The organism is Paenibacillus nanensis (assembly GCF_003583765.1).
In the GTDB taxonomy this organism is placed as follows: Bacteria; Bacillota; Bacilli; order Paenibacillales; family Paenibacillaceae; genus Pristimantibacillus; species Pristimantibacillus nanensis.
The window spans coordinates 173015-230685 of sequence record NZ_QXQA01000009.1 but is presented as its reverse complement, the minus strand read 5'-3'; the positions used below and the strand labels follow the sequence as shown (position 1 = coordinate 230685).

Annotated in this window: 59 protein-coding genes (2 of these 59 running past the window's edge); 58 read left to right on the top strand and 1 reads right to left on the bottom strand. The window is 52.4% G+C overall.

Translation table 11 applies throughout. From position 1 onward, the window contains the following. The 24 genes from fapR to D3P08_RS15605 all read left to right on the top strand — a co-directional run. Positions 1–510: the 3' portion of a transcription factor FapR gene (fapR, locus tag D3P08_RS15720; protein ID WP_119600673.1), read on the top strand. 87 nt of this gene lie to the left of the window's left edge; the window shows 510 of its 597 coding nt (coding positions 88–597); its start codon lies beyond the left edge, outside the window; it ends in the stop codon at positions 508–510. Further along, positions 494–1483, top strand: coding sequence for a phosphate acyltransferase PlsX (gene plsX / locus D3P08_RS15715; RefSeq protein WP_119600644.1), 990 nt, complete (start codon positions 494–496; stop codon positions 1481–1483). The genes fapR and plsX overlap by 17 nt, the downstream gene beginning before the upstream one ends. A gap of 9 nt (positions 1484–1492) precedes the next feature. Next, entirely contained in the window at positions 1493–2479 is a 987-nt protein-coding gene (locus D3P08_RS15710) for a beta-ketoacyl-ACP synthase III (RefSeq protein ID WP_119600643.1), read from the top strand. Positions 2480–2540: 61 nt separating this feature from the next. Further along, the gene (gene fabD / locus D3P08_RS15705) at positions 2541–3470 is read left to right on the top strand and encodes an ACP S-malonyltransferase (protein WP_119600642.1); all 930 of its coding nucleotides are present in this window, start codon (positions 2541–2543) and stop codon (positions 3468–3470) included. 20 nt (positions 3471–3490) lie between these two features. Next, positions 3491–4240 carry a 3-oxoacyl-[acyl-carrier-protein] reductase gene (gene fabG / locus D3P08_RS15700; RefSeq protein ID WP_119600641.1) on the top strand — a complete coding sequence of 250 codons (750 nt, stop codon included), beginning with the start codon at positions 3491–3493 and terminating at the stop codon, positions 4238–4240. Between the two features lie 96 nt (positions 4241–4336). Then, on the top strand, positions 4337–4570 hold the full coding sequence (gene acpP, locus D3P08_RS15695; RefSeq protein WP_119600640.1) for an acyl carrier protein: 234 nt from the start codon (positions 4337–4339) through the stop codon (positions 4568–4570). 155 nt (positions 4571–4725) lie between these two features. Continuing rightward, positions 4726–5967, top strand: a complete 1242-nt coding sequence (gene fabF, locus D3P08_RS15690) for a beta-ketoacyl-ACP synthase II (RefSeq protein ID WP_119600639.1) — start codon at positions 4726–4728, stop codon at positions 5965–5967. Beyond that, positions 5957–6661 carry a ribonuclease III gene (rnc, locus tag D3P08_RS15685; RefSeq protein ID WP_119600638.1) on the top strand — a complete coding sequence of 235 codons (705 nt, stop codon included), beginning with the start codon at positions 5957–5959 and terminating at the stop codon, positions 6659–6661. Before fabF ends, rnc begins: the two co-directional genes overlap by 11 nt. Positions 6662–6833: 172 nt before the next feature. Then, positions 6834–10409: a chromosome segregation protein SMC gene (smc, locus tag D3P08_RS15680; protein WP_119600637.1), complete on the top strand. Its 3576-nt coding sequence runs from the start codon at positions 6834–6836 to the stop codon at positions 10407–10409. Positions 10410–10460: 51 nt separating this feature from the next. After that, positions 10461–11471, top strand: a complete 1011-nt coding sequence (gene ftsY, locus D3P08_RS15675) for a signal recognition particle-docking protein FtsY (protein WP_119600636.1) — start codon at positions 10461–10463, stop codon at positions 11469–11471. Positions 11472–11733: 262 nt separating this feature from the next. Next, complete coding sequence (locus tag D3P08_RS15670) at positions 11734–12705, top strand: hypothetical protein (protein WP_119600635.1); 972 nt, start codon at positions 11734–11736, stop codon at positions 12703–12705. A 185-nt stretch (positions 12706–12890) separates the two neighbouring features. Continuing rightward, a complete protein-coding gene (locus tag D3P08_RS15665; RefSeq protein WP_119600634.1) occupies positions 12891–13301 on the top strand; it encodes a putative DNA-binding protein in 411 nt (136 codons plus the stop codon). Beyond that, the gene (gene ffh, locus D3P08_RS15660) at positions 13280–14665 is read left to right on the top strand and encodes a signal recognition particle protein (protein WP_119600633.1); all 1386 of its coding nucleotides are present in this window, start codon (positions 13280–13282) and stop codon (positions 14663–14665) included. Before D3P08_RS15665 ends, ffh begins: the two co-directional genes overlap by 22 nt. Before the next feature lie 40 nt (positions 14666–14705). Further along, positions 14706–14978 (top strand): 30S ribosomal protein S16, encoded by a 273-nt coding sequence (rpsP, locus tag D3P08_RS15655; protein ID WP_006036559.1) that lies wholly within the window; start codon positions 14706–14708, stop codon positions 14976–14978. Positions 14979–15003: 25 nt separating this feature from the next. Next, positions 15004–15234: a KH domain-containing protein gene (locus tag D3P08_RS15650; RefSeq protein WP_119600632.1), complete on the top strand. Its 231-nt coding sequence runs from the start codon at positions 15004–15006 to the stop codon at positions 15232–15234. Between the two features lie 93 nt (positions 15235–15327). Continuing rightward, positions 15328–15852: a ribosome maturation factor RimM gene (gene rimM / locus D3P08_RS15645; RefSeq protein WP_119600672.1), complete on the top strand. Its 525-nt coding sequence runs from the start codon at positions 15328–15330 to the stop codon at positions 15850–15852. Positions 15853–15856: 4 nt separating this feature from the next. Beyond that, entirely contained in the window at positions 15857–16606 is a 750-nt protein-coding gene (trmD, locus tag D3P08_RS15640; RefSeq protein WP_119600631.1) for a tRNA (guanosine(37)-N1)-methyltransferase TrmD, read from the top strand. Positions 16607–16910: 304 nt separating this feature from the next. Then, a complete protein-coding gene (gene rplS, locus D3P08_RS15635; RefSeq protein WP_119600630.1) occupies positions 16911–17252 on the top strand; it encodes a 50S ribosomal protein L19 in 342 nt (113 codons plus the stop codon). 97 nt (positions 17253–17349) lie between these two features. Continuing rightward, on the top strand, positions 17350–18042 hold the full coding sequence (gene lepB, locus D3P08_RS15630) for a signal peptidase I (protein WP_119600629.1): 693 nt from the start codon (positions 17350–17352) through the stop codon (positions 18040–18042). A 15-nt stretch (positions 18043–18057) separates the two neighbouring features. Beyond that, positions 18058–18945, top strand: a complete 888-nt coding sequence (gene ylqF / locus D3P08_RS15625; RefSeq protein WP_119600628.1) for a ribosome biogenesis GTPase YlqF — start codon at positions 18058–18060, stop codon at positions 18943–18945. A gap of 29 nt (positions 18946–18974) precedes the next feature. Next, positions 18975–19625: a ribonuclease HII gene (locus D3P08_RS15620; protein ID WP_119600627.1), complete on the top strand. Its 651-nt coding sequence runs from the start codon at positions 18975–18977 to the stop codon at positions 19623–19625. 159 nt (positions 19626–19784) lie between these two features. After that, entirely contained in the window at positions 19785–21656 is a 1872-nt protein-coding gene (locus D3P08_RS15615; protein WP_119600626.1) for a hypothetical protein, read from the top strand. Further along, complete coding sequence (locus tag D3P08_RS15610) at positions 21653–21958, top strand: EscU/YscU/HrcU family type III secretion system export apparatus switch protein (protein ID WP_119600625.1); 306 nt, start codon at positions 21653–21655, stop codon at positions 21956–21958. The genes D3P08_RS15615 and D3P08_RS15610 overlap by 4 nt, the downstream gene beginning before the upstream one ends. Next, complete coding sequence (locus D3P08_RS15605; protein ID WP_119600624.1) at positions 21948–22319, top strand: YraN family protein; 372 nt, start codon at positions 21948–21950, stop codon at positions 22317–22319. Before D3P08_RS15610 ends, D3P08_RS15605 begins: the two co-directional genes overlap by 11 nt. 194 nt (positions 22320–22513) lie before the next feature. Here the strand turns inward: D3P08_RS15605 and D3P08_RS15600 are convergent, their stop codons facing one another. Then, positions 22514–24076 (bottom strand): YifB family Mg chelatase-like AAA ATPase, encoded by a 1563-nt coding sequence (locus D3P08_RS15600; protein ID WP_119600623.1) that lies wholly within the window; start codon positions 24074–24076, stop codon positions 22514–22516. Between the two features lie 318 nt (positions 24077–24394). Between D3P08_RS15600 and sucC the strand changes: the two genes are divergently transcribed. The 34 genes from sucC to D3P08_RS15430 form a co-directional block, all read left to right on the top strand. Further along, complete coding sequence (gene sucC, locus D3P08_RS15595; protein WP_119600622.1) at positions 24395–25555, top strand: ADP-forming succinate--CoA ligase subunit beta; 1161 nt, start codon at positions 24395–24397, stop codon at positions 25553–25555. Between the two features lie 61 nt (positions 25556–25616). Then, entirely contained in the window at positions 25617–26549 is a 933-nt protein-coding gene (gene sucD / locus D3P08_RS15590) for a succinate--CoA ligase subunit alpha (protein WP_119600621.1), read from the top strand. A gap of 171 nt (positions 26550–26720) precedes the next feature. Then, positions 26721–27854, top strand: a complete 1134-nt coding sequence (gene dprA / locus D3P08_RS15585) for a DNA-processing protein DprA (protein ID WP_119600620.1) — start codon at positions 26721–26723, stop codon at positions 27852–27854. A 28-nt stretch (positions 27855–27882) separates the two neighbouring features. Next, the gene (gene topA, locus D3P08_RS15580; RefSeq protein WP_119600619.1) at positions 27883–29982 is read left to right on the top strand and encodes a type I DNA topoisomerase; all 2100 of its coding nucleotides are present in this window, start codon (positions 27883–27885) and stop codon (positions 29980–29982) included. Between the two features lie 1505 nt (positions 29983–31487). Continuing rightward, positions 31488–32816 carry an FADH(2)-oxidizing methylenetetrahydrofolate--tRNA-(uracil(54)-C(5))-methyltransferase TrmFO gene (gene trmFO, locus D3P08_RS15575; protein WP_119600618.1) on the top strand — a complete coding sequence of 443 codons (1329 nt, stop codon included), beginning with the start codon at positions 31488–31490 and terminating at the stop codon, positions 32814–32816. Between the two features lie 73 nt (positions 32817–32889). Further along, complete coding sequence (hslV, locus tag D3P08_RS15570; RefSeq protein WP_119600617.1) at positions 32890–33432, top strand: ATP-dependent protease subunit HslV; 543 nt, start codon at positions 32890–32892, stop codon at positions 33430–33432. Between the two features lie 144 nt (positions 33433–33576). After that, positions 33577–34980, top strand: a complete 1404-nt coding sequence (gene hslU, locus D3P08_RS15565) for an ATP-dependent protease ATPase subunit HslU (protein ID WP_119600616.1) — start codon at positions 33577–33579, stop codon at positions 34978–34980. 26 nt (positions 34981–35006) lie between these two features. Beyond that, entirely contained in the window at positions 35007–35777 is a 771-nt protein-coding gene (gene codY, locus D3P08_RS15560; protein WP_119600615.1) for a GTP-sensing pleiotropic transcriptional regulator CodY, read from the top strand. A 218-nt stretch (positions 35778–35995) separates the two neighbouring features. Then, complete coding sequence (gene flgB / locus D3P08_RS15555) at positions 35996–36412, top strand: flagellar basal body rod protein FlgB (RefSeq protein WP_119600614.1); 417 nt, start codon at positions 35996–35998, stop codon at positions 36410–36412. A gap of 3 nt (positions 36413–36415) precedes the next feature. Continuing rightward, on the top strand, positions 36416–36868 hold the full coding sequence (gene flgC / locus D3P08_RS15550; RefSeq protein WP_119600613.1) for a flagellar basal body rod protein FlgC: 453 nt from the start codon (positions 36416–36418) through the stop codon (positions 36866–36868). A gap of 67 nt (positions 36869–36935) precedes the next feature. Further along, positions 36936–37199: a flagellar hook-basal body complex protein FliE gene (gene fliE / locus D3P08_RS15545; protein WP_119600671.1), complete on the top strand. Its 264-nt coding sequence runs from the start codon at positions 36936–36938 to the stop codon at positions 37197–37199. 42 nt (positions 37200–37241) lie between these two features. Continuing rightward, positions 37242–38816 carry a flagellar basal-body MS-ring/collar protein FliF gene (gene fliF, locus D3P08_RS15540; protein WP_119600612.1) on the top strand — a complete coding sequence of 525 codons (1575 nt, stop codon included), beginning with the start codon at positions 37242–37244 and terminating at the stop codon, positions 38814–38816. Between the two features lie 11 nt (positions 38817–38827). After that, positions 38828–39841, top strand: coding sequence for a flagellar motor switch protein FliG (fliG, locus tag D3P08_RS15535; RefSeq protein ID WP_119600611.1), 1014 nt, complete (start codon positions 38828–38830; stop codon positions 39839–39841). After that, positions 39834–40673 (top strand): flagellar assembly protein FliH, encoded by an 840-nt coding sequence (gene fliH, locus D3P08_RS15530; RefSeq protein ID WP_119600610.1) that lies wholly within the window; start codon positions 39834–39836, stop codon positions 40671–40673. Before fliG ends, fliH begins: the two co-directional genes overlap by 8 nt. After that, entirely contained in the window at positions 40660–41985 is a 1326-nt protein-coding gene (fliI, locus tag D3P08_RS15525; RefSeq protein WP_119600609.1) for a flagellar protein export ATPase FliI, read from the top strand. Before fliH ends, fliI begins: the two co-directional genes overlap by 14 nt. Before the next feature lie 5 nt (positions 41986–41990). Next, positions 41991–42437 (top strand): flagellar export protein FliJ, encoded by a 447-nt coding sequence (gene fliJ, locus D3P08_RS15520; RefSeq protein WP_119600608.1) that lies wholly within the window; start codon positions 41991–41993, stop codon positions 42435–42437. Positions 42438–42472: 35 nt separating this feature from the next. After that, positions 42473–43381 carry a magnesium transporter MgtE N-terminal domain-containing protein gene (locus D3P08_RS15515; RefSeq protein WP_119600607.1) on the top strand — a complete coding sequence of 303 codons (909 nt, stop codon included), beginning with the start codon at positions 42473–42475 and terminating at the stop codon, positions 43379–43381. Positions 43382–43423: 42 nt separating this feature from the next. Beyond that, positions 43424–44803 (top strand): flagellar hook-length control protein FliK, encoded by a 1380-nt coding sequence (locus D3P08_RS15510; RefSeq protein WP_119600606.1) that lies wholly within the window; start codon positions 43424–43426, stop codon positions 44801–44803. Positions 44804–44850: 47 nt separating this feature from the next. Then, positions 44851–45354 carry a flagellar hook capping FlgD N-terminal domain-containing protein gene (locus D3P08_RS15505; RefSeq protein ID WP_119600605.1) on the top strand — a complete coding sequence of 168 codons (504 nt, stop codon included), beginning with the start codon at positions 44851–44853 and terminating at the stop codon, positions 45352–45354. Then, complete coding sequence (locus D3P08_RS15500; RefSeq protein ID WP_119600604.1) at positions 45351–45737, top strand: TIGR02530 family flagellar biosynthesis protein; 387 nt, start codon at positions 45351–45353, stop codon at positions 45735–45737. The genes D3P08_RS15505 and D3P08_RS15500 overlap by 4 nt, the downstream gene beginning before the upstream one ends. Positions 45738–45823: 86 nt before the next feature. Then, on the top strand, positions 45824–46636 hold the full coding sequence (gene flgG, locus D3P08_RS15495) for a flagellar basal body rod protein FlgG (protein ID WP_119600603.1): 813 nt from the start codon (positions 45824–45826) through the stop codon (positions 46634–46636). A 61-nt stretch (positions 46637–46697) separates the two neighbouring features. After that, the gene (locus tag D3P08_RS15490) at positions 46698–46925 is read left to right on the top strand and encodes a flagellar FlbD family protein (RefSeq protein WP_119600602.1); all 228 of its coding nucleotides are present in this window, start codon (positions 46698–46700) and stop codon (positions 46923–46925) included. After that, positions 46922–47386 carry a flagellar basal body-associated FliL family protein gene (locus D3P08_RS15485; RefSeq protein ID WP_119600601.1) on the top strand — a complete coding sequence of 155 codons (465 nt, stop codon included), beginning with the start codon at positions 46922–46924 and terminating at the stop codon, positions 47384–47386. Before D3P08_RS15490 ends, D3P08_RS15485 begins: the two co-directional genes overlap by 4 nt. A gap of 36 nt (positions 47387–47422) precedes the next feature. Further along, the gene (fliM, locus tag D3P08_RS15480) at positions 47423–48424 is read left to right on the top strand and encodes a flagellar motor switch protein FliM (protein WP_119600600.1); all 1002 of its coding nucleotides are present in this window, start codon (positions 47423–47425) and stop codon (positions 48422–48424) included. Next, complete coding sequence (fliY, locus tag D3P08_RS15475) at positions 48414–49688, top strand: flagellar motor switch phosphatase FliY (RefSeq protein WP_119600599.1); 1275 nt, start codon at positions 48414–48416, stop codon at positions 49686–49688. Before fliM ends, fliY begins: the two co-directional genes overlap by 11 nt. A gap of 24 nt (positions 49689–49712) precedes the next feature. Next, on the top strand, positions 49713–50075 hold the full coding sequence (locus tag D3P08_RS15470; protein ID WP_119600598.1) for a response regulator: 363 nt from the start codon (positions 49713–49715) through the stop codon (positions 50073–50075). After that, entirely contained in the window at positions 50047–50736 is a 690-nt protein-coding gene (locus D3P08_RS15465; RefSeq protein ID WP_162848495.1) for a flagellar biosynthetic protein FliO, read from the top strand. Before D3P08_RS15470 ends, D3P08_RS15465 begins: the two co-directional genes overlap by 29 nt. 37 nt (positions 50737–50773) lie before the next feature. Then, positions 50774–51481, top strand: a complete 708-nt coding sequence (fliP, locus tag D3P08_RS15460) for a flagellar type III secretion system pore protein FliP (RefSeq protein WP_420819039.1) — start codon at positions 50774–50776, stop codon at positions 51479–51481. A gap of 21 nt (positions 51482–51502) precedes the next feature. Continuing rightward, a complete protein-coding gene (gene fliQ, locus D3P08_RS15455; protein ID WP_119600595.1) occupies positions 51503–51772 on the top strand; it encodes a flagellar biosynthesis protein FliQ in 270 nt (89 codons plus the stop codon). Between the two features lie 11 nt (positions 51773–51783). Next, on the top strand, positions 51784–52578 hold the full coding sequence (fliR, locus tag D3P08_RS15450; RefSeq protein ID WP_119600594.1) for a flagellar biosynthetic protein FliR: 795 nt from the start codon (positions 51784–51786) through the stop codon (positions 52576–52578). Between the two features lie 12 nt (positions 52579–52590). Further along, entirely contained in the window at positions 52591–53682 is a 1092-nt protein-coding gene (flhB, locus tag D3P08_RS15445) for a flagellar biosynthesis protein FlhB (protein ID WP_119600593.1), read from the top strand. A gap of 38 nt (positions 53683–53720) precedes the next feature. Continuing rightward, a complete protein-coding gene (flhA, locus tag D3P08_RS15440; protein WP_119600592.1) occupies positions 53721–55751 on the top strand; it encodes a flagellar biosynthesis protein FlhA in 2031 nt (676 codons plus the stop codon). Continuing rightward, complete coding sequence (gene flhF, locus D3P08_RS15435; protein ID WP_119600591.1) at positions 55748–56986, top strand: flagellar biosynthesis GTPase FlhF; 1239 nt, start codon at positions 55748–55750, stop codon at positions 56984–56986. Before flhA ends, flhF begins: the two co-directional genes overlap by 4 nt. Beyond that, a protein-coding gene (locus tag D3P08_RS15430; RefSeq protein WP_119600590.1) for a MinD/ParA family protein crosses the window boundary here: on the top strand, positions 56979–57671 show its 5' portion. It continues 177 nt past the right edge of the window; 693 of the gene's 870 nt are visible here — the first part of the coding sequence; its start codon is at positions 56979–56981; its stop codon lies off the right edge, out of view. The genes flhF and D3P08_RS15430 overlap by 8 nt, the downstream gene beginning before the upstream one ends.

Sequence of the window (57671 nt, the reverse complement as noted above, 5' to 3'; positions counted from 1 at the left end):
AAGGTCAGTATTCAGACGATTCGTCTCGACCGCATGGAGCTCGGAATTCCCGAGCTGCGGGAAAGACTAAAACTGATGGCGGAGCGCTCATACGATTCGGTACGGTCCCTGCCTCTGCATGAGGTCATCGGTGACATCGTCGATCTCGAATTGGACAAGAGCGGCATTTCGATATTTGAAATCCGTGAGGAGCACGTATTCTCGCGAACGGCCATCGCCCGGGGGCACCATGTGTTCGCCCAAGCGAATTCGCTTGCGGTTGCTGTGATCGATGATGCGATTGCGCTGACGGTAACGGCTGACATCCGGTTTATTCGTCCCGTCCGGCTGGGTGAGAAGTGCATCGCCAAAGCCTATGTCAGGTCGATTTCGGGAGAGCGGAGCAAATCGAAGGTTGAGCTGTTTACGTATGTTGGAGATGAAATGGTATTCCAAGGCAATTTCGTTATCTACAGATCCGCGGGCGATCGAGACAACGGAGGAGGAGAAAACAATGCGGATCGCGATTGACGCGATGGGAGGCGACCACGCCCCTGGATTAATTGTGCAGGGCGCGTTGGAAGCGGCGAAGGAATGGCCGGACGTGCAGCTCGTGCTCGTCGGCGATAAGACGGCTATTGAGCCGCTTTTGAAGGAAGGGCTGCCGTCCAATGTGACGCTTCATCATGCCGATGAGGTCATTGGCGCGGATGACGAACCCGTTCGAGCGGTCAGACGGAAGAAAGGGTCATCCATGGTTATCGCCGGCCAATTGGTGAAGGATAAGCAAGTGGACGCGATGCTCTCCGCAGGCAATACTGGCGCGCTCATGACGACAGGACTGCTGGTTGTCGGCAGAATGGAAGGGATCGAGCGCCCTGCGCTTGCTCCGATTCTTCCGACGATGGGCAGCGGCGGCGTGCTGTCGCTCGATATGGGCGCCAACATGGACGCGAAGCCGGAGCACCTGCTCCAGTACGCCATTATGGGAAGCATCTACCGCGCAAAAGTGCATGGCGTCCAGAATCCGAGAGTCGGCCTGCTGAATGTCGGTTCAGAGGCGAAGAAGGGCAATGAATTGACGAAAGCGGCTTACGAGCTGCTGGAGAATGCCCCAATCCAGTTTGTCGGCAATGTGGAGTCTAGGGACGTATTTGACGGCAAATGCGACGTCCTCGTGTGCGACGGCTTTGCGGGCAATATTTTGCTGAAAGCGATGGAAGGCACAGCCGGCGCCATCTTCTCTACGCTGAAGGAAGCGTTCGGCAGCTCGCTGCTGACCAAGCTTGCCGCGGCGATTATGCTGCCGAAGCTGAAGACGCTGAAGCAAAAGCTGGATTATAAGGAGCATGGCGGAGCTCCTCTGCTCGGCTTGAACGGGCTGGTCATCAAGTGTCACGGCTCATCGGACGCATATGCGGTCAAAAACGCGGTTCGCCAAGCGAGAATCGCGCTGCAGGCTAACCTGACTGAATCGATTTCCGCAGAAATTAACCGGAAGTGAGTGAGTTGCATGAATCTTCATCCAGTCGGCATTATTGGTACGGGCAAATATGTGCCCGAGAACATTCTTACGAATCAACAGCTGGAGCAGATGGTCGAGACGAACGATGAATGGATCGTGACCCGCACCGGGATTAAAGAACGCCGTCTCGCTGCAGAACAGGAGGCAACCTCCGATCTTGCGTATGAAGCGGCCAAAAGAGCAATCGCAGCGGCGGGACTAACGGCGGATGATATCGACCTGATTATCGTCGCGACGATTACGCCGGATATGTTCTTCCCGTCCACGGCCTGCCTCCTTCAGGACAAGCTTGGCGCCGCAAAGGCGGCGGCGTTTGATTTGTCCGCGGCGTGCTCAGGCTTCATCTACGGGCTCGCTACAGGGTCGAATATGATTGCGACGGGCATGTACAAGCATGTGCTTGTCGTAGGGGCGGAGACGCTTTCGCGGATCACGGACTATACCGACCGCAACACTTGTATCCTGTTCGGAGACGGCGCCGGCGCCGTTGTCCTTGGACAAGTGGAAGAAGGACGGGGCTTTAAGTCATTCGAGCTAGGCGCTGACGGCAGCGGAGGAGAGCTCCTGAGGGTGAGGGGCGGCGGCTCAAGACTGCCTGCTTCGGCGCAAACGCTGTCCGAGAAGCAGCATTATATTTACATGGCCGGCAACGATGTGTTCAAATTCGCCGTTCGCATTATGGGAAGCGCGGCGGAGGAGGCTCTGGCGAAGGCAGGGATGTCCAAGGAGGACGTCGATCTCCTTGTTCCGCATCAAGCCAATATCCGCATCATCCAATCCGCGCTCAGCAGATTGAATCTCGCGGAAGAGAAAGCCATGATCAACTTGGACAAATACGGCAACATGTCGGCGGCGTCGATTCCAGTCGCGCTGGCGGAAGCCGTTGAACAGAATCGCGTGAAGGAAGGCGACTGTCTCGTATTCGTCGGCTTCGGCGGCGGATTGACATGGGGAGCGTCCGTCCTGATTTGGTAACCGGCTTGCCGGTTAGCCGTGCATAGCATTCGTTTTCGATTTGTTGTAGGAGGGGAACACGTTGACGAAGACGGCATTTGTATTTCCCGGACAGGGAGCCCAAGCCGTAGGAATGGGGAAAGACGCGTTCGACGCGTATGAGACCGCAAAGCAATTGTTTCAAGAGGCGGATGAAGCCTTAGGATTTGATCTCAGCACGCTCATATTTGAAGGACCGGAAGAGGCTTTGAAGCAAACCGCCAATACGCAGCCGGCTCTACTAACAGTTAGCATCGCTTATTTGAAGCTGCTGGAGAACAGCGGGCTGAAGGCGGATTACGTAGCGGGTCACAGTTTAGGCGAATACAGCGCGCTTGTCGCGGCTGGCGTCATAACTTTCGGCGACGCGGTTCGCACGGTTCGCGCGCGCGGACTTTTTATGGAACAAGCGGTACCAAGCGGTCAAGGCGCGATGGCGGCGGTTCTGGGAGCAGAGCGCGAGGAACTTGCGAAGCTATGCGCTTCCGTTACGGAAGAAGGCGCTGCCGTCGAGCTCGCTAACGTGAACTGCCCGGGCCAGATCGTTGTATCCGGCACGGCGGCCGGCGTGCAGGCGGTAGTGGAGCGCGGCAAGGAAGCAGGGGCGAAGCGGGTCATTCCGCTTGAAGTAAGCGGACCGTTCCACTCCTCGCTTATGAAGCCGGCGGCGGAGAAGCTGGCGGACAAGCTCGCCGGCGTGGAGCTTAAGGACGCCGCGATCCCTGTCGTTGCAAACGTTACGGCTGATGAAGTGACGGCAGCGTCCAAAATCCGCGAGCTGCTCGCTCAGCAGGTATATTCTCCTGTGTTATGGGAGGACAGCATCCGTTATCTGATCGGTCAAGGCGTAGACACGTTCGTCGAGATCGGTTCGGGCACCGTGCTGGCGGGGCTTATCAAGAAGATCGACCGGAATGTGCGCGTCTTGTCAGTCAACAGTATTTCGGCGCTGGAAGCGCTGCAAGTGAACTAAATTAAGACGGAGGGATCGATATGTTTGCGAGCTTGGAAGGTAAAAAAGCGCTTGTAACGGGCGCCTCCCGCGGCATCGGACGCGCGATCGCCATTGCGCTTGCGGAAGCGGGCGCGGACGTCGCCATCAACTATTCCGGCAGCGAAGCGGCCGCAGCCGAGACGGCGGCGGCTGTGGAAGCGCTCGGCCGCCGCGCCGTTCTTGTCAAGGCGAATGTCGGAAAAGCCGATGAATTCGAAGCGATGGTGAAGGATGTCATCGATCAGCTTGGAGCAATTGACATTCTGGTGAATAACGCCGGCATTACAAGAGATAATTTAATCATGCGCATGAAGGAAGAGGAATTCGATCAAGTCATCGAAACGAATCTGAAAGGCGTGTTCAACGGCATTAAGGCGGTAACGCGTCCGATGATGAAGCAGCGCTCCGGACGAATCATTAATATTTCCTCCGTGGTGGGCGTGCTGGGCAACCCGGGACAGGCGAATTACGTGGCGGCGAAAGCCGGCGTTATCGGCCTTACGAAAGCGAGCGCGCGCGAGCTTGCTTCCCGCGGAATCACGGTAAACTGCGTAGCCCCAGGCTTTATCCAGACGGATATGACGGATAAGCTGCCTGAGGACATGAAAGCTTCGTTATCCGCGCAAATTCCGTTAGCGCGGCTGGGCGACGCAGCTGATATTGCGAACGCCGTGCGCTTCTTGGCATCCGACGCCGCGGCTTATATGACCGGCCAGACCGTGCATGTCGACGGCGGCATGTACATGTAGAGCCGGCTTTATGCCTGGAAGTGAACTTTTATTGGCAAGGTAAAGATGGCATTTTATGAACAATTCTCGTATAATACGGTGGAGGAGGTGAACCGGATGTCCGATGTAGTAGATCGCGTTAAACGTATTGTCATCGACCGCCTTGGCGTAGACGAAGCAGAAGTAACACTTGAAGCTTCCTTCAAAGATGACCTCGGAGCAGACTCTCTTGACGTCGTTGAATTGGTCATGGAGCTGGAAGACGAGTTTGATATGGAAATCTCTGATGAAGATGCAGAGAAAATCACTACGGTGGGAGAAGTTGTAGCCTACATACAATCTCATACCTAAGGATGGACAAGTCCCGTTGCGATAAACGGGACTTCTCTCCATGTTAAGCGTCTTCATCCCAAATCATACATAAATGAGGCTTAACGGCCGCTTTTTTATATAAAGAAGACTGCAAGAACGGGGTCTTCATATCGCTGGCAGCAGAGGTGAATGAAATGAAACAAAGAGTAGTCGTTACAGGTATGGGGGTTATGACCTCGTTAGGTTCGGATCTGGAGCAATTTTGGAAGCACCTGCTGGAAGGCAAATCCGGCGTTTCCCTCATCGAAGCGTTCGACGTATCGGAATATCCGACACGCATCGCGGCTGAGATCAAAAACTTTAATCCAGAAGATTTTGGTTTGGATAAGAAAGAAGCGCGCAGAATGGACCGGTTCGTCCAATTCGCTGCCGTTGCGAGCAAGCTCGCAGTGGCGGACGCAGGCATTAAGATCGGCGAGAATACGGACGCCGAGCGAATCGGCGTTATGATCGGGTCCGGAATTGGCGGCCTCGGCACGTGGGAGGATCAGCATAATATTTTGCTGGAGAAAGGCCCGAAACGCGTCAGCCCGTTCTTTATCCCGATGATGATCGCGAACATGGCGTCGGGCCAAGTATCGATGCTCACAGGCGCAAAAGGCCCGAACAGCACGGCTGTCACCGCCTGCGCAACCGGTACGCATTCGATCGGCGACTCGTTCAAAATGATTCAGCGCGGCGACGCGGACGTTATGATCGCGGGCGGCGCTGAAGCGACCATTCGTCCTACAGGCATGGCGGGCTTCTGCTCGATGCGCGCGATGTCGACGCGCAATGATGAGCCGGAGAAAGCGAGCCGGCCATTCGACGTCGACCGCGACGGCTTCGTGATGGGCGAAGGCGCGGGCATTCTCGTGCTGGAATCGCTTGAGCACGCGAAGGCGCGCGGCGCCAAAATTTACGCGGAAGTGATCGGCTACGGCATGAGCGGCGACGCTCACCATATGACGGAGCCGGATCCGGACGGAGCCGCCCGCTGTATGGCGAAGGCTGTACGCGACGCCGGCATCGAGCCTTCGGACATCGATTACATTAACGCGCACGGCACATCGACGCCGGTCGGGGACGCGTCAGAGACGACAGCCATCAAAAAGACGTTCGGCGACCATGCTTACAAGCTTGCGGTCAGCTCGACGAAATCGATGACAGGACATCTGCTCGGCGCGGCAGGCGGCGTAGAGGCCGTCATTCTTGGCTTGACATTGAAGAACGGCGTAATCGCGCCGACCATTAACTTGGACAACCAGGATCCTGAGCTGGATCTGGATTATGTTCCGAATAAAGCGCGGGAAGCGAGCGTCAAATACGCGTTGTCGAATTCCTTCGGCTTCGGGGGACATAACGCTACGATCGTGATGAAGGCTTATGAAGCATGAACATTCCTTTGATGAGCTGCAGCGGAAGCTGCAGCTCAATTTCAAACGTATCAAGCTGTTAAGACAAGCCTTCACGCACACCTCCTATGTGAACGAGCATAAGCGCGGGTCCGTTCAGGATAACGAACGGCTGGAGTTTCTTGGCGACGCGGTGCTGCAGCTTCTCGTGTCGGAATATTTATTCGAGACGTATCCGAAGCGTCCGGAAGGGGAGTTAACCCGGATGCGGGCATCGGTCGTATGCGAGCCGTCGCTTGCTTATTTTGCCGAGCGGCTTGAGCTTGGCAAACACGTCTTGCTCGGGCGCGGCGAAGAGCAGCTGGGGGGCAGACACCGCCAGGCGCTTCTTGCCGATTTGTTCGAATCCTTTATCGGAGCGATCTTCCTGGACGCCGGCATCGAACGGACAAGGCAGTTTTTGCAGGAGCATATGTTTCCGTTCATCGAATCCAATGACTTCGGCCTCTTAATGAAGGATGCCAAGTCAAAGCTTCAGGAGAGAGCGCAGCATCACGGAATGGGACCTGTTGAATACCGTGTTCTGGAGGAACGGGGACCTGCTCATGACCGTGAATTTATTGTAGAAGTGTTTCTTGGCGCGGAAGTTTTCGGGCGAGGCGCCGGACGCACGAAGAAGGAAGCGGAGCAGCGCGCCGCGGCGGAGGCTTGGAATAAGCTGTCCGCGGAGTCGTAAGCGCATGTGCCGAATGATAATCCTTTAGGCCGCCTAAATAGCGGTTTGAGGGATTTTTTTATGTCTCGGGATGCAGAAAATGGGAGCGTCGGCCGGTGTCCGGCGGCGCTCGAAATGATTAACGCAAATAACAATTCTGTGTTACAATGGAGGGTGAGGTGAAAGCCAAACTATGTTTTTGAAGAGGATCGAACTGGCGGGATTTAAATCATTCGCCGATAAAACCGAATTGGAATTTGTAAACGGTATTACGGCTGTCGTCGGGCCGAACGGCTCGGGGAAGAGCAACATATCCGACGGCATTCGCTGGGTTCTGGGGGAGCAAAGCGCCAAGAGCCTTCGCGGCGGCAAAATGGAGGATATTATATTCGCCGGCAGCGACGCGCGCAAAGCGGTTAACTACGGCGAGGTCTCGCTTACGCTCGATAATTCGGACGGCGCACTGCCGCTCGAATATAATGAAGTGACCGTAACGCGCCGGGTGCACCGAAGCGGCGACAGCGAATATATGATCAACAAGCAGCCGTGCCGGTTGAAGGATATAACGGAGCTGTTCATGGATACGGGCATCGGCAAAGAGGCTTATTCCATCATTGGACAGGGCCGGATCGAGGAGATTTTGAGTACGCGTTCCGAGGACCGCAGGGGCATATTCGAGGAAGCGTCCGGCATCGTCAAATATAAATCGCGCAAGCGGGAAGCGCAGAAGAAGCTTGATGAGACGGAGCAGAATCTGCTGCGGATTCATGACCTTGTATCCGAGCTTGAGGATCAGGTTGAGCCTCTGCGCAAGCAGTCCGAAAAGGCGATTCATTTCAAGGCGCTGAAGGAAACGCTGAAGACGAAAGAAATCTCGATGTACGTACATAACATTGAGACGGTGCATCAGTCATGGTCGCAAGCGACGGCCAAGCTGGAGAAGCTGCAGGAAGAGCAGCTTCAGCTCTCAACTATCGTAAGCAAGCATGACGCGCATTTGGAGCAGGATCGCCTGCAGCTTCGCGAAATCGAGGCGGCGCTTGACCGGCTGCATGAAGCGATGCTGCAAATCAGCGAAGACGTGGAGAAGTGCGAAGGCTACGGCGAGGTGCTGAAGGAACGGAAACGCAACCTCGAACAAAATAAGCGGCAGCTGGAAGAATCGATTGCGGCGCAGGATGAGCGAATCTCGGCGCTGACGAAGGACGAAGCGGACTTCCGCAGCAAGGCTGCGGCGCTGGAGCTTCAGCTTGCCGAGCTGCGTACGAAGCTGTCCGCCGAAGAAGCGAACTTGCTTGGTGTCGCGGGAGGCGCTGTCGTCGATGCGGAGGAGCGGCTGAAGAGCGAGCTTCTTGACGTTCTCAGCGCGATGGCGCAGCACCGGAACGAAATCCGTTACGCGGCCCAACAGAAGGAAACGCTGCAGCGCAGAATGGAGCGGTTAAGCGAGGACGAGTCCAAGTGGGCGGAGCAGAAGGCGCGCTTGGATGAACGCAAGGCAGCGCTTGAACAATCGCTTGCGGACACGCTCCGCAGCTTGGAGTCGACCCGGAACCGGATGCTGGAGGAATCCGAGTCGGTCAAAACGATTGCCGCTCAAATTGACGAGGTGCTCTCTGCCATCCGCAAGTGGGAGCAGCGTCTTGACAGCCATATTTCGCGTCGCGATACGATGAAAGAAATGCAGGATGCGCTTGACGGCTTTATGCAAGGGGTTAAGGAAGTGCTGAAGGCCGCGCGCCGCAGCTCCGGCGGAATCGAAGGCGTGCATGGCGCGGTCGCGGAGCTTGTGCGAGTGCCGCAGCGGATTGAGATCGCCGTGGAAACCGCGCTTGGCGGAGCGCTTCAGCACATTGTGATGGAGGATGAACGCACGGCCCGGGCGGCGATTGCTTTCCTGAAGCAGCGCCAGCTTGGCCGAGCGACGTTCCTGCCGCTTGACGTAATTAAGGGGCGCATGGTGCCGGAAAACGACAAACGGACGGCGGCCGGCGTTGAAGGCTTTGTCGGGGTTGCGTCCGAGCTTGTGCAGTGTGACGCACGCTACCAAGCGATCGTGAACAACCTGCTCGGCAACGTGCTGCTGGCGGAAACGCTGGAGCAGGCGAACCGAATCGCCTCCAGATGCTCTTACCGTTACCGCGTCGTGACGCTGGAAGGCGACGTCGTTAACGCCGGCGGTTCCATGACGGGCGGAAGCCTTCAGAAGAAAGGCGCAAGTCTGCTTGGAAGAGGACGCCAGATCGAGGCGCTGGATCAGGAGATCAAGGAAGCGAAGGCGACCGTGGACCAACTGAGAAGCAAGCTGAGCGATCTTCGCAAGGAGCATTCGATCCGCTCGCAGAATATGGAGGAGCTTCGCGGCCAAGCGGAGCAATGCCGCATTCAGGAGCAAGGGCTCCGCGCCGAGCTGCAGCAAGCCGCTTCGGAGGCGAAGCTGCTAGCGGAGCAAAGCGACGTATCGATCTCGGAGCGCAGCTCGCAGACGGAAGAGCAAGAGCAAATCGAGAAGCTTGCGGCTGCTGCGGAGAAACGGCTGGAGCAGTTGACGCTCGATGAAGCGCGGCTCCAAGAAGCGATCCGGCTCGCGGAGGAGCGGCGAAAGGCCAGCGAATCCGCCAAGGAAGAGCTGCAAGGCCAGCTGACGGATTTGAAAATCGCGGTCGCGAAGACCGATCAGGAGAAGCTGAGCTTCGAGGATCAGGCTGCCCGCGTCCGCAGCGAGATTCAACGGGCGAAAAGCGAAATGGCGAACTTGCGGGCGCTTTCGGAGCAGCAGGATGAGGAGATTTTACGCCACGGCGAAGAAACCGTGAAGCAGATTGAGCAGCTGAATGATCTCCGAATCAAAAAGGCGGAATGCGCCGAGCAGACCGATCTGAAACGCGCGGCGAGAGCGCAGCGCATAGCGGAGCTTGAGCAAGGCGAAAGCGAAACGAAGGAGCAGCGCGCGCAGCTGCGCGCGGTGGAGGATCAGATCCGGAGCACGGAAATCGCCGTGAATCGTCAGGATGTCGAGCTGGACAACCTGCTCCGTAAGCTAAGCGAGGAGTATGAGCTCAGTTACGAGCTTGCCAAAGAGCAGTATCCGGTACCGGAGGATGTGCTCGGCACGCAAAACGAAGTGCGCGATTTGAAACGCCAAATCGCGGCGCTGGGCGAAGTCAATCTGGGCGCGATCGAGGAGTACGAGCGGATCAAGGAACGCTACGAATTTTTGTCCGAACAGAAGAACGATCTGATCGAGGCGAAGACGGCTCTGTATCAAGTTATCAAAGAGATGGATGACGAGATGTCGAGAAGGTTCCGCAGCACGTTCGAAGCGATACGCGGCCACTTTGTCGTCGTATTCGCCAAGCTGTTCGGCGGCGGCCGCGCCGATCTTATTATGGTGGAGCCGGATCGGGTGCTTGACACGGGCATCGATATTGTAGCGCAGCCTCCGGGCAAAAAGCTGCAAAACCTGCAGCTTCTATCCGGCGGCGAACGCGCGCTAACGGCAATCGCGCTTCTGTTCGCGATTTTGCAGGTAAAGCCCGTGCCGTTCGTCGTGCTCGACGAGGTCGAGGCGGCGCTTGACGAAGCGAACGTAGCGCGCTTCGCGCAATACTTGCGCGAGTTTTCGGAGCTAACCCAGTTTATCGTGGTGACGCACCGCAAAGGCACAATGGAGGAAGCCGACGTGCTGTACGGCGTCACGATGGAAGAGGGCGGCGTGTCGAAGCTGGTGTCGGTGCGTCTAGAGGAAGATGAGCCGGTCTCGGCTTAAATAGAAATGCCTTGATCGTCAAGGCGAGGTCAGGATGGAGGAGCCGCTGGCATGAGTTTTTTTAAAAAGCTGAAAGAAAGCATCGCTTCGAAGACGGAAGCGGTAACGAATGTATTCAAGGAAGGCCTGTCGAAGACACGCACGGCGTTTGTGGAGAGGGTCGAGGAGCTGATTACCCGCCGCAAAAAAATCGACGAGGAATTTTACGAGGAGCTCGAGGAGATTCTGATTGGCGCGGACGTCGGGGTCACGACCGTTATGAAGCTGATCGACGACCTGAGGGCGGAAGTGAAAAAACGGAAAATCGAAAACGCCGCGGAGCTGCAGCCGATTTTGTCCGAAAAGCTGATCGAGCTGTTGAAGGGCGACGATCATGCCGAGCTGCGCATGGCGCCTGAAGGCCAGATTACGGTTATTCTGTTCGTTGGCGTCAACGGCGTCGGCAAGACGACGACGATCGGCAAGCTGGCGCACCGTTTCAAGAGCGAAGGCAAAAACGTGCTGCTCGCTGCAGGCGATACGTTCCGCGCAGGCGCGATTGAGCAGCTCGAGGTTTGGGGGCAGCGCGTAGGCGTAGATGTCATCAAGCAGTCATCGGGCGCGGATCCGGCTGCAGTTATGTTTGACGCCGTACAAGCAGCGAAGCAGCGCAAGGTGGACGTCCTGCTATGCGATACGGCAGGACGCTTGCAGAACAAGACGAACCTGATGGAAGAGCTGAACAAAATTTTCCGCGTCATCCAGCGCGAGCTGCCGGATGCTCCGCACGAGGTGCTGCTCGTGCTTGACGCGACGACGGGCCAGAATGCGCTCAGCCAGGCTAAGCTGTTCGGGGAGAAAAGCGGCGTAACCGGGCTCGTGCTCACCAAGCTGGACGGTACGGCTAAAGGAGGCATCGTCGTCGCGATTCGCAACGAGCTGAACCTGCCGGTTAAACTGGTCGGTCTAGGCGAAAAAATGGGCGACCTGCAGACGTTCGATTCCGAGCAGTTCGTTCACGCATTGTTCGCCGGATTGATTAGCCGTGAAGCCGGAGAGCAGCAAACAACAGATCCGTCATAAAATTTAACGCCATTCGCAGACCTTATCCAGGTTGGCGAATGGCGTTTTTTGCGCTTAGTGTCATACCGTCATCCAGCCCGCCAATGAAGCGGACGCTTTTAGCGAAGTCGGCCATTTTAGCGAAAAACATCTTATTGATTAGAGTTAAGATGAGGAGCTCTCGCAAAATTTGGTAGATTTATCGCAACCGCTCCATTACAATGGACAGTGCTGGGTCCCGTGCCCTATTTTTTCTTATTTCTCTATTAGGAGGCTGCTATTCATGAAAAGAAACAAAGGTTTATCCGTTCTGATTGCCGTCATGCTGCTTTTCGCAAGTCTGGCTCTGCCTGTATCCGCTGCCGAAGACCATATCGAAACCTTCGATATTGCCAATGAAGGCTCCGGCTACCAAATCCATATTCCCGGCTTTATCGAGCTGACGACAGCAAAGGGAACAGATATCGACGGTATGCCTTTTGAGGTAGACGCGATTAAAATGGAGGTACCGAAGCCGAACAGCGACGGAACGTACACGTTATTCGAAATTACGACGGACAAAACCGACGCGTTTGCGGTCGATTCGTACCCCGGCATCTATGGCGAAGGTCAGCTTACTTCGTTCTACGGCGAGTTCGAGAACGGCAAAATCGTCTATTCAATCGAAAAAGATTTGATGGACAAAATAGTGGACGAGGTGTTTACGTTCGACTTCAACGTAACGACCGCTGATGGCGAGGGGCTGGATTACTTCTACGAAATTAACTTCGTTTTCGACCAGGGCGGAAGCGGTCAGCCTGCCGCCCCGAAACCGGCCGCGGCTGTAACGGCTAAACCTACATCCTCCAAAGTGCTGGTAAACGGCAAGCAAGTTGCGTTCGAAGCTTATAATATCGGCGGCAACAACTACTTCAAGCTGCGCGACCTTGCAATGGCGCTGAACGGCTCGGCAAAGCAATTTGAGGTAACGTGGGACGCGGAATTTAATGTGATCGATCTTCTGACAGAGACAGCGTACACGCCCGTCGGCAACGAGCTGGCCGTCTCCGGCGATGCTTCGAGCAAAAAAGGCAAGCTTAGCGCGTCCGGCGTATTTTTGAATGGGGAAGAAGTCACGATCACGGCTTACAATATTGGCGGCAACAATTACTTTAAGCTTAGAGATATCGCGAAGGTTATTAATTTCGCCGTCCTGTGGGATGAGTCGGCCAAAACGGTCAGCATCGACGCTTCGGCCGGCTACACGGAAGAATAAAAATAAGGCTTGCATGGAATGGAAACCTGGGCGAAGAGCTGTCCGGGTTTCTTTTTTTTGCCGACAAGGTCATTTACTTGACAGGGGCAATCGCCATCATGTATGATAAGAAACGTTGAACGAAGCTGTAAAGGGAATTCCCTTGACGGTCAGGACAAACGGCGAAAGTGAAGGAGGCGAAGGCGATGAAGGAGAACGAACCGGATGCCTTGGCCAGAACGACAAGAATTAATTTGCTGTTCGACTTCTACGAAAGCTTGCTGACTGAGAAGCAGCGCACTATACTTACTTATTATTATCACGACGATTTTTCGCTTGGCGAAATCGCTTCGGAATTCGGGATCAGCCGTCAGGCTGTCTACGATAATATCAAACGCGCGGAAGGCGCGCTTGAGAGCTACGAAGAGAAGCTTTCCTTGCTCGAAAAGCATGAGCGGCTGATGAGGCTTGCGGATAAGCTGGAGCAGGATGTGAATGCGATCGTGACGAATGAATGGGATAAGCGATCCCTTATAGAAGCCATCGGACAATTCCGAGCGGCAGAAGGAACGGCGAAGGAAGGAGGCGAGAGTTCATGGCAGCATTTGAAAGCTTAAGCAACCGGCTGCAAAGCGTATTCAGCAAGCTGAGAGGCAAAGGCAAGGTTTCTGAAGACGATGTTAACGAGGCGATGCGCGAGGTTCGTTTGGCGCTTCTGGAGGCTGACGTTAACTTTAAGGTTGTGAAGGACTTCATCGCCAAAGTGAAGGAACAGGCTATTGGCTTGGAGGTTTCCAAGAGCTTTACGCCGGGTATGGTCATCATTGACATCGTCAATAAAGAATTGACGCAGCTGATGGGCGGCACACAGGCGAAGCTCGCAAAGGCGAACAAGCCTCCGACAGTCATCATGATGGTAGGCTTGCAAGGCGCAGGTAAGACGACGACGTCCGGAAAGCTGGCCCGTTTGCTCCAGAAGGGCAATCATAAGCCGCTTCTCGTCGCGTGCGATATTTACCGGCCTGCGGCAATTAAACAGCTCCAAGTGCTGGGCGAACAAATTGGCGCGCCGGTGTTCTCGATGGGCGATCAAACCTCGCCGGTCGACATTGCAAAGTCGGGTCTCCAGCATGCGAAGGAGAACGGCAACGATTATATTATTTTCGATACCGCCGGACGTTTGCATATCGACGAAGAGCTGATGAATGAGCTGAAGCTCATCCACGCGAACGTGAAGCCGGATGAGGTTCTTCTCGTTGTTGACGCCATGACGGGTCAAGACGCGGTTAACGTTGCGCAAAGCTTCCATGAGCAGCTCGAGCTGACAGGCGTCGTGCTTACGAAGCTTGACGGCGATACGAGAGGCGGCGCGGCGCTGTCGGTTAAGGCGGTTACGGGGCAGCCGATCAAATTCGCCGCAATGGGCGAAAAGATCGATTCGCTTGAGCCGTTCCATCCTGAACGGATGGCTTCCCGGATTCTCGGCATGGGCGACATGCTCTCGCTTATTGAGAAAGCGCAAGCCGGCATTGACGCGGATAAAGCGGCGGAGATGGAACGCAAGATGCGCACCGCGGAATTTACATTCGATGACTTCCTGGAGCAGATGGAGCAGGTGCGAAAGCTTGGACCCCTCGATCAAATCATGGATATGCTGCCTGGCATGAACAAGATGAAGGGCGGCATGAAGGATTTGAAGGTGGACGAGAAGCAGCTCGGCCGGATTGAAGCGATCGTTCGTTCCATGACGAAGGAAGAGAAGCAGAAGCCGGAGCTGCTGAATCACAGCAGGCGCAAGCGCGTCGCTGCGGGCAGTGGCACGACCATTGTGGAAGTGAATCGGCTGATCAAGCAATTCGACGATATGCGCAAGATGATGAAGCAATTCTCGTCGATGATGGGGCCGAAGGGCCCCAAAGGCAAGAAGGGCATGAAAGGTTTAAAAGGCATGCTCGGCCGCAATATGAAATTCCCGTTCTAAACCATAACGGTATCGTATTTTTTGAAGGAGGTGAATGAAAATGGCAGTACGTATTCGCTTGAAACGTATGGGCGCTCACAAAGCACCTTTCTACCGCGTCGTTGTATCGGATTCCCGTTCCCCGCGTGATGGACGTTTTATTGAAGAGATCGGTACTTACAACCCGGTTGCACAGCCGGCTCAAGTCAACATTGACGAAGAGAAGGCTCTTAAATGGCTGCAAACTGGCGCGCAAGCATCTGACACTGTTCGCAATCTGCTTTCCAAAGCTGGTGTTCTGAAGAAGTTCCATGAGCTTAAGCAACAGAAGTAACTGTTGAAGAGCGGAGGGCTTTGTGATGAAAGATTTAATTCTTGTCATAGCGAAGGCTTTGGTGGATCATCCAGATGAGGTGCGAGTCGGTGTGAAGGACGATGAACGCAGCACGGTTTATGAGCTTTCGGTCCATCCGGACGACATCGGGAAAGTTATCGGCAAACAAGGCCGTATAGCGAAGGCGATACGGACGGTTGTAACGTCGGCGTCGGTCAAATCGAGCAAACGCGTCATCGTTGATATTAATTCATAATCCGAACGCATGGCTTAAGGGTCGGGACGAATGTCCTGACCCTTTTTGTCATGTTATAATAGCAGTAACTTAATGGAAGAAGGGCTGGAGAGCATGAACGAGAAAATGTATACCGTAGGCAAAATTGTGAATACGCATGGCATTCGGGGAGATATTAAGGTGCTGCCGCAGACGGATTTCGCTGAGGAACGGTTTGCCCCGGGCAGCAAGCTGTTTATGGTGAACGAACAAACCGGAGAAGCGCGCGAAGTGAAGGTCGCCGGCTCGCGCGAGCAGAAAAATGTGTACTTTCTGAAGCTGGAAGGTTTCGATAACATAAACGAAGTCGAGAAGTTTAAAGGCTGGTCGCTGAAAATTCCGGAATCTCAGCAAGGGGAGCTGGAGGAAGGAGAATACTACTACCACGAGATCATCGGGTGCTCCGTCGTAACCGAAGAAGGCGAAGAGCTCGGCAAAATCTCCGAAATTTTAAGTCCGGGCGCAAATGACGTTTGGGTTGTAGATCCTTCGAAAGGGAAAGGCAAGCAGCTTCTTCTGCCTTTTATCGACGACGTCGTGCTGAATGTAAACGTGGCGGACAAGCTAGTGACGGTTCGGTTAATGGAAGGATTGATGTAAGGCGATGAAGATCGATGTGCTCACGCTGTTCCCGGAAATGTTCGAAGGCGTATTCGGCGCCAGCATTCTGGGCAAAGCGAAGGAGAAAGGAATTGTTTCGCTGCAAGCCGTCAATTTCCGTAACTATGCGAACAATAAGCACAATACGGTTGACGATTATCCTTACGGCGGCGGAGGCGGTATGGTTCTGAAGCCGGAGCCTGTCTTCGCGGCGGTCGAGGATCTTCAGGTGGAGCCGGAAGCGAAACCTCGCGTCATTCTGATGTGCCCGCAGGGCGAAACCTTCACGCAGCGCAAGGCGGAGGAATTGTCGAAGGAGTCGCATCTCGTGCTTATATGCGGGCATTACGAAGGCTACGATGAACGGATCCGCGAGCATCTGGTGACAGACGAGCTTTCCATAGGCGATTATGTGCTGACAGGCGGCGAAATCCCGGCGATGGCCGTTATTGACAGCGTCGTCAGGCTGCTGCCTGGCGTGCTGGGTAATGAAACTTCGGCCGTGACCGATTCTTACAGCACGGGATTGCTGGAGCATCCTCATTATACGAGGCCTCCGGAATTTCGCGGCTGGAGCGTGCCCGATATATTAGTGTCCGGCCATCATGCCAAAATCGAGGCTTGGCGCAGGGAGCAATCGCTGCTTCGGACGCTTAGGAGACGGCCGGATATGCTGGAGAAAGTCGAGCTTACCGCGAAGGAGCGGAAGTGGCTGAAGGAAATGGCGGATTCCGCTCGGCATTCGGATGTATAGAGTAGAATAGAAACGGAAACGATGTACATAACCAATATTGATTTTTGTTGAATACTCGAAAAGTAAATATCGCAAGCCCCCATGCGAACGTTATCCAGCAAGATAAGAACGATGCCCATACGAGATTCTATCAAATTTAAAAACATGAAGGAACGGGTGTAAGAAACCTGTTGATTTGTGCTAATATCTATGGTAAAATTTCTAATGTTGTTCGTAAAGACGGACGGTCCGCTATAAGCCATGATCGACTCTGATAGAGCTCGGGAGCTTACATGAACGTCTATGGTGGAAGGAGTGAACGAGAGTGAATATCGTACAAGCAATTACGCAAGAGCAATTGCGTCAAGATCTTCCAAGCTTTCGCCCTGGCGATACGCTGAAGGTTTACGTTAAAGTTATCGAGGGATCGCGCGAGCGTATCCAGCTGTTCGAAGGCGTCGTTATCAAACGTCGCGGCGGCGGCATCAGCGAAACTTTTACTGTACGCAAAATCTCTTACGGCGTAGGCGTGGAAAGAACGTTCCCGCTTCATTCGCCTAAGATCGACAAAATCGAAGTAGCACGTCGCGGTAAAGTACGTCGCGCTAAGCTGTACTACCTTCGTAACCTGCGCGGTAAAGCTGCTAGAATTAAAGAGATTCGCTAAGATGAAACGTCAAGAGGGGCTTGCGCAAACAAGCCCCTTTTCGTTTTCTTTAAAGGTTCGATTACATACTAAGTCGTCAAAGAAAGAAGGCGAATTCATGGATTCACAGCATCGAAACGAAGAGGATAACATAAACGTTGCAAACGAAGTGAGCGAAGACGTGAACGCGCATAGCGATGATCTCGGGAAGCGCCCTTCACCGAAACGGAAAAGCGGAGCTTATAAGGAAATTGTGGAATGGATCAAAGCGCTTGTCATTGCCGTCGTGCTGGTTTTCTTTATCCGCCAATTTCTGTTTTCTCCGTTTATTGTAGACGGTCCGTCCATGCAGCCTAATTTTGAGACGGGTGAACGTCTGATTGTCAATAAAATTATTTATACGTTCCGGGAGCCAAAGTTCGGGGAAGTTGTCGTATTTGATGTGCCCGAGCAAGGCCGGAAGTTTATTAAGCGAGTGATCGGCGTTCCAGGGGATAAGATTCGTCTGGAAGGTGACGAGCTCTATATTAATGATCAGCTTGTTGAGGAACCCTATATAAAGGCTGCCATCCAAGAAGCGCATGCAAACGGCGGCTTATATAATGGCGAGGGCCCACGATATAACTTCCCGAACGATAACGTGCAAGAGATGGTCGTGCCGGAAGGAACAATCTTTGCATTAGGCGATAATCGCGATGACAGCACGGACAGCCGCGTAATCGGATTTGTAAAGGACGACGAAATCGTCGGACGCGCGGATATGATTTTCTGGCCGCTCGACAAACTAAGTTTCATCAAGCATCGGTACTAGACATGAGGTGATGGCATGACCATTCAATGGTTTCCGGGTCATATGACCCGCGCCAAGAGACAAATCCAAGAGAAATTAAAGCTGATCGACATTGCGATCGAGCTGCTTGACGCAAGAGTGCCGCTATCGAGCCGAAATCCGATGGTTGACGATATTTTACAAGGAAAACCGCGGTTGATCGTGCTGAACAAATCCGATTTGGCGGATCCGCGAGCGACAGAGCAGTGGATGGCGTACTTCGCTCATGAAGGACATGAATGCGTAGCGGTAGACTCGTCCACAGGCACAAGAGTGAATGAGATTCCGATCAAGGCGAAAGAAATTTTGCACGAAAAAATTGCAAAGCAAATCGCAAAAGGCATGAATCCGCGTGCGGTTCGGGGATTGATCGTCGGCATCCCGAATGTAGGCAAGTCTACGCTTATCAATCGTTTGGCCGGCCGTAATATTGCGGCGACGGGCGATAAACCGGGCGTTACGAAAGGACAGCAGTGGATAAAAGTCGGCACCGAAATGGAGCTGCTGGATACTCCCGGTATTTTATGGCCGAAGTTCGAAGACCAGCTGGTCGGTTACCGCCTGGCGATGACCGGCGCAATCAGGGAGCAAATTTTGAATATCGACGATATCGCTTTTTTTGCGGTAAGAGAGCTGGCAGGGCGCTACTGGAAGGTATTGAAGGAACGTTATGAGCTGGACAACGCGCCGTCGGATCCGGAGGACAATGAGCAAATTGTCCAAGTGATGGAGGATATCGGGCGCAAACGGGGCTGCTTAATGGGAGGCGGCCGCGTCGATCTGGAGAAAGCATCAGGTATTATTTTAAGGGACTTAAGAGCTGGAAAGCTTGGGCGTATTACGCTCGAAGCTCCTTATGATGATATGCCTGCCAGAGAAGTATAGGGTTAAGAGGAGAAACGGGGGAATAGCACGTGCTTCATTTAGAACGTGCGGTATGGGAAGAAGGCTATGCCCGAATTGCGGGCGTGGACGAAGTCGGGCGAGGCTGTCTGTTCGGGGACGTCGTTGCGGGTGCGGTTATTTTGCCGCCGGGGATCGAGATTGAAGGCATTAACGATTCCAAGAAGCTTTCCGAAAAAAAGCGGGAGCAGCTATACGACGTCATTTCGGAGAAAGCGGTCGCTTGGTCCGTAGCGCGTGTTGACGCCGAGACGGTCGACCGGATCAACATCAAGCAAGCTGCGCGTCTGGCGATGAAGCTGGCGGTAGAATCGCTTAGCGCTTCGGCCGATTATTTGCTTGTAGATGCCGAGAAAGTGGATTTGCCTCTGCCGCAGCAGGCCATTATTAAAGGGGATGCGACCAGCCAATCCATTGCCGCGGCATCCATTATGGCGAAAGTTACCCGAGACCGGCTGTGTGAAGGCGAATGGGAGGAACGTTTTCCTGAATACGGCATTGCTATACATAAGGGATACGCCACGAAGCTTCATCGCGAGCGGCTGCTGCAATACGGTCCAAGCGAGCTTCATCGAAGAACGTTCCTGCGCAAGCTGCTGGGTGAAATGGACCAAATGGATGAAATGAATGTAAGGAATGAAGAATGGTTGAAGGAAGGCTAAAGGCTTGTTTATCGGCGAAGAACGCCCTGTACGGGAGCGCGCTGATAAACAAGCTTTTTTATTGCTTCACTGCGCCCTTCAGGCAGGCGGCGTATTTGCCGATAAAGGATGTAGACAACTTTTTGAGGATGCGATTCACCGGCGGAGGAGATTACATACGTGAATATCAGTCAAATCATGAGAGGGCTTCTGGGCGAAGCGGTCAGCGGCGATGTTCGGGCGATGGAGCTCAAGATCGGTCAAATGGTTCGCGGCGTTGTGCTGCAGACGCTTGAAAATAACGAGGCTTTAATCCAAATCAACGGTGTGCAGGTGCGAGCCAAGCTGGAGCTGCCGCTCTCAGCAGGGCAAACTGCGCTGCTTCAGGTGCAGCCGGAATCAACAGGATCGCTCGTTGTGCTGAAAGCGGTAGATCCCAGCGTCTCTGGCTTGCTCGATGACACGTTCCGCGATTTGGCCAAAATGCTTGGCATGCCCGATCAAAAATGGGCTCTTGATATTATAAAGGATTTAAGAAAGGAAGGATTTCCGTTTAACCGGGCGACGGCACAGTCCTTTCAGGAGGCCGCTGCCGCAATGCCAAAAGGCGCGGATCAAGAGCAGTGGATGAATGCCGCCGCCGCTACATTCAAACGCGGACTTCCGATGACCGGCACAACGGTTGCCTCAATGGGGCAGACGATGTTCGGCAAGCCTGTCCATGAGCTCCTGGACACGTTGCAGCGTCAGCTTAGCGAGTTTATTGGCGCCGCTAACGAAAGTCTCGGCAAGGGCGAAGCGGCGGCTGTAAAGCAGGCGGGAGCACGCGTGTTGGCGTTGTTGGAGCAAGGCGCTGCAATGATGCGAGGCGCGCTCGCATCTCAAGACAATGAAACGTTAGGCGTATCGCGGGGTGGGAATGCACCCGGTCAATCGGCGTCGAACGAAGCGATGACGATGGTTCGCGGGAGTTCGCAGGCCTTGGCTGCGGCGGACGATCATGCTGCTAATGGGCATAGCGGCGGGCGAGGCGCGCAACCGGCAGGAGGCGGCTCCAACTGGCTCGGAGGCATGATGAAATGGCTCGGTGTCGACCATGAGCATCAGCTGGCAAAGGCCGCTACTGCGATCGCGCCGGCAGCGGCCCAATCGGAGACTCTCGTTAGCGGGCAAGCGAATCAGCCGGACGGGGGCATTTCGGCGAAGCCGGGTCAAGGCGCGGGACCAGGACAGGGCGTGGTGACGGAATCAGCAAATGGCGATTCTGAGACGAATATGCACGCAAACAATGCGGCTCTGCGTCAGCGCCTGGACGCCGTGGCAGGCGGGGGCTTGCCGAGAAGCGGTGAGGCGCTCCAGCCTGGCGCGGGGGAAGCGAGACCCGTACACCTTCAAGCCGGAAGTGGAGCTCATCTCGCGGCTGATTTGCCAATTTCGGGCGACGATATTTTGAACGGTACTCAGAATGCCAATGCTTCTGTCGAAACGTTAAAAAGCGCCCTTATGTCTTTGACGGGGGCAAACGACACGCCTGCCGCCATTAAAGAGACGGCTCAGCAGCTCGTTCAACAAATTACGGGGCAGCAGCTGCTGCTTACGCCGGAACGCAATAGCTCCGTATTCACGCATGTTACGATGTTTATCCCTTTCCAGGACGCAAAGGGAGGCTCTACGGCCTCCGTTCATATCCAAACCCGGCGCGGCAAGCGCGGGGAGCTCGATGCCGAGAATTGCCGGCTATTATTTAATTTAACGATGTCATCGCTTGGAGACACGCTGGTAGACGTCAATATTGCAGATAAAATCGTAAGTCTTAATATTTGGAACGATCATCCCGCCATTACAGAGCTAGTCGAGGGATCCAAATCCGAAATTGCAGATCGGCTGCAGGCAACGGGTTATCAGCTGTTGTCTCTGAGGACGACGCCGCTTCCGAAACGAAATGAGGAAGGGGCCGCAGCCGAGGCGCCAATGAAAGGTAAAATACCGGCGCCGCCCGATCTGTCGCAGTTCGCCTCTACGAGGTATAAAGGAGTGGACTTCCGGGCATGAGCACTAAAAATCATGAAGAACGTTCATCTATTCGGAAAGCGGTCGCCCTGAAATATGAGCCTGGCAAACGAAACGCTCCGGTCGTCGTCGCAAAAGGCAAAGGCCATATCGCGGATCAAATATTAGAGACGGCAAAGGATAGCGGCGTTCCGGTACAGGAGGACGCCTCCTTGGTCGAAGTGTTGTCCAAGCTTGATGTCGACCAGGAAATCCCGCCGGAGCTTTACACGCTTGTGGCGGAAATTTTAAGCTTCGTCTATCAATCCGACCGAAAAGCGAGGGATTGGAACGATGAGCGTTAACCGGCAGCGGCTTGGAAAGCTGGGTGAAGCGGAAGCCCGTAGGAGGCTGGAGCAGGAAGGCTATATCATCCAAGCAGTTAACTGGCGGTCTAGATTTGGCGAGCTGGATCTGGTCGCACAGCATGGCGAGAGGCTTGTTTTTATTGAGGTGAGGGCGAGGAGCGCTGCCAGCGGAGGACGCTATGGTACGGCGGCCGAGTCTGTAGATTTCAAAAAACAGCGTCAAGTCAGGAGCCTGGCGCAAGCCTATATGGCGGCAACGAATCAACGGGACGCCGCCATTCGCTTCGATGTCATTACCCTTACGATCGGGCTGGATGGCACCATCCAAGCTTACAGCCATTATGAGGCCGCATTTTAAAAACAAACGTGGAGTAAATGCGTATGTCCTAATCACTTAGAGCCCCTCTCGGGGCTTTTTTACTGCGCGTGTTCGAATCAATCTGGATATGTAAAAGATATCAGAAAGGAATTCGCTGCTTCGTGCCTCGTGATCGGACATCCAGCTTGGAGACAGATGGATGTCCTTGCATGTATTTTCGGAACAATCCTAAATTAGAGCTTAGGATCCAGCCGCCTGTATTGAATCGCTTCTGCCACGTGAATACTTTCGACCGAAGCGCTGCCTTCAATATCCGCAATCGTTCGGGCGAGCTTTAACAGCCGGTCATGGGCGCGCATGCTGATGCCAAGCACTTGAAAGGCGTCATCCATCAATTTGCGCGCGTCCGGTTTGAGATGCACCGCTTTTCGTAGTCCTTCCCCCGATAACTCACTGTTGCAGATGACTCCGTATTTTCGATTGCGCTCGGCCTGTAACGCCCGGGCGGCCGCGACTTGCCCGCGAAGCATCGCCGATGTCATAATATTCTCTCCTTGCTCCCGCTCGAAAGAGAGAGGTCTCGGCACCTCCAATTGAAGATCGAGCCGGTCGAGCAGAGGGCCGGACAGTCTGGCGCGATAGCGGGCAATGGCTGATGCGCTGCATGTACACCGCTTCTCGCCGAACTCATGGCCATAATAGCCGCAGGGACAAGGATTAAAGGATGCCGCAAGCATCAGGCTTGCCGGGAACTGCACCGTCGCCCGGGCTCTCGCTATCGTAACGATCCGGTCTTCCAGCGGCTGCCGCAGCAGCTCAAGAACCATCCGCGGAAATTCGGGAAGCTCGTCTAAGAACAGCACCCCGCGATGCGCTAGCGTCACTTCGCCAGGCTTCGGAATCGTTCCGCCGCCGATTAACCCGCCCGTTGAAATGCTGTGGTGGGGGGAACGGAACGGCGGGTTGCGCATCAAACCGCCAGCGCCTTCGGGCAGCTTTCCCGCCACGCTGTATATTTTCGTAACCTCAAGCGCTTCCTGCTCGGATAACGGAGGGAGGATGCCGGGGAGACGCCGGATCATCATCGTTTTCCCCGTTCCCGGCGGTCCACTAAGCAGAATATTATGCTTGCCGGCCGCTGCGATCAGCATCGCTCGTTTCGCTTGGTGCTGGCCGATGATGTCCGCGAAATCCTCCTGCTCCCGCTGTGTGCGGTCAGCTCTAGCCGACGAAGCTTGCGCGCGATTCGAGCCCTCATCATCGGACTCAAACTGCTCCCAATACGATGATAATCCGTTACGCGGCTTCAGCTCGTTTAAATGAGAGAGGGCATAAATCGCGATACCGGATATCCAGGCAGCCTCTCTACGGTTGCCTGAAGGCAGCAGCACTCGTTTCATGCCCATGCGTTGCGCCTGCTCCATCATGGCGAGCACGCCCGTTACGGGACGGATACCGCCGTTAAGCGAAAGCTCGCCAATCAGCAGCGTATCATGCAGCAGCTCGGGCTCCAGCTGACCGCTCGCCGTCAGAATGCCGGCAGCAATCGCGAGATCGAAGGCTGTGCCTTCCTTCCGTAAATCCGCCGGCGCCAGATTCACGGTAATGCGGTCCATAGGAAAGAAGAAGCCGCTATTTTTGAGCGCAGAGCGGACCCTCTCGACGGATTCCCGAACGGCGGGGTCGGGCAGCCCGACGATATTGACTTGAGGAAGTCCGCTGCTAATGTCAACCTCGACCGAAATGCTCTTGCCTTCAACGCCGATGACGCTGGCGCTATGAGTAAAACTGTACAAAAAAAAGCACCTCCATTGACTTTATGAAAGCCAATTCAGAAGGTGCTTCCTTACCGAATCCAATACTGTGATATGGATTAATAGTAACAAGCACCGCAATATCTGTCAAACAGGGAGATTCCTGGCGGTTAAAAGGCGGGAGATGGGCTATACTAGTTGGCGTGGCGGGGTTTAATCTCGTTTTGAGATGAAATTCATATCAAAAAAGCTTGCGCTTTCATGGAGAAAAATAAGGAATTGTACAAGCAAAAGTGCTACAATAGTAAAGGTTTTTGTACATATGACTGATTCGAGTCTGTGAAATGGAGGATTTCAACAATGAATATCCACGAGTATCAAGGCAAAGCGGTACTGAAACAGTATGGTGTAGTCGTGCCGGAGGGTAAAGTCGCTTTCTCCGTAGACGAAGCCGTTGCGGCAGCAGAATCGCTCGGAACGCCGGTTGTTGTCGTAAAAGCGCAAATTCACGCAGGCGGACGCGGTAAAGCGGGCGGCGTAAAGGTTGCTAAAAACCTGGACGAGGTACGCGCTTACGCAAGCGAAATTTTGGGCAAAGTGCTTGTCACTCACCAAACAGGCCCTGAAGGCAAAGAAGTAAAGCGCCTTCTCATCGAGCAGGGCTGCGATATTAAGAAAGAATATTATATCGGGGTCGTTCTTGACCGCGGCACTGGCCGTGTGACGATGATGGCTTCCGAAGAGGGCGGCACGGAGATCGAAGAAGTAGCGGAGCATAGCCCAGAGAAAATTTTCAAAGAAGTGATCGACCCTGCTGTCGGCATGCAAGCGTTCCAAGCCCGCAAGCTGGCTTACGCGATCAACATCCCTGGCGAGCTGGTGAACAAGGCGGTTAAATTCATGCTTGCTCTGTACACGGCTTTCGTTGAGAAAGACTGCTCGATCGCAGAAATCAACCCGCTCGTTGTAACTGGCGACGGCAACGTGATGGCGCTTGACGCGAAGCTGAACTTCGATTCCAACGCGCTTTATCGCCACAAGGATATTCTTGAGCTGCGCGACCTGGACGAGGAAGATCCGAAGGAAATCGAAGCATCCAAGTACGACCTGAGCTATATCGCGCTGGACGGCAACATCGGCTGTATGGTTAACGGCGCCGGTCTTGCGATGGCGACAATGGATATTATCAAATATTACGGCGGCGACCCGGCCAACTTCCTTGACGTAGGGGGCGGCGCTACGAAAGAGAAAGTAACCGAGGCGTTCAAAATCATCCTTTCTGACGAGAAAGTAAAAGGCATTTTCGTCAACATTTTCGGCGGTATCATGCGTTGCGACGTTATCGCGGAAGGCGTAATCGCCGCAGCGAGAGAACTCGGTCTGGACCGTCCGCTCGTCGTGCGTCTGGAAGGCACGAACGTCGAGCTTGGCAAAAAGCTGCTTAACGAATCCGGCCTGAACATCGTCGCGGCGGATTCCATGGCTGACGGCGCGCAAAAGATTGTCGCACTCGTAAAATAATGCAGCTTGCGCAAGCTGCTGACGATACGCATACGAATTCAATCAGGGGATGTGAGTTAAGTTGAGTATTTTGGTCAATAAGGATACAAAGGTCATCACTCAAGGCATCACCGGCAAAACGGGGATGTTCCACGCAAAAGGTGCTCTCGATTACGGCACGCAAATGGTCGGCGGCGTAACGCCTGGCAAAGGCGGCACAAACGTAGACATCACGCTCGAGAACGGTTCGGTTGTTTCTCTGCCTGTATTTAATACGGTTCTGGAAGCGAAAAAAGCGACGGGCGCTACGGCTTCGGTCATTTATGTACCGCCGGCATTCGCAGCCGACTCCATTATGGAAGCGGTAGATGCCGAACTGGATCTTGTTATTTGTATTACGGAAGGCATTCCCGTGCTTGACATGGTGAAAGTAAAACGCTATATGGAAGGCAGCAAGACGGTTCTCATCGGACCGAACTGCCCTGGCGTTATTACACCTGGCGAGTGCAAAATCGGCATCATGCCGGGTTACATCCATTCCGTTGGCCATGTAGGCGTTGTGTCCCGTTCCGGAACCCTTACCTACGAAGCGGTTCATCAGCTGACAACTCGCGGTATCGGCCAATCCTCCGCTGTCGGTATCGGCGGCGACCCGGTTAAGGGCTCGGAGTTCATCGATATTTTGAGCCGTTTCAATGACGACCCTGACACCTATGCGGTTATCATGATCGGCGAGATCGGCGGTACGGCTGAGGAAGAAGCGGCTGAATGGATCAAAGCGAACATGAAGAAGCCGGTAGTCGGCTTCATCGGCGGCGCAACTGCGCCTCCAGGAAAGCGTATGGGCCATGCCGGCGCTATCATTTCGGGCGGCAAAGGTACAGCAGCCGAGAAAATCGCAACGCTTGAAAGCTGCGGTATTAAGGTTGCTCCGACTCCGTCTGAAATGGGCTCCACGCTTGTAAGCGTGCTGGAAGAGAAGGGCCTTCTTGAAAAGTGCATTACTCGCAAATAACATAAGCTTTCGATAAGGTAAGCAACCTTTCGACACCTCTATAATGGGTGTTCGGGAGGTTGCTTTTTTTAATTTTCGGCATATAAATTTACGGCTCGCTTGCATTCTGCTGCTCTGTAACGCACAATAGGAAAGGAATGCTGGCCGGCCTTTATGAAAGGGTTGGCGCAAATGGATTTTGAGCAACAATTATGCAGACAAATGATTATCGCTTTTTATGAGCTTCCCGGGATCGGTTGGCACGCCGTTGATAAAGCGGTTCGTCACGAGCTGTGGAAGAAGGACTCCTGGTCGGTCGAAGATCTGCTTGCCATCGGCTTGAAACGGGATCAAGCGGAGACGGCTGCGAAGCTGTTCAGGGAGGAGCCTTGGAAGCTGACAAGGAAGGAGTCTCCCGCCGTACGCCAGGCAGGCGCCGTCACTTTAACGCCTTACGATGCGGGTTATCCTTCCATCCTCCGGGAGAATGCGCAGCCGCCTTGGGTGCTCTATGCCAAAGGCAGGCTTGAGCTGCTTGAACGTCCGGCCGTAGCGATCGTTGGGACGCGTGTTCCGACCGCCTATGGCAGACATACGGCTGCCCAGACGGCTCAGGAGCTTTCAGAAGCGGGTATAACGGTCGTAAGCGGATTGGCTAAGGGTGTGGACAGCTTCGCTCACGAAGCGTCTCTGATGGGGCCTGGGGGCACCATCGCCGTATTGCCTACTCCCATCGATACATGTTATCCTCCGGAGAATGACTCGTTGTTCCGCAGAATCGCCGAGCATGGCTTGCTGATTTCCGAAACCCCGATCGGTACGAAGCTGCATCCCGGGCAGTTCCATCAGCGTAACCGCATTATTGCCGCTTTGTCTCGGGCAACGATTGTGGTGGAGGGCGCTCGCAAAAGCGGATCGCTGATCACAGCCAAACACGCGCATGATATGGACCGCGAGCTGTTCGCGATTCCCGGTCCGATCTCGTCGCCAAAAAGCGAAGGGCCAAACGAGCTGATACGAGAAGGGAAAGCTCGCCTCTTGAGCGCAGCGGAGCAAATTTTCGACGAGCTTCCTTGGCTTCGAACGCAAGCAGACCGGTATGTCCCATCCTGCGGGACGGATGGCAAAGGCGAGGGGAAGCAAGGCGAGCCGCTTGGCGTAGAGGAGCAAAAAATCGTAGCGCTGCTGCAGGATCAAGCTCTAAGCATCAACGAGCTGCATGAGCTCTCCGCTATTCCGTTTGGACATTTGAACGCACTTCTGCTAAATTTATGTATAAAACGGAAGATCGAGCTTCAGCCTGGATCCATATATATAGCATTGTAACTTGTCGTAAAGAGAGGAGGCACCTCACGTGGCAGATTCCTTAGTTATCGTCGAATCACCGGCAAAGGCCAAGACGATCGGAAAGTATTTGGGCAGCAAATATATCGTCAAAGCTTCAATGGGGCATATTCGTGATTTGCCGAAGAGCCAGACCGGGGTTGAAGTCGAGAACGGCTTTAATCCTAAATATATTACGATTCGCGGTAAAGGCAACGTGCTCAAAGAGTTGAAGGATGCCCGCAAAAAAGTAAAAAACGTATATCTCGCGGCCGACCCCGATCGCGAGGGGGAAGCGATCGCGTGGCATTTGGCCCACTATTTGGAATTGAATGAGACGGACACGTGCCGTGTCGTATTTAATGAAATAACGAAGCAAGCCGTAAAGGACGCTTTCAAGCACCCGCGAAAAATTAATATGGACCTTGTTAACGCCCAGCAAGCGAGAAGGATACTGGACCGTCTTGTCGGCTACAAAATCAGTCCTTTATTATGGAAGAAAGTGAAGAAGGGACTCTCAGCCGGACGGGTGCAATCGGTCGCTGTGAAGCTGATCATTGACCGTGAGAATGAAATTGAAGCTTTTGTCCCGGAAGAATATTGGTCGATTACCGCTAAGCTCGTATTTAACGGAGTTGGGTTCGAGGCGAAATATTATTCCATTGGCGGCGAAAAGCGCGAGCTTTCGAAGGAAGCTGATGTGCAGGAAGTGCTGAAGGCGATGGGCGAGCAAGCCTTTACCGTCGTCGAAGTGAAGGAGAAGGAGCGTCTCCGTAATCCGGCGCCTCCGTTTATTACTAGCTCCTTGCAGCAGGAGGCGGCACGGAAAATCGGTTTCCGGGCTTCCAAAACGATGTCCGTCGCTCAACAGCTGTACGAGGGCGTTGAGCTCGGCAAAGAAGGGACAGTCGGTCTCATTACGTATATGAGAACGGACTCCACGCGGATTTCGCCGGTAGCTCAAGAGGAAGCCAAGACGTATATCGTGGAGAAATACGGAGCGGACTACGCGCCGGAGCAGCCGCGGGTATATACGAAGAAAAACAGTAACGCCCAGGACGCTCACGAGGCTATTCGTCCAACCTCGATCTATCGCGACCCGGAGTCGATGAAGCCTTTCTTGACACGGGATCAGCTTCGTCTATATAAGCTTATTTGGGAACGTTTCACGTCCAGCCAAATGTCTTCTGCCGTGCTGGATACGATGACAGTCGATCTGAAAGCAGGGAGCACTGTTTTCCGCGCGAATGGCTCCAAGATTAAATTCGCGGGCTTCATGAAGGTTTACGTGGAAGGGAACGACGACGGAACGGAAGAGGAGCACAAATTCCTTCCTCCGCTTAAGCAAGGCGATTCCGTGAAGACGGATGACATTGAGCCGAAGCAGCATTTTACGCAGCCGCCTCCGAGATACTCGGAAGCCCGCCTCGTTCGCACGCTTGAGGAGCTGGGGATCGGCCGTCCGAGCACGTACGCGCCGACTCTTGAAACGATTCAAAAGCGCGGCTATGTAGCGATTGAGGAGAAAAAGTTTATCCCAACCGAGCTGGGCGAGTTAGTGAATCAGCTTATGGAAGAATTTTTCCCCGAAATTCTGGACGTTGAGTTTACGGCGAACATGGAGGATAACCTTGACCACGTCGAGGAAGGCACGGCGGATTGGGTGAGGGTGCTGTCCGACTTCTATGAATCGTTCGAGAAACGTCTAGAGGTTGCCGAAGAGGAAATGAAGGAAGTCGAGCTTCAGGACGAGGTTTCCGATGAAATCTGCGAAAAGTGCGGCCGCCATCTTGTGTACAAGATGGGCCGCTTCGGTAAGTTTTTGGCCTGCTCGGGCTTCCCGGAATGCCGAAACACAAAGCCGATCGTGAAGGATATCGGCGTCAGCTGCCCGAAATGCGCCGAAGGCAAAATTATCGAGCGGCGCAGTAAGAAAGGCCGGATATTCTACGGCTGTGATCAATATCCTGGCTGCGACTACGTTTCTTGGGATAAGCCGACTGGCAAGTCTTGCCCAAGCTGTGAAGCCGCGCTTGTCGAGAAGCGCAACCGAAGCGGCGCTAAGCTGCAATGCGTCTCTTGCGACTATTCGGAAGAGATTCTGGAAGACGATCAAGAAGAGCAGGCATAATGCTGCACAGCGAGCCGCTCAGCTATTAACTGCCGTTATAGGTCCGCATAACGCAACCAGCCCCTACACGTCCTCCCTTCACAGGGAGGATGATGTTGTTATAAGGCCCCAACCCTAAAGGGAGTTCGTACCCTCCCAAACCCTCCTTGGAAGGGAGGGCCCCAATGAGCTGCGCCCCTCTGGACACCCGTCTGAAAAACGTCAGAGTTACAAAGTGGGGACATGCTGATTGGGTTAGGGGAAGAAGACATGCTGGTGGGTGGCTAAAATGTTCACTACGCTGCACATCAGAGCAAGGTAAGCGCGTTATACGAGCTTTGTTGCTCTGGAAGGCGTCGACAGAGCAAATAAGCCCGCCACACGAGCTTAAATGCTCGGGGTTGCGTCCCACAGAGCAAATAGGTAGCCACACGAGCTTAAATGCTCAGGAAGGCGTCCCACAGAGCAAATAGGTACGCCACACGAGCTTAAATGCTCGGGAAGGCGGCCAACAGAGCGAATAAGCCCGTCACACGAGCTTAAATGCTCAGGAAGGGCGCCAATAGAGGAAATAGGTACGCCACACGAGCTTAAATGCTCGGGAAGGCGGCCAACAGAGCGAATAAGCCCGTCACACGAGCTTAAATGCTCAGGAAGGGCGCCAATAGAGGAAATAGGTACGCCACACGAGCTTAAATGCTCGGGGTTGCGTCCCACAGAGCAAATAGGTACGCCACACGAGCTTAAATGCTCGGGGTTGCGTCCCACAGAGCAAATAGGTACGCCACACGAGCTTAAATGCTCAGGAAGGCTGCCCACAGAGCAAATAGGTACGCCACACGAGCTTAAATGCTCTAGGAGATGGCCGACAGAGCAAATAAGCACGTCATAAGAGCTTAAATGCTCAGAAGGGCGGCCAATAGAGCAAATAAGCCCGTCACACGAGCTTAAATGCTCGGGGAGATGGCCGACAGAGCAAATAAGCCCGCCACACGAACTTAAATGCTCGGGGTTGCGTCCCACAGAGCAAATAGGTACGCCACACGAGCTTAAATGCTCTTGAAGGCTGCCAACAGAGTAAATAAGTACGATACACGATCTTATCTAGTCGAGCGCTCTAAGTGGCATATGTAATCAACCAAACTTGGTATGCACGCACGAACGGACTTAACCGAAATCCTACATTAACTAATCGACAGCCATCGCAAGCTTGTCCCGAAGGGACTAAGCGTGTCCGTACAGTAACCTGACTTCCATCTGCTTTGTCACTCTTACGTTTTGCGTGCGGGTGTCCAGAGGGGCGCAGCCCCTCGGGGCCCTCCCTTGGAAGGGAGGGTTTGGGTGGGTTCGAAAGCTCTTAAGGATCTGGGAAATTGAGGGTTAGGGTGGGTTCGAAAGCTCTTAAGGATCTGGGTAACTGAGGGTTTGGGAGGTTCGTAAGCTCTTAAGGATCTGGGTAACTGAGGGCTTGGGTGGCTTCGAAAACTCTGTAGGTGGACTTTGATCATGGAGAGGAATGAACGCAATTGACACAAAAAGTTACAGTCATCGGAGCAGGCTTGGCCGGAAGCGAAGCCGCATGGCAAATCGCGTCCCAGGGCGTGCCCGTTGTTTTATATGAGATGCGCCCGGTTAGGCAAACTCCGGCTCATCATACAAATCAATTCGCGGAGCTCGTATGCAGCAACAGCCTGCGTGCGAACGGGCTGACGAATGCGGTCGGCGTGCTGAAAGAGGAAATGCGCCGCCTGGATTCGATCATTTTGAGCAGCGCGGATAAGCATGCCGTACCGGCAGGCGGCGCGTTAGCCGTCGATCGGGAAGGGTTCTCCGGCGAGATAACCCGCAGGCTGCATGAACATCCGCTGGTTGAAGTGAGGAATGAAGAAGTTGCCGAAATTCCGCAGGAGGGCATTACGGTAATTGCGACGGGCCCGCTGACCGCTCCTGATCTGTCCAAACAGATTCAAGAATTGCTTGGCGAGGAATATTTTTATTTCTATGACGCGGCTGCGCCGATTATCGAAAAGGATTCCATCGATATGAGCAAAGTGTATTTGGCATCCCGATATGATAAAGGCGAAGCGGCTTACTTAAACTGTCCGATGACAGAAGAAGAGTTTAACGCCTTTTACGATGCTCTGATATCCGCTGAGACTGCCGAACTCAAGGAATTTGAGAAAGAGATCTATTTCGAAGGCTGTATGCCGATCGAAGTGATGATGCGGCGCGGGAAACAAACGGCGCTGTTTGGTCCGATGAAGCCGGTCGGACTCGTAAATCCGCACACGGGCAAGCTGCCGTACGCCGTTATTCAGCTTCGTCAGGATAATGCGGCCGGCACGCTTTACAATATGGTAGGCTTCCAAACGCATCTAAAATGGGGCGAGCAAAAGCGCGTATTCTCGATGATTCCGGGGCTCGAAAATGCGGAGTTTGTCCGTTTCGGCGTCATGCACAGAAACACGTTTATTAATTCGCCGAAGCTGTTAAAGCCGACTTATCAAACTCGTCAAAGAGAGACGCTGTTTTTTGCGGGCCAAATGACGGGTGTGGAAGGTTACGTCGAATCTGCGGCCTCCGGTCTAATCGCCGGCTTGAATGCCGCGAGACTCGCGAAAGGACTAGAGCCAGTGGTGCTTCCGGAGCAAACGGCGCTTGGCAGTATGGCGCATTATATAACAACTGCAGATTTCAAACATTTCCAGCCGATGAATGCGAACTTCGGGTTATTTCCCCCATTGGAAAAAAAGATTCGCAATAAACAAGAAAAAAACGAAGCGATTGCTAATCGCGCGTTAGACCGCATAGAACAATTTAAACAGGAACATTTATCATCTTCCGCCGTACAGTAAACTAGTGGTTCTATGTTTACGGACACTTACGAAGCAAGTTTTTCTCCGCAAAACTTTTAAGGAGGTTACCCACATGGAAATGCAGTTTCATGCGACGACGATCTGCGCGGTTAGACATAACGGCAAAGGCGCGATCGCGGGCGACGGCCAAGTGACGTTCGGCAATAGTATGGTGATGAAAAACTCCGCGAAAAAAGTTAGAAGGCTGTATCGCGGTCAAGTTGTGGCGGGCTTCGCGGGTTCTGTGGCGGACGCGATAACGTTATTTGAAAAATTCGAGGCGAAGCTCGAGGAGCATCACGGCAATCTTCAAAGAGCGGCTGTCGAGCTGGCGAAGGACTGGCGTTCCGACCGCGTCCTGCGCAAGCTTGAGGCGATGATGCTGGTCATGGACAAAACCGGTTTGCTGCTGATTTCAGGCAACGGCGAAATTATCGAACCGGATGACGGTATTTTGGCGATCGGTTCCGGCGGCACGTTTGCGTTGTCTGCCGCAAGAGCGCTTGTCCGCCACGCTTCCGGCATGGAAGCGAAAGAAATCGCAAAAGCGTCGCTCAATATCGCGGCGGAAATTTGCGTATATACCAATCATAATATTATTGTTGAAGAGATTTAAATTGTAAGCTTCCCCTTATAGAAGCCTTTTATGGATTGGCATTTGCAAGCTTGCGGAATAAATAAACTTGTTCCGAAAGCCGTGACTTTTTATATCGCTTATCAGAAGGAATGGAGTAAATAAAGATAACGGAGGCGATGGGTTATGGGAAATGACGCTCTGACACCGCGGCAAATTGTTGCGGAATTGGATAAGTACATCGTTGGCCAAAAGGACGCGAAACGGTCGGTTGCAGTCGCGCTGCGCAATCGTTATCGCAGAAGCAAGCTCGACGAAGCGATCCGTGACGAGATCGTGCCGAAAAATATTTTAATGATCGGACCAACGGGCGTCGGCAAGACCGAAATTGCCCGCAGATTGGCAAAACTGGTTAAAGCGCCTTTCGTTAAGCTGGAAGCGACTAAATTTACCGAAGTCGGCTATGTCGGCCGCGACGTTGAATCAATGGTACGCGACCTGGTGGAAACCGCGATTCGAATGGTGAAGGAAGAAAAAACAGAGGAAGTAAGAGATAAAGCGGAGAAGCTCGCCAACGAGCGGATCGTGCTGCTGCTCGCCCCTTCGGCCGTTAAGCCAAAAGCAAACAAAAATCCGTTTGAAATGCTTTTTGGCGGCAACAACAATGAAGACAAGGATGAAGAGCAGGATAAGGAAAAAGACCAGTCTCTACAGCTGAAGAGAGCGCAAATTCGCGAACAGCTGGCGGCGGGGAAGCTTGAGAACGAAATGATTGAGATTGAAGTGGAAGACACGGCGCCAAATATGCTCGATATGCTGTCGGGCCAAGGTCCGGAAGGCATGGGCATGAATATGCAGGAGCTATTCGGCCAGCTGATGCCGAAGCGGCCGAAGAAACGGAAGCTGCCTGTAAAGGAAGCTCGCAAAGCGTTGATTCAGGAAGAAGCGAACAAGCTGATCGATATGGATGACGTCATTACGGAATCGGTAAGACGTGCTGAGCAGAGCGGGATTATCTTTATCGACGAGATCGATAAAATCGCCAGTCCTTCAAGAGGCTCCGGTCCGGATGTATCCAGAGAAGGCGTGCAGAGGGACATTCTTCCGATCGTAGAAGGCTCGACGGTGATGACGAAATACGGTCCTGTAAAAACGGACTATGTTTTGTTTATTGCCGCCGGCGCTTTCCATATCGCCAAACCGTCGGATCTGATTCCGGAGCTGCAAGGCCGCTTCCCGATCCGTGTTGAATTAACAAGCTTAAGTCTGGATGATTTCATTAGCATCCTGACCGAGCCGAAAAATGCGCTTACGAAGCAGTATACGGCTTTGCTTCAAACGGAAGGGATCGAGGTTGAATTTTCCCCTGAGGCTATTCGCGAGCTGGCGTCCATTGCGGCTGATGTGAATCGCAATATGGAGAATATCGGCGCGCGCAGGCTGCACACGATATTGGAGAAGCTCCTTGAAGACTTGTCGTTTGAAGCGCCGGAGCTTTCGCTCGAAAAAATGACCATTACCCCGGAATATGTGCGTGAGAAGCTGGGCGGTATTGCAAAGGATCGCGATTTAAGTCAATATATTTTGTAGCGGCAATTTCTGGGAGGCAATAGGAAATGAGCTTATTGAATAAAACAAGAACGCTGAACCGGCTGCTCCAACGAGCGGCCGGCAAGGCGCTCAGCTTTAGGGAAATGGCGGAGGTGCTCTGCTCCACAATTCAGGGCAACGTATTCGTCGTAAGCCGAAAGGGCAAGATTCTTGGCTGCGCGGCCTTGGATATTCACGAACATGATATTTTGCGTACGCTAACTGGGGACGAGCTTCGGTTTTCGCAGGAGACGAACGCCGATTTTTTATTGACGGGCGAATCGATGACGAATGTGACGCCGGAGCCGGGAATGTTCCAATCGTTCGGCAAGCTAGGCGACCAGGAGTTTATGACGGTTGTGCCAATTCTCGGCGGCGGAGACCGGTTAGGGACGCTTGTGCTGACACGCGCGTCCAGAACGTTTAATGACGATGATCTGGTGCTGGCCGAATATGGCTCGACGATTGTCGGAATGGAAATCCTGCGCGAGAGGGCAGAGGAGATCGAACAGGAAGTGCGAAGCCGGGCTGTTGTCTCGGTTGCGATCGGATCCTTGTCCTTCAGCGAGCTTGAGGCGGTTGAACATATTTTTGAAGAGCTGGACGGCAAAGAAGGGCTGCTGGTCGCATCGAAAATCGCCGACCGCGTAGGCATTACCCGTTCCGTCATTGTTAATGCATTGCGCAAGCTTGAAAGCGCCGGCGTGATCGAAACAAGATCACTCGGCATGAAAGGCACATACATTCGGATCCTTAATCAGCAATTGCTGCAGGAGCTGGAGAAAATGAAATCATAGGCAAATGCCTATATATTAAAAAAGTCCTATCTTGTCAACAAAGATAGGGCTTTTTTCTTATTGTAAACTTTTAGGAAATTGATGAAGATATTCGTTGTAGCGCAAATCGACAAAGTCATCTCATTTTTTTAATGTTTTTATGTCGAATGAAGAAGGAAAGTAGGATAATCTGTTGAATACGTAAAATATGATTTTCAAAGTGAAAGTGGTGAAACTACATGAAATTGTTGAATAGCGCGTCATTTAACCGGATGGAAGCGGCGGTTTTCGCGGCAGAAACAAGACAACGTGTCATTTCTAACAATATTGCAAATGCTGAGACGCCATATTTTAAAAGGTCGGAAGTTTTATTCGAGCAATTGCTGGAAGAATCGATGGGAGCAGGCGGCCAATTGCAGTTAGCAGGACGAACGAGCCATAGCAAACATATTGCTATAGGCGCAAATGCCGCCAGATTGCCTGTGACAAAGGTCACAACTGACCATACGACAGCCATGAACAACAACCAGAATAATGTCGACATCGATCGGGAGATGTCGCTGCTCGCTAAGAACCAGCTCAATTACAATTTTTACATTCAGCAGATTAACCACGACTTTAGTATGATGAGAACTGCGATTGAGGGGAGAGGCTAATCGATGAGGCTGTCCAATGGTTTTGATATAAGCGCGTCCGCTCTAACGGCTCAGAGATTGAGAATGGACGTCATTTCATCCAATATCGCCAACGCGGAGACGACAAGAGGAAGCTTCGTGAACGGCAAATTCGAGCCTTATAAGCGCAAGCTTGTTGTGCTCGAGCCAACCGCTCAATCTTTCTCAAGCATGCTTTCCAAGCAAATGGAAAATGGCGGCGCGGCGAAAGGCGTTCGAGTGGCAAAAATTCAAGAGGACCAATCGCCGAGCAAGCTTGTTTATAATCCGACTCATCCCGACGCAGACGAGAACGGCTATGTGAATATGCCGAACGTTGATGTCGCGAAGGAGATGGTCGATATGATATCGGCGTCCCGATCCTATGAAGCTAACGTAACGGCGCTTAACGCGACTAAATCGATGTTCGTTAAGGCGCTTGAAATCGGAAAACCATAATCCATAAGTTACCGGAGGAGATTACGTGATTCAATCGTTGAACCTGGGCCAGACAGCCCCTGCAAATATGTTACAGACGAAGCCGACCCAGCAGAAAACTCCGGCTGAGCTCACACAAAGCTTTGGACAGTACCTGCAAACGGCCCTTGATAGCGTAAGCGCGCAGGAGAAAAACGTTCATAAGCTAAACGATCAATACTTAGTTGGCCAAGTCGACGTCACAAAGGTCCTGATCGCATCGGAACAAGCGCAGCTTAGTTTGCAATTTACCTCACAAATCCGCAACAAGGTTGTTGAGGCTTACCAAGAAATTATGCGGATGCAGATTTAAACGTACTTTATTCTTAGCAAAGTCTTTGGGTGAGGTGAAACTGTGAACGAGAGATTCGCCCAATATAGCGAGCGGTTAAAGCTATTCTGGGGCCAAATGGGCAAAAAACAAAAAATATGGTTGGGGGCTTCGATTAGCGGATTATTGTTAACGATTATCCTGTTAACAATCGTGTTCACTCGAACGGAATATGAATTGGCGTTTCAAAACCTAGACGCGACGGATTCAGCGGCAGTGATGAGCTATCTGGACGGAAACGGCATCCCGTATAAGCTTGGAGCGGGCGGGACGAGCATTATGGTGCCGAGCGCTGTCGCTTCCAAAGTAAAGGTGGACGTCGGTTCTCAAGGCTTGGTGCAAAACGGTTCCATCGGATTTGAAGTTTTTAGTGCGAATTCATCACAGCTAGGCACAACGGAAAATGAATTCAACGTCATTTACCAGAACGCTCTCAACGGCGAAGTTCAGAAGCTGCTCAACGGCCTGCAAGGGGTTGAAAGCTCGAAAGTGTTAATCAACGCCGCAGAAGAAAGCGTCTTTCTTACGCCTGATGACACAACGAAAGCTTCCGCAGCGATCGTCATGAAGTTTAAACCGGGATACCGGCCGTCCCAAAAGGAAATCGACGGATATTACAATCTCGTTCAGGCGACGGTTTCGGATCTTGCAATCGAAGATATTACGATCTCCAGCCCGCAAGGCGAGCTGCTTTCTTCGCAAGCGGGGGGAATCGGAACAGGGAATGCGGATGTTGTCGAGCTTCAATTTCAGATTCAAAACAAATACGAAGCGGAGCTGAAAAAGAATATCCAGCAATTTCTTGGTCCGCTTGTCGGCAGCGACAATCTGGTCGTCAGCGTATCGAGCAGCATGAATTTCGATAAGAAGCATACCGAGGAAAACCTTGTCAGACCGCTAGAAAATAACAACAATAACGGCATTATCGTAAGCGAAGAGACGAACAACACGACGGCGACCGGCACTGCTGGTGAAGCTGGCGGGGTAGCCGGTACCGGCGAGACGGATATTCCGGGCTACGAAGCGGCCAATCAGGGCAACAGCTCTTCGGAGTCGAGCTCCGCGGTGCGCAACTACGAGTTTGACCGGATCAAGAACAGTATCCAATCATCTCCATATGTATTGAAAGATCTCTCCATCAGTATCGGCATCGAGGCCGCGCAACTAAATGACGAAGAATCAAGAAATTCGATCATGAACTACTTAACAACCTTGGTTCGTTCGCAGCTTGCCGATTCGGGTCAGGATGTTAATGATGACGAGCTGATCAACAAAAAAGTTTCACTCATTGCCAGGAATTTTGCGGAAGATGCGGCAGGCGCTGCTTCTGGCGGACTTTCTACGGCGTGGGTAGTCGGTATCGGCGCAGCGGCGCTCGCAGTAATCGGCGGTCTTGCGTTCATGCTCGTACGCAGACGGAAGCAGGCTGAAATCGAAGAGGCGATCATGCCTGAGCCTGCTACGAAAGTGGAATACCCTACGCTTGATTTGGAAAGCGTCAGCAACGAAAGCCAAGCGCGTAAAAATCTTGAAACACTTGCCAAACGCAAACCTGACGAATTCGTCAACCTTCTTCGTACTTGGCTTGCTGATGAATAGGGGGGCTGGAATTGTCACGAACATTGCAACCACTAACTGGCCGGCAGAAGGCGGCAATTTTATTAATCACGCTAGGTCCTGAAGTATCGGCTCAAATATTCAAGCATTTGCGGGACGAAGAGATTGAACAGCTCACGCTTGAAATTGCGAACGTCCGCAAGGTCGACAGCCATGACCGCGAACTGATATTGAGCGAGTTCCATCAAATCTGTATGGCCCAAGAATATATTTCGCAAGGCGGTATAACGTATGCGAAAGATATTTTGGAGAAGGCGTTAGGCGAATCAAAAGCGCTTGAGGTGATCAATCGCTTAACCGCAACGCTGCAAGTCAGACCTTTCGACTTTGCCCGCAAGGCAGAGCCGACGCAAATTTTGAACTTTATACAAAATGAAAATTCGCAAACGATCGCTCTCGTGCTCTCCTATCTGCAGCCGGATCAATCCTCTCAGATTCTATCCTCGCTGCCGCAAGATAAGCAGGCCGATATCGCGAGACGAATCGCGCTTATGGACAGCACGTCTCCGGAGGTTATAACGCAAGTCGAGAGAGTGCTGGAGCAAAAACTGTCGGCTACCGTTACGCAGGATTATACAAATGCAGGCGGTATCGACTCGATCGTTCAAATCTTGAATGGCGTAGACCGCGGTACAGAACGTACGATTCTCGATGCGCTCGAAATTCAGGATCCCGAGCTTGCGGAAGAAATCAAGAAACGGATGTTTGTATTCGAAGATATTGTCAATATCGACAACCGTTCCATTCAACGCATCATCCGGGATATCGAAAACGCGGATCTTCAGCTTGCCCTCAAAGTGGCCAGCGAAGAAGTTCGCGAGGCGATCTTCCGCAACATGTCGAAGCGCATGGCGGATTCCTTCAAGGAAGAAATGGATATTATGGGACCTGTCCGGCTGCGTGATGTCGAAGAAGCCCAAACCCGAATCGTGGCTACGATTCGCAGGTTAGAGGAATCGGGCGAAATCATCATCGCGCGCGGCGGAGGAGATGATATCATTGTCTAATTTGATCAAATCGTCCAGCGTCATTCCGATCGAACAGTTGAAGCAGCTGACGTGGATGAACCCTTATCCCAGCTTAAGCGGGCTATCTGTCAGCGATGAGCAGCATGAGCCGGCTGGGCCGGATGAAGAGACCATCTCTCTTCGGGATCAAATACTAGAAGACGCTCAGCAATTCGCCGAGTCCAGGCTGCAGGAAGCGGCGCAAGAGTGTGAAAAGATGCTTGCGGACGCCGAAGCGCAGATCGAAGTCTGGTGGCTTGAGAAGCGCAGCGAAGACGAGCAACTCGCGGAAGCCGCCAGACAAGCCGGTTATGAGCAAGGCTATGCTGAAGGTGCAGCCGCATCCGAGGCGGAGCTTCACGAGCAATGGCAGGCCAAACTGTCCGAAGCGTCGGAAGTGCTGAAGTTAGCCTATACGACCCGGGAACAGATTATTCAGGAGGCCGAGCCCTTTCTCGTAGAGCTGAGCTGCGCAATCGCCGAAAAAATTATCGGTCAGCAGCTGACTGAAGCGCCGAATATCGCGCTTGATCTCATTCGGAAAGCCTTATCCCGCAGGCGAGAGCAGGGCGTCATTACGCTTTGCGTCGCCCCGTCGCAGCTCGCCTTTGTGCAAGCGGCGCGCGAGGAGCTTCATACAGCCATCGATTCGCAGGCCGAGCTTCAAATTTTGCCGGACTCGACGATTAAGGATAACGGCTGCGTCATTCGCTCCGCCTTCGGCAGCATTGACGCCCGGATCGACACGCAGCTATCCGAAATTAAGCGGGAGCTGACCGCCCTTGCTCATCAAAGCAGCGATGAAAGAGGTTATGACGATGAACGCCATTAAGATAGATATCGGCAAATATCTTGAGCATCTTCGTCCTCTTGACCCAGTCCGAGTTAACGGCAAAGTGACGCAAGTCATCGGGCTGACCGTTGAATCCGAAGGGCCGGATGCGAGTATCGGAGATCTGTGCTATATCTATCCCGCTAAAAGCGCAAAGCCTCTTAAAGCGGAAGTGGTCGGATTTCGGAACAACAAAGTTATTCTGATGCCGCTCGGCGACCTCCATTCGATAAGCCCCGGCTGCGATGTTGTCGGCACAGGAAAGCCGTTAACCGTACAGGTTGGCTCCGAGCTGCTTGGCAAAGTGCTTGACGGTTTAGGCAACCCGCTTGACGGATCGCGTCTTCCGAGCCGTCTGCAGCATTACTCCACGCACAATGAGCCGAGCAATCCGCTCAATCGGCCGCGTGTTACCGAGCCGCTTAGCATTGGCGTTCGCGCGATCGACGGGTTGTTGACAGTCGGTCAAGGACAACGCGTCGGTATTTTCGCAGGATCGGGTGTAGGTAAAAGTACGCTTCTCGGAATGATCGCTAGAAATACATCGGCAGACGTCAACGTCATCGCGCTTATCGGCGAACGCGGGCGCGAGGTTCTCGAATTCATCGAGAAGGATTTGGGTCCGGAAGGACTGGCAAGATCCGTCGTCATCGTCGCCACATCCGATCAGCCTGCGCTTATTCGGATGAAAGGCGCTTTGATCGCGACCAGTATCGCGGAGTATTTCCGCGACAGAGGCTTGAACGTGATGCTTATGATGGATTCTGTCACTCGTTACGCGATGGCGCTGCGCGAGGTTGGTCTCGCCATCGGCGAACCGCCGGCAACCCGGGGCTACACGCCTTCCGTCTTCGCCGCATTGCCCAAGCTGCTCGAGCGTGCGGGTACGGGACCTGTTGGTTCGATAACGGCGTTTTATACCGTGCTCGTAGACGGCGATGACATGAATGAACCGATTGCCGATGCCGTTCGCGGCATCCTCGACGGCCATATCGTCCTTAGCAGGCATTTGGCTCACAAAGGGCACTTCCCGGCTATTGATGTTCTAGCTTCGGTCAGCCGGGTAATGAAAGAAATTGTGACCGAAGAGCAGCAGGATGCCGCAAATCGTTTGAAACGACTTTTATCTATATATAAAGATTCGGAAGACCTCATCAATATTGGGGCGTACCAGCAAGGATCCAATCAGGAAATTGATATGGCTTTACAATTTATCGATGCCATTCATTCTTTTACGCGGCAGAAGACGACGGAAAAAGCAAACTTGCAGGAAACACAAGAACGGTTGGTCAATGAATTTATCGGGAGTTGAGCAGATTGGCGTCCTTTCATTATTCCTTCCAGAAGGTTGTTGATTTAAAAACCAGCGAGAAGACGCAGGCAGAGTGGCTGCTATCCGGCGCGCTATCCAAGCTGTCTGAAGTGGAGCAATCCTTGAAGCAGTTAATGGACACGAAGGCGGAATGGGAGCTGAAGCTCCAGGATGCGGCTCGGTCTGGCGTTCCTCTGGCTGATCTGCAGATGTTGGGCGATTATCTCACGCATTTGCAGACTTGTATTGAGAACAAAATGAAGGATCGGAAGCAGGCTGAACGCGCGGTGGAGCAAAGCCGTTCCAAGCTTGCGGACAAAATGAAGGATGAGAAGGTATGGCTCAAAGCGAAGGATCACGCTTTTGATCGGTTCAGACAGGCGCTTCAATTAAAAGAGCAAAATGAACTCGATGAAATGGCGACAACCCGATATCTCATGCCAACCTCATAGTGCCCGACCCTCGCCCAATGGAGGAGTGAAAGAAATTGGCGGATACAGATGTAGAAAAAGGTTACAACGGATTTGAGCGGTTTATGTTCGTCATGGTTCCCATATTGTTTGTGATCGTGCTGCTCGGCGTGCTTCTTGCGTTATTCGACGCTGATTTCCGAAACCGGGCTCTTGGAGTCGGCCAATCGATTCCGGTCGTCAAGGATATATTGCCTGAGCCTAAAGTTGAAGGCAATTCCATGGATGACGATCAAATCCGCAGCATAAAGATGTCGGAGAAAATCGAAGAGCTGGAAGCGGAGCTGGCCGCTGTCAAGCAAGAGCTGGCTGAGGCGGCAAGCGCGAAGGAATCCCAGGAATCGACGGTTAAGGAGCTTCAGGATGAGAACGCGATGCTGAAGCAGCAGACTGAAGAGAAAAAGCTGGAGAACGAAGAATACGCGGCCAAAATTACGGAGCTCGCCAGCATGTTCACGAAGATGACGCCAAGCAAAGCGGCGCCGATCGTTCAGAATATGACGACAGAGGAAATCGTGCTGCTATTCTCTTCCATGCGGGCAGACGACCGCGTGCGCATCATGGAAAAAATGGATCCCGCGAATGCCGCCGAAGTGACGATGGCGATGAAGGACAACGAAAGCGCAAAAGATTTGCAAATTGCCGCTCTCCAATCGCAGCTTGATAAAGCGAAAAAAGAAATTGGTGCCGACAAACCGGTCTTTTCGACCTTGGATCAGGAGCAATTAGGCGCAACGTTCTCGTCGATGGCTCCAAAAAGCGCCGGAGAAATGCTGATCAAAATGATGGATATCAGCCCTAGCAAAGTGCTTCGGATTTTGAATTCGGTGGATGATGCAACCCGCTCTTCGATTCTCGCGGAAATGTCGGCGATTGACGAAACGGCAGCAGCCGAAATCATGTCCAAGCTTATGGCAGGCTCCTAACGCGGAATCATTCCTGCAACCGGGGAAGGAGGTGAAACAAAAATGGAAATGATCAATTCTGGTGTCGTATCGCCTGGACAGGCCGCCGCTGCAAAAACGGTTCAAGGCGTTAAAGCGTTGGCTGCTTCCGAAGGAGAAGGCGGCTTCCGGCAAGTGCTGGTCCAGCAAATGAGCAGCGAAGCCTCTCCTGCTGCTGAACAAGCGGACGGAACGGGTATTGCGGCCGTAATCGCCAAGCTTGAAGCGATCGCCTCGCAAACGGGTAACGAAGCTGCCCCTGCTTTGGAAGACCTCTTATCGTTGATCGATGGACTGGTGGATCAATTGGAGCCGCTCGGCCAAACGGAAGAAGCGCTTGACGGCCAGCTTGAGGAATTGCAGTCGATGCTGGATGCTCTGAATGCACTGCTTGCATTGCTCGGCATTCCCGTTCCTCAGACTCAGCCAGCTGTACAAGCAGACGGCGATACAGATGCAGCGGCGGCCATTCATCAAGTGAAGGCTGGCCTGCAGGATTCTCTTCTGCAGTTGCAGACTGCGATGCAGCAAGGCGTCTTCAAGCAGGTAAAGGGACAGGAGCCGTTCGCTTTAATTCTGAATCAGCTTCAGTCTCTAGCGTCCGTATTAAGCGAGGATACTGGAACGGAAGAAGTGAAGGAGAAAAACGCATCATCGCAAATTCCGTCGTGGTTGACCGCTCAGCCTTCGGCTTCGAAAGACGCCGTCCAATTCCTTGAGCGCTTGTCTCAACGAACGGTTCATCCCCTTATGATAAACGCAGCGGCAGCCGAGATGACAAATGAAACGAATGCGCTGCAGCAGGTTTTTTCTGGCGAAGGAGCTGCGGTTCATTCTGAAGATCCCGCCGTTATTCCGGCTATGACGCTGATCACTCCGGATAACGTAAAGGAGTTTGCTTCGATTCTAGGCAGAAAAGAAGCGGCGCCGACTACCTTTGTGCTGGCTGAAGATTTCGCGGAGACAATGAACGGGTTAATCGTTCAAAAGTTTGATGTCCGCACGCTAAACGGCGCTTCAGAGGCAAGACTGATGCTGTTCCCTGAGCATATGGGTCAGGTTGACGTCCGTATTTCGATGCAAAACGGCGTTCTGACAGCCGTATTCCAGACGGATACCGCGATGGCGAAGGATATGCTCGATAATCAAATGGCACAGCTTAGAGCTTCTCTTCAAGCGCAAGGCTTGAACGTCGAGAAGCTGGAGGTTACCCATAGTCCAAACGCGTCCGGTCTCACGCAGCAGCATGCCGGCCACGGCCATCAGGGCGGACAGTCAGGCAACCGTCAAGGCTTTAGAGAAGACAGCAAGCAGGTGACCGATAACGCTTTCGAGACCGATATGGTCGAGCAAGCTGCGATTCAAGGGCTAGGCTATGGCCGCGCCATTAATGAAACAGCTTAGGTGGATTGGTTGATGGCGTTGATGTGAAAGGCAGGAGGTGAACAGAAATGGCAGATAGCGTTTCTACCCGTAATGTCTGGCCCAATTATGACAAGAGCAACGTCCAGGCAGCGGCCGCTAAGAAAAATACGGATGCGCTTGGCAAAGATCAATTTCTACAAATTCTTGTAACGCAGCTGCGTAACCAAGATCCGATGCAGCCGATGCAGGATAAGGAATTTATTGCTCAGATGGCCCAGTTTACTTCAGTTGAACAGCTGATGAACATGTCCACGGAGCTGTCGCTGCTGCGGCAGAATATCGGCACCGCCTCTAGCTTGATCGGCAAGTGGGTGGAGTGGAACGAGTACGACGCAAGCGGCAGCATTACAGCCGTTAACGGGAAAGTCGATTCGATTCTGTCCAAAGACGGCGTTCTATACGCGAAGATCGGCGGCAAGGAGGTTGCGCTCGATTACCTCGTTTCGATCTCGGAGAACGAGCCTGCGGCAAAGGATGATGAATCGGCCGAAGAGACAGAAGAAGGAACGGAAGAGGTGGAGACACCATGAGCGATAAGATGAAGATCGGTCACCTGTTCCCGATAAAGACGACGCCTCTACAGCACGATAAAGCAGCAAAGACCAGCATGGGCAGAGCGCCGCAGTCTACAGAATTCCGCGATTTGCTGGAATCGAAGGTGCTGAAGTTCAGCCATCATGCCGAGGTTCGAATGGAACAGAGAGGCATTACGCTGCAGCCGGACTCCTTATCTCAAATTATGAAGGCTGTGGATGACGCCGCTTCGAAAGGCGCAAAGGACTCTTTGATCGTTTTTAAAGATATTGCCATGATCGTTAACGTCCCGAGCCGCACGGTTGTTACGGCAATGGACGGCAAACAAATGAAAAGCAACGTGTTTACTCAGATAGACAGTGCGATTATTTTATCGTAAGGCTGGACCTATACGGAGGCCATTTTGTTGCGGATCGACTGAAGCAACAAACGCATGATATTAAACCATTTGGAGGTTAGAAACCTATGTTGAGATCGATGTACTCCGGCGTTTCCGGTATGAGAGGGTTTCAAACAAAGCTTGACGTAATCGGCAACAACATCGCAAACGTGAATACGGTTGGATTTAAAGCCGGACGCGTCATGTTCCAAGATATTTTGAGCCAGACGGTTTCCGGCGTGACGGCACCGGAAGCAGGCACAAGCGGCGGCGTAAACGCCAAGCAGATCGGTCTCGGCGTATCGATCGCATCAATTGATACGGTTCATACGGCAGGCAGCGCCATGACGACGAACCAAGTAACCGACCTGCGTATCGACGGCGACGGCTTTTTCGTCGTATCGGCCGGAGACGGAACGGAGCAAATGCTGACCCGCGCGGGCAACTTCACGCTTGACGCCGCGAGACAATTGGTAACTACGGACGGCATGTTCGTTCTTGATCAAGGCGGCGCGCCAATTACGCTGGATGATACGGTTACAGCTTTCACGATCGGCCAAGACGGTATGATACTGGGCGTGACAGCTGACGGACAAGCTGAATTCGGCCCAATTGCCATCGCGAAGGTTGTCAACCCAAGCGGTCTTGAGAAGGTTGGCGGCAATCTGTACCGCATGACCGTTAACGCGAATCCGGACGGCGAATTCGAGCTTCTGACAGCGAACGATCCTGAAGCCGGCACAGGCGCGATCATCTCCGGTCAGCTGGAGATGTCTAACGTTGACTTGACGGCGGAGTTCACCGAAATGATCGTTGCGCAGCGCGGCTTCCAGGCGAATTCAAGAATTATTACGACTTCCGATGAAATATTGCAGGAAGTTGTCAACCTGAAGCGTTAATTCTAGGTAAACTGTAAGCGGGGGGCGTCAGTCCCCCCTATATGAAAAGGGGGGTTCATTGATGATCACCGTGACGCGTTTAAATGGAACAAAAATTACAATAAATGCTCTTCTTATTGAATTGATTGAAGAGTCTGCTGATACGGTCATTACGCTGACGACCGGCAAAAAGCTGGTTGTTAAGGAGAAGACGGCAGAGCTTATTTCGCTCAATCAGCAGTATCTTCAAACAATTGGCCTCGTTGCAGCGGCCCATAAGAGTGATAAAATGGAGGGTCCTTCGACATGAAAAAGATGATGCCTTGGCTTATAACGATTCTGCTTTCGATTACGCTCATCGCAATCGTGGCCATTTTTTTGTTCCGTACGATGTTTAGCGATCCTGCTGAAGAAGCGGCGAATAGCGAGCCGGTAGAGATAGAAGTGCTTTCAGCGGACGAACGCGTAGAAGTCACCTCTGAACTGAAAGATTTTCAACGCAATCTGCTTGATCCTGAATATGTCGTAAGAATGAGTTTTGCGTTTCAATTGGATTCCAAAAAAACAAAAGAGGAATTCGACAAGCTTCTTGAAATTGAGATCAAGCCGATCGTCAGCCGCACGCTTGCGGATATGAAAGCGGAAGAGCTGAACGGTTCCGCTGGCGAAGACGCGATTGAATCCAAGCTGTTGACGCTGATCAACCCTGTTTTGCCTGACGGTAAGCTCGTTAAGGTGGAAATCACGAACTTCATCATTACGGAAATTTAATCCAGGTGAAGATATTCCTCGAAGGAGGTGAGAGAATTGGTTGATGTTTTATCGCAGAATGAAATTGACGCACTGCTCGCCGCATTATCTTCCGGGGAGATGGACGCGGAGGATTTAAAGAAGGAAGAGACATCGCGCAAGGTCAGTGTTTACGACTTCAAGCGCGCTGTCCGATTCTCCAAGGATCATATCCGCAGCTTGACACGGATTCACGAAAACTTCGCGCGATATTTGACAACCTATTTCTCGGCTCAACTTCGCACATTCGTTCAAATTAATGTCGTCGACGTCGAACAGCTGCCGTATGACGAATTCATCCGATCGATTCCGAAGATGACGATTTTGAACATATTTGAAGCTGAACCGCTGGAAGGGCGAATGGTGCTTGAGATCCATCCGAACGTCGCATACGCGATGCTGGACCGGATGCTTGGCGGACAAGGTGTTGCCCCCGCAAAAATCAGCAACCTGACGGAGATTGAAACGACGGTCATGGAACGTATTTTTTCCAGAACGTTAGACAGTCTGCAGGAAGCGTGGAAGACGATCATCGATATTCAGCCTAGACTTGAGGCGCTGGAGACGAATCCTCAGTTTATGCAGATTGTCTCTCCGAACGAAACGATCGCGCTGATCTCGTTCAGCACGAAGATCGGTGACACGACAGGCATGATCAACCTATGTATTCCGCATGTCGTCATTGAACCGATTATGCCGAGGCTGTCCGTTCATCACTGGTTTGTTTCGCAGAAGAAGGAACGAATTCCAGAAGAAGTTGAAGTGCTCGAGCAGCGTGTAAATAAAGCGAAGCTGCCAATCGTTGCAGAGCTTGGGGAAACATCGATTACGATTCAAGAATTTCTGTCCTTAGGCGTTGGCGATGTATTGAACCTCAATAAGCCCGTAAACGAAGGTTTAAAGATAAAAATTGGCGATAAGCTTAAGTTCATCGGAAGCCCGGGTTCCGTAAGGGACAAGTTGGCCGTTCAGGTGGATGAGATTGTAAACGAAGGAGCTGTAGAAGAATATGACGAGTAAAGATTATTTGTCGCAAGAGGAAATCGACGCATTGCTCCGTCAGTCCTCGGGTGAGTCCGATGCCGGACAAGCGCCTTCGGATGAAGTTCAGCTTTCCGATTATTTAACTTCCATCGAGCAGGACGCTTTGGGTGAAATCGGGAACATCACATTCGGAAGCGCGGCGACAGCGTTGTCGACCCTGCTAGGCAAGAAAGTCGACATTACGACTCCTACGGTTACGCTTGTGATGAGAGATGAGCTTGCGGATGTGTTCCCTAAGCCGCATGTGGCGGTAAGCGTGCAGTATGTAGACGGCTTTGAAGGCATTAACTCTCTGGTCATTCAAACCAAAGACGCTCAGGTTATTGCGGATCTGATGCTTGGGGGTGAAGGACTCGTATCTAACGAAGAATTAAATGAAATTCATATTAGCGCCGTTCAGGAAGCGATGAACCAGATGATGGGTTCTTCCGCTACCTCGATGTCGACAATCTTTAATCGGTTTGTCAATATTTCGCCGCCGGGAATCGATATTTTGGATGTGAATAACGGAGACGGCATGGGCCATCTTCCTCCATCGGATGTGTTTATCAAAATATCGTTCCATTTGACGATCGGCGATCTGATCGATTCGACCATTATGCAGCTGCTTCCGGTGTCGTTTGCCAAACAAATGGTATCCATTCTAATGGGGACTGCGGAAGAGCCTGCACCGTCGCCATCACCTGCGCCGGTCGAGGCGCCGCCTGCAGCGCAGCAAGCTCCTGCGGCAGCTCCGGCTGCGGCAGCAGAGCAATATACGGCAGCCCAGCAGACGGCTGCAGCGAGCATGGCGCCGCCGATGCAGCAGCAGCCGCCAATGCCTCCTTATCCTGGATACGGGCAGCCTGCAGCGGCATACGACCCTTATGCGGGCCAATATGCTCCGCCGGGGTATCCGCAGCAAAATGTGAATCGCAACGTCAATGTGCAGCCAGTTCAATTCGCAAATTTTGGCCAACCGCAATTTGCGTCGAATGACGGCACGAACTTGAATTTACTTCTCGACATACCGCTGAAAGTCACTGTAGAATTAGGAAGGACCCAGAAGCAAATTAAAGATATTCTGGAGCTTTCGCAAGGTTCCATTATTGAACTGGACAAGCTGGCCGGTGAGCCTGTCGACATTCTGGTCAATAATAAACTGATTGCCAAAGGCGAGGTTGTCGTTATCGACGAGAACTTCGGCGTGCGCGTAACGGATATCGTTAGCCAGTGGGACCGCATTCAAAAATTACAATAAACAACATCCTAGGAGGAAATGAAAATGGCAAACCGCATTCTGATCGTAGACGACGCTGCATTTATGCGCATGATGATTCGTGATATTTTATCCAAAAACGGATATGAAGTAGTAGGGGAAGCGCAAGACGGCGCACAAGCCGTTGAAAAATATAAAGAACTTAAGCCTGACCTCATCACAATGGATATTACGATGCCTGAGATGGACGGTATTACAGCTTTGAAGGAAATCAAAAAGATTGACGGCAACGCTAAAGTCATTATGTGCTCCGCGATGGGCCAGCAAGCGATGGTTATCGACGCGATTCAAGCGGGCGCGAAAGACTTTATCGTTAAACCATTCCAAGCGGATCGTGTTATTGAAGCGATTAAGAAAACGCTGGGCTAACGGTTCAACCGCCATGTTGATTCCTAGAATGCGCGCGGCGATACTTACCTTTATCGGATTTGCGATCTTGCCGGCAATTGCTGCTGCTGATTCCAGCGGCAGCGCCGCAGGCGGAGAGCAGCCGAACTATGTGCCAAGCACTTCTCCCGCCGATTTCTTGGGCAGTTTGGCGTGGGTTATGGTTGCTCTTGCTATCGTTATTGTTCTCATTGTGTTTGCGTTGAGATGGCTGTCGAGACGCAATCAACTGTGGGGCGGCAACCGTTCCATGCGATCGCTTGGCGGGGTCGCGCTAGGGCAGAATAAATCCGTGCAAGTGCTGGAAATTGGGGGACGCGTCTATATCGTTGGCGTAGGAGAGGATATCACGCTTCTTGATCGCTGCGTCGATCCTGCGGAAGCAGAGCATTTGATCGCTTTGTTAGATGCCCAAACCTCAAACGCGTGGACTCCGCTCAGCATGACGGACTTTGTGAAGAAATGGCTGGATCGCCGTTCCGCTCAAGACGAACCGGGCAGGGAGCAATGGAACGACCCTAATACCTTCCAGCAGATGCTTAATAGCAAGCTGAGCAAGCAAACGGAACGCAAGCAGCAGCTGGAGGAAATGCTGCAAGACCATAAATCCTATGAACGGTTGATGGATGATGAAAAGAAATAAAATTTGGCTGTCACTTGCCGTTATCCTGCTGCTCTCCATGCTTGCGCATTCGCAAGCCTACGCCGAACCGCTGCCCGACATATCGATTGATATTGGCGGAGGAGAAGGAGACCAGCCCGGCACAAGCGCTTTATCGCTGCTGCTGATCATTACCGTATTAAGTATAGCGCCGGCGATTTTGGTGCTGATGACCAGCTTTACGCGTATCGTCATCGTACTGGGTTTTGTCAGAACCTCGCTCGGTACGCAGATGATGCCTCCGAATCAGGTGTTAATCGGCCTTGCTTTGTTTTTAACCTTGTTCATCATGGCCCCGACCTTCGGGCAAGTCAACGAGGTTGCTCTTCAGCCCTATCTGAAAGGGGAATTAACCCAGACGGAAGCGCTGAATCAAGCGGCGGTGCCGATGAAAAAGTTTATGTTCTCCCATACGAGGGAGAAAGATTTGCTTCTATTTATGGATTATACGAAGACAGAGAAGCCTGAGACGGTTGAAGATATACCGCTTACCGTCCTTGTGCCGGCATATGCCATCAGCGAATTGAAAACGGCATTCCAGATGGGCTTTATGATCTTTATCCCGTTTCTAGTGATCGACATGATCGTATCCAGTACGCTCATGGCGATGGGGATGATGATGCTGCCGCCGATCATGATTTCGCTGCCGTTTAAGCTTCTGCTTTTCGTGCTCGTAGACGGCTGGTATTTGATTGTGAAATCGTTGCTGCTCAGTTTCAACACATGATGAAAGCAGGTGGGATATTCGATGAGCGCGGATTTTATCATCGGATTGGCCGGCGATGCAGTCTATACGGTTTTAAAAGCCAGCGCCCCGATGCTTGTTCTTGCATTGGTTGTCGGATTGATCATTAGCGTTTTCCAGGCGACCACTCAAATTCAGGAGCAGACGCTTGCTTTTGTTCCGAAGATCGTCGCCGTCTTCTTGGCCATTATTGTATTTGGACCGTGGATTCTGAATACGATTGTTGATTTTACCTTCAATCTACTGAACAATCTTCATCAATATATCGGTTAGGTTGTGAGTGAATGAACGCGATCGTGGAAGGCTTCCCCATTTTTTTGCTTATTTTTTGTCGAATTACTGCATTTTTCGTCGTGGCGCCTGTCTTTTCTTCGCGAGGGGTGCCGAATACGTTTAAGATCGGGTTAGGATTTTTTATATCCCTCATCGTGTTTTTCTCTTACGGCTTGAGCCAAACGATCGTTCCGAACGCGGAATATGTGCTTATCGTGCTGAGAGAAATCTTAATCGGATTGATGATGGGTTTTGTTGTTTATCTGTTTTTTGCCGCGGTGCAGACGGCAGGGTCGCTCATGGATATGCAGATCGGACTTGCGATGGCGAACGTGGTGGATCCTCATACGGGGGTATCCGCGCCGCTGCTCGGCAATTTCAAGTACATGCTGCTGCTTCTCGTATTCCTGATGATGAACGGCCATCATTATCTCTTAACGGGGTTAATGAACAGCTACCAATGGATGCCGCTCGACAACGATCTGTTCAGCCGCATGGTAAGCGGGAGCTTAACTGAATATTTGACCCGGGTATTCGGGAATACGTTTTTGCTGGCTCTTCAGATCGCGGCGCCTCTAGTTGTCGCGATGTTTCTGACAGACCTGGGTTTAGGGTTTTTGACCAAAACCGCGCCGCAATTTAACGTGTTCGTCATCGGCGTTCCGCTCAAGCTGATTCTTGGACTGTTCCTGGTCTTTCTGCTGATGCCGAGTATGGCGTTGTTATTCGAGAAGCTATTCTCCATTATGTTCGACTCGCTGGAAGGCCTGTTCGGAATTGTACAGGGTCCGCCTGAAGGACAATAGGAGGCTAAGAACGTGCATAAGTATCGCTTTAGGCTGGACTTGCAGCTGTTCAACCAAGAGAAAACCGAAAAAGCGACGCCTAAGAAGCGCCAAGAAGCGAGGAAAAAAGGTCAAGTTGCGAAATCGAGCGACTTGTCCCCGGCACTCATCTTACTATTTGTCTCCGCTTCCTTTCTCATGTTAGGCGGTTATTACAAGGCGCGTATTAACGAGATGTTCGGCGGCCTGTTCCAGGATTGGCTCACGATGGAGCTGACGACCGAAAATGTGATGGAGCTTTTCCTTAATATTACGCAGCAAATGCTGATTATGTTGCTCCCAATTTTCGCCATCGTATTGGTCATTGGCGTGGTCGGCAACGTCATGCAATTCGGTTTTTTACTGACGGGGGAGCCTCTCAAGCTAAAGCTGAGCAAGCTGAATCCGATTGAAGGCTTTAAACGGATTTTTTCGATGCGAAGCCTTGTTGAATTTTTGAAGAGCATATTGAAGGTTACGATTATCGGCGTCCTGGTCTACTCGACGATTGTGGGCGAGTGGGACAGACTTTTAACGCTCTCGAGCATGCCGCTTGAAGCGACGTTCTCGTTTACGGCCAGCTTAACGATTAAACTTGGCCTTGAAGTCGGCGCCGTACTTGCGGTGCTGGCATTCCTTGATTTTATGTATCAGAAGTACGAGCATGAAAAAAGCCTCAAAATGTCGAAGCAGGACATCAAAGATGAATATAAGAAAACGGAAGGCGATCCCCTTATCAAAGGACGCATCCGCGAGAGGCAGCGCAAGATGGCGCTGCAGCGCATGATGCAGGACGTTCCGAAAGCGGACGTCGTCATCACAAACCCGACACACTATGCGATTGCCTTGAAATACGACGCAGCCAGCATGGAAGCGCCGAAGATATTGGCGAAAGGCGCAGATCATGTCGCCTTGCGAATCCGAGAGATCGCGAAGGAGAACGGCGTCATAACGATGGAAAACAAACCGCTGGCCAGAGCGCTGTACGACAGGGCCGAGATAGGGGATACCATACCGGCCGACCTGTTCCAGGCAGTAGCTGAGGTTTTGGCCTATGTATATAAATTGAAGGGCCGTAGAAAGTAAAGCGCGGCGCGCTTTTTTAAAGGGAGGAGGAATCCATCATGAAAGCAAAAGATTTATTTATTATATTTGGGATCATCGGCATCGTTCTCATGATGATTATTCCTGTCCCGATCTTCCTAATCGACATCCTGCTTATTCTAAATATCTCGATTGCGCTGATGATCCTGCTGGTATCGATGAACACCAAAGAAGCGCTCGACTTCTCCATCTTCCCGTCGCTTTTGCTCATTACGACGCTATTCCGTCTGGCGCTCAGCGTCTCGACGACGCGAAGCATTTTGACGCATGCCGAGGCGGGCGAGGTTATCGCGACGTTCGGCAGCTGGGTGGGCGGCGGCGAAGTCGTAATCGGCTTCATCGTCTTCCTCATTCTTGTCGTTGTGCAGTTTATCGTCATTACGAAAGGCTCGGAACGGGTAGCCGAGGTTGCGGCTCGATTTACGCTCGACGCGATGCCGGGCAAGCAGATGAGTATCGACGCGGATCTCAATTCCGGTCTTATTAATGAACAGCAGGCTAAAGAGCGCAGATCCAAGATCGAACGTGAAGCGGACTTCTACGGCGCGATGGACGGTGCGAGCAAGTTCGTAAAAGGCGACGCCATCGCCACCATTATTATTCTAATCATCAACCTTATCGGCGGTTTTATCGTCGGTATGGCCATGCATGGCATGGACTTTCAAGAGGCATTGGAGACGTTCTCGATCCTTACGATCGGTGACGGATTGGTCGCGCAAATTCCCGCGCTGCTCATTTCGACGGCGGCAGGCTTGATTGTGACGCGCGCGGCCTCTGACGGAAACCTGTCTCAGGACGTTACCGGCCAGCTGCTTCGTTATCCAAAAATGCTGTATGTCGCTGCCGGCACGGTGGGCGTGCTTGGTTTGACGCCTATCGGTATCCTCAGCACTTGGCCGTTCGCGATCATCCTCGCAATTGGCGGGTATACGATGCAGAAGAGATTGGTCAGGCAGCAGGAGCAAGACGAGCTTCTGGTGGAAGAGCAGCAAATCGAAGAGGTCCGCAGTCCGGAGAGCGTCATCAGCCTGCTCCAAGTGGACCCGATCGAATTCGAATTCGGTTACGGCCTCATTCCGCTGGCGGATACGCAGCAGGGCGGGGATTTATTGGACCGCATCATTATGATCCGCAGGCAGTGCGCGCTTGAGCTTGGACTTGTCGTTCCCGTCATTCGGATAAGAGACAATATTCAATTAAAGCCGAATGAATATGTCATTAAGATTAAAGGAAACGCGGTTGCCAGAGGCGATCTGCTCCTCAATCATTATTTGGCCATGAGTCCCGGCTTCGAAGATGAATCGGTCGTCGGCATTGAGACGACGGAGCCTGCATTCGGTCTGCCGGCCATCTGGATTGACGAAGCGATGAAGGAAAGAGCGGAGTTATCCGGGTATACCGTCGTTGACCCGCCTTCCGTTGTTGCAACGCATTTGACCGAGACAATCAAGCGCCACGCGCATGAGCTGATCGGACGCCAAGAAGCGAAGATGCTGGTAGAGAACGTCAAGGAGTCGTATCCAGCCTTGATCGAGGAGCTTATCCCTTCGATTCTGACGATCGGGGATGTTCAAAAGGTTTTGGCCAAGCTGCTCAAGGAGAAGGTTTCGATTCGGGATTTGGTTACCATATTTGAAACGCTGGCCGATCATGGCCACTATACAAAGGATCCCGATATTTTGACCGAATATGTGCGGCAATCCTTATCCCGACAAATTACGCAGCAGTTCTCACCGGGCGGAGACACGCTCCGCGTCATTACGGTTGGCCCGCAGCTAGAGAAAAAAATCGCGGAATCCGTCCAACAGACGGAGCACGGCAGCTATATCGCGCTAGATCCGGTTTCTACCCAGCAAATTTATCAGAAGCTGAACGAGCATGTGAATCGTCAGCTTCAATCCGGCCAGCAGCCGATCGTCTTGGCGTCACCGACGATTCGCATGTATTTGCGGCAAATTATCGAGCGGACGATGCAAGAAGTGCCGGTGCTGTCCTACAGTGAGCTCGAGCCTTCTATTGAAGTACAAAGCGTAGGGGTGGTGAATCTATGAGAGTAAAACGCTACGTGGTTAACGCGTTGCCGGAGGCGGTTACCAAAATCCGTACGGATCTGGGCAAGGATGCCGTTATCCTGGATACGAAGGAGATTAAGGTAGGCGGATTTATGGGCATGTTCCGCAAAAAGAAAATGGAAGTCATCGCGGCTGTCGAATCGAATCCGCCAAAGCCGGAGCCGCCTGCACGTAAAGCGCCTCCAGAGGTTCACGCGGTCGTCGAGCAAATATTGCAAACCGCTCAGCGATCCGGCGCAAGCAGCACAACGGTCATGGAGCCGCCGCCTGCTCCTCCTCACATGCAGGAGCCGCGCGGGACGTTTGAAAGCCAAGAGAGGCGATCGAACACCGAGCAGTTCATTATTAATGAAATACGCGATTTGCGTGAATATATGGTGAAGCTAACGAAGCAGCAAAATGATCTGCATCATTTGTCAGAGGAGATGCTTCAGCTGAAGGACAGGCTTAAGCAGCAAGAGCTTGATGACGAATGGATCAATAAACTGATGGATGCGCTCCAAGAAGCGCAGCAGCATGAGAATCGCAGCTTTGAGAGGGACGAGCTATGGCGGGAGGCTCGCAGCATGATGGCCGGCTGGCTTCAGCCGTATTGCAAGGACGCCCAAATCAGCAGCGAAGCTCGGGTTGTGCATTTTGTCGGACCGACGGGCGTAGGCAAAACGACGACGATTGCAAAGCTGGCTGCCGAGCAGACCATTAAGCGGGGCAAAAAAGTCGGGTTCATCACATCCGATACGTATCGCATTGCAGCCGTAGATCAGCTTCGCACGTACGCGAATATTTTGAACGTTCCGATGGAGGTCGTTTTCTCGCCGATGGATCTTCCGAAGGCCTACAAGGCGCTGGAAGGACGCGACCTCATTTTGATGGATACCGCAGGGCGCAACTTTCGAAGCGAGCTTCATGTATCCGAAGTGATCAGCCTTCTGCATTCCAATGAGCCGAACGAGACGATATTGGTGATGAGCTTAACGGGCAAAACGGCGGATATGTCCATCATCGCCGAAAGATTCACCAAATACGGCATACGGAAAGTGCTCTTTACGAAGCTGGACGAAACAACGGTCTACGGCGCCATATTGAACTTGATCCTGAACTATCAGTTATATCCGACCTACTTGGCCAGCGGCCAGAATGTGCCGGATGATATTGAGCGATTCCGGGTGAACGCTTACCTGGATAAGCTGTTAGGAGACGGCGAGCATGAATGACCAGGCTGAAGCGCTGCGCAATCTGATCAGACAACAAGAGCATCGCACAGACCGAAAGGATACGCGAATCGTCACTGTTACAAGCGGCAAAGGCGGGGTAGGCAAATCCAACTTCAGCTTGAACTTCGCGATCACGCTTCAGAGGCTGGGGAAGAAGGTGCTTGTGTTTGACGCCGATATCGGGATGGCGAATATCGATGTGTTAATGGGCAAATCATCTCCATACAGTCTCTATCATTTGCTGAAGCATGAAAAAACGATATGGGATATTATAAGCGTCGGCCCTGAAGGACTTCATTATATTGCAGGCGGTTCCGGCTTTAAGGATTTGCTTGAGCTATCGGAGGATCAGCTGAACCGGTTCGCTGCCGAGATTGAAAAGCTCCACGGGGAATACGACTATATTTTGTTTGATACGGGAGCGGGGTTATCCAAGGAGACGGTCAAATTTATATCGTCCGCGCAAGAGACGATCGTTGTCACGACGCCGGAGCCTACTTCGATAACGGATGCGTACGCGCTGATCAAAATGGTCAAGGCCATGGATATGAGCATTTCATTCCGGCTAGTCGTCAACCGCGCATCCGATTATAGAGAAGGAAGAGAGACGGCCGAGAAGATTAGTTTAGTAGCCAGCCGCTTTCTCCATTACGAGATTCCGACACTTGGCATTTTGCCGGATGAC

Excerpts from the sequence above, each read along its gene's own strand:
- fliR (WP_119600594.1), top strand. The coding sequence starts at position 51,784 with ATGAACGCGATCGTGGAAGGCTTCCCCATTTTTTTGCTTATTTTTTGT.
- flgC (WP_119600613.1), top strand. The coding sequence starts at position 36,416 with ATGAGGCTGTCCAATGGTTTTGATATAAGCGCGTCCGCTCTAACGGCT.
- D3P08_RS15670 (WP_119600635.1), top strand. The coding sequence starts at position 11,734 with ATGAAAAGAAACAAAGGTTTATCCGTTCTGATTGCCGTCATGCTGCTT.
- fabG (WP_119600641.1), top strand. The coding sequence starts at position 3,491 with ATGTTTGCGAGCTTGGAAGGTAAAAAAGCGCTTGTAACGGGCGCCTCC.
- ftsY (WP_119600636.1), top strand. The coding sequence starts at position 10,461 with ATGAGTTTTTTTAAAAAGCTGAAAGAAAGCATCGCTTCGAAGACGGAA.
- flgG (WP_119600603.1), top strand. The coding sequence starts at position 45,824 with ATGTTGAGATCGATGTACTCCGGCGTTTCCGGTATGAGAGGGTTTCAA.
- D3P08_RS15610 (WP_119600625.1), top strand. The coding sequence starts at position 21,653 with ATGAGCACTAAAAATCATGAAGAACGTTCATCTATTCGGAAAGCGGTC.
- lepB (WP_119600629.1), top strand. The coding sequence starts at position 17,350 with ATGGATTCACAGCATCGAAACGAAGAGGATAACATAAACGTTGCAAAC.
- sucC (WP_119600622.1), top strand. The coding sequence starts at position 24,395 with ATGAATATCCACGAGTATCAAGGCAAAGCGGTACTGAAACAGTATGGT.
- flhF (WP_119600591.1), top strand. The coding sequence starts at position 55,748 with ATGAGAGTAAAACGCTACGTGGTTAACGCGTTGCCGGAGGCGGTTACC.
- flgB (WP_119600614.1), top strand. The coding sequence starts at position 35,996 with ATGAAATTGTTGAATAGCGCGTCATTTAACCGGATGGAAGCGGCGGTT.
- plsX (WP_119600644.1), top strand. The coding sequence starts at position 494 with ATGCGGATCGCGATTGACGCGATGGGAGGCGACCACGCCCCTGGATTA.
- fliQ (WP_119600595.1), top strand. The coding sequence starts at position 51,503 with ATGAGCGCGGATTTTATCATCGGATTGGCCGGCGATGCAGTCTATACG.
- fliE (WP_119600671.1), top strand. The coding sequence starts at position 36,936 with ATGTTACAGACGAAGCCGACCCAGCAGAAAACTCCGGCTGAGCTCACA.
- D3P08_RS15485 (WP_119600601.1), top strand. The coding sequence starts at position 46,922 with ATGAAAAAGATGATGCCTTGGCTTATAACGATTCTGCTTTCGATTACG.
- rnc (WP_119600638.1), top strand. The coding sequence starts at position 5,957 with ATGAAGCATGAACATTCCTTTGATGAGCTGCAGCGGAAGCTGCAGCTC.
- fliP (WP_420819039.1), top strand. The coding sequence starts at position 50,774 with ATGCTTGCGCATTCGCAAGCCTACGCCGAACCGCTGCCCGACATATCG.
- D3P08_RS15710 (WP_119600643.1), top strand. The coding sequence starts at position 1,493 with ATGAATCTTCATCCAGTCGGCATTATTGGTACGGGCAAATATGTGCCC.
- hslU (WP_119600616.1), top strand. The coding sequence starts at position 33,577 with ATGGGAAATGACGCTCTGACACCGCGGCAAATTGTTGCGGAATTGGAT.
- D3P08_RS15505 (WP_119600605.1), top strand. The coding sequence starts at position 44,851 with ATGGCAGATAGCGTTTCTACCCGTAATGTCTGGCCCAATTATGACAAG.
- D3P08_RS15470 (WP_119600598.1), top strand. The coding sequence starts at position 49,713 with ATGGCAAACCGCATTCTGATCGTAGACGACGCTGCATTTATGCGCATG.
- ffh (WP_119600633.1), top strand. The coding sequence starts at position 13,280 with ATGGCAGCATTTGAAAGCTTAAGCAACCGGCTGCAAAGCGTATTCAGC.
- codY (WP_119600615.1), top strand. The coding sequence starts at position 35,007 with ATGAGCTTATTGAATAAAACAAGAACGCTGAACCGGCTGCTCCAACGA.
- ylqF (WP_119600628.1), top strand. The coding sequence starts at position 18,058 with ATGACCATTCAATGGTTTCCGGGTCATATGACCCGCGCCAAGAGACAA.
- D3P08_RS15490 (WP_119600602.1), top strand. The coding sequence starts at position 46,698 with ATGATCACCGTGACGCGTTTAAATGGAACAAAAATTACAATAAATGCT.
- D3P08_RS15665 (WP_119600634.1), top strand. The coding sequence starts at position 12,891 with ATGAAGGAGAACGAACCGGATGCCTTGGCCAGAACGACAAGAATTAAT.
- dprA (WP_119600620.1), top strand. The coding sequence starts at position 26,721 with ATGGATTTTGAGCAACAATTATGCAGACAAATGATTATCGCTTTTTAT.
- hslV (WP_119600617.1), top strand. The coding sequence starts at position 32,890 with ATGGAAATGCAGTTTCATGCGACGACGATCTGCGCGGTTAGACATAAC.
- fabF (WP_119600639.1), top strand. The coding sequence starts at position 4,726 with ATGAAACAAAGAGTAGTCGTTACAGGTATGGGGGTTATGACCTCGTTA.
- fliY (WP_119600599.1), top strand. The coding sequence starts at position 48,414 with ATGACGAGTAAAGATTATTTGTCGCAAGAGGAAATCGACGCATTGCTC.
- rpsP (WP_006036559.1), top strand. The coding sequence starts at position 14,706 with ATGGCAGTACGTATTCGCTTGAAACGTATGGGCGCTCACAAAGCACCT.
- flhA (WP_119600592.1), top strand. The coding sequence starts at position 53,721 with ATGAAAGCAAAAGATTTATTTATTATATTTGGGATCATCGGCATCGTT.
- D3P08_RS15500 (WP_119600604.1), top strand. The coding sequence starts at position 45,351 with ATGAGCGATAAGATGAAGATCGGTCACCTGTTCCCGATAAAGACGACG.
- fliI (WP_119600609.1), top strand. The coding sequence starts at position 40,660 with ATGAACGCCATTAAGATAGATATCGGCAAATATCTTGAGCATCTTCGT.
- trmD (WP_119600631.1), top strand. The coding sequence starts at position 15,857 with ATGAAGATCGATGTGCTCACGCTGTTCCCGGAAATGTTCGAAGGCGTA.
- D3P08_RS15510 (WP_119600606.1), top strand. The coding sequence starts at position 43,424 with ATGGAAATGATCAATTCTGGTGTCGTATCGCCTGGACAGGCCGCCGCT.
- D3P08_RS15650 (WP_119600632.1), top strand. The coding sequence starts at position 15,004 with ATGAAAGATTTAATTCTTGTCATAGCGAAGGCTTTGGTGGATCATCCA.
- smc (WP_119600637.1), top strand. The coding sequence starts at position 6,834 with ATGTTTTTGAAGAGGATCGAACTGGCGGGATTTAAATCATTCGCCGAT.
- acpP (WP_119600640.1), top strand. The coding sequence starts at position 4,337 with ATGTCCGATGTAGTAGATCGCGTTAAACGTATTGTCATCGACCGCCTT.
- rimM (WP_119600672.1), top strand. The coding sequence starts at position 15,328 with ATGAACGAGAAAATGTATACCGTAGGCAAAATTGTGAATACGCATGGC.
- D3P08_RS15605 (WP_119600624.1), top strand. The coding sequence starts at position 21,948 with ATGAGCGTTAACCGGCAGCGGCTTGGAAAGCTGGGTGAAGCGGAAGCC.